A 56,466-nucleotide genomic window follows, 5' to 3' on the forward strand; every position below is an offset into this window, starting at 1 on the left:
GGCGCCCTTGAGCAGTGACCAGTCGGGATGGTCGATCTTTACCAGCATCGGTACCACGACCATCACGAAGATGCCGGGCACGAGGTTGATGAAGAACAGCCAGTGCCACGAGTAGTTGTCGGTGATCCAGCCACCGACCGTGGGGCCCAGCGTCGGCGCGAGCGAGGCCAGGCCGCCGATGATGGCGGCGGCGGCCACGCGCTGGCGTCCGGCGAAGAACGCGAACGCGGTGGTGAACACCATCGGGATCATCGACCCGCCCAGAAAGCCCTGCGCGGCGCGGAAGGCGATCATGCTGTCGATGTTCCAGGCAATGCCGCAGAGCAGGCTGGTCAGCGTGAAGCCGGCGGCCGACGCGGCGAACAGCCAGCGCGTGGACATCACCCTGGCCAGCCATCCAGACAGCGGAATGACGATGATTTCGGCAATCAGGTAGGCCGTCTGCACCCATACGGTTTCGTCGGTACCCGCGGACAGGCCGCCGCCGATATCGCGCAGCGAGGCGGAAACGATCTGGATGTCGAGCAGGGCGATGAACATCCCCACGCACATCGTGCCAAATGCCAGCACCTTCGTCGCGATAGGCAGGTCCGCCGGAGACGGCAGCGCCGGTTGTGCGGGCTTGCCGGGCGTGGTCGCGTTGGGCGTGGCCGGGCTTGCGGAGACTGCGGTGCTCATGACTTGCTCTGTGCCTTGTCCACGGCGGGCGTAGCGTCGCTACGATCCGCTTGGGTGTCGATCTCCGCCACGACGGACAGGCCCGGGCGCAACACGCCGAGCTTTGCGTCGGCATCGTCGAGCACGATGCGCACTGGCACACGCTGGACGATCTTGGTGAAGTTGCCCGTGGCGTTTTCGGGCGGCAGCACGCTGAACTGCGCGCCGGTGGCCGGCGCCACGCTCTGCACGCGCCCGTGAAATACCTTGCCGGGCATGATGTCCGCCACGATGCTGGCGCGCATGCCGGGCTTCACATGCGCCAGCTGCCCTTCCTTGAAATTCGCATCGACCCACAGGCCACGCGCCGGCACGATCGACAGCAACTGGCCGCCGCTTGGCGCATAGGCGCCCACACGAGCGCGGCGATTGCCCACCGTGCCGTCAACCGGCGCGCGGAGTTCGGTGTATCCGACGTTCAATCGTGCGATGTCCCGCTCCGCGACGGCCTGGGCCAGCGATGCTTCGGCCTGTTGCTTCTGCGTGGCGATCACGTCGAGCTGCCGGCGCGAGGCTTCGACGCTGGCCTTCGCCTTCTGGCCGTTCGCCAGCGACTGCTTGAAGTCGGCATCGGCCTTCTGTGAGCTTTGGATCGATACCGCCGATTTGGCAACCAGGTTCGCGTAGCGTACCTGGTCGTCGCGCGCACGCACGGTTTCCGCATCGGTGGCGGCGACGCTGGCGCGGGCCTCGGCGATCACCGCTTCCTGCAGCCTGGCGCGGGCATCGAGATTGCCGATCAGTGCCTGCTGCGAGGCCACGGCGCCTTCGGCCTTGGCCAGTGCGGCGCGGTAGTCGCGGTCGTCGATACGGGCCAGCAGGTCGCCCGCATGCACGGCCTGGTTATCGGTCACGAGCACTTCGGTCAGGTATCCGGGGACCTTCGCGGCAATCAGCGTGACATCGCCGCCGACATAGGCGTCGTCGGTCTCCTGCACAAACCGGGCATCGGTCCACCAGTGGTAGCCATACCCCACGGCCACCAGGGCAATCAATGCACCGCCGGTGCGGATTAGCAGGGCCTTCCTGCCTGGTCTTGCTTTGGTCGGGACGGCCTCTGCAGACGCGCGATCGGCGGTTGTGGTGCTGCTAGTCATGGAATGGCTCCGTATTTAGACAACGCCTGTGGCAGGCGTGAAAGGGGTCGATTCGGTGGGTTGCGCCTGGGCTTCCGCCCGGGCCTGGGCCGAGCGCTCCAGGCGTGCGCGCAACGCGGGGCTGGCCGCGGGGCCGGGCGCGATGCAGTGATCGGTTTCGGTGATGCGCTGGCCGGTATCGGCATCGACCAGCGCGATGCGCACGGGGCGGCCCGAGTGGCGCTCCACCAGTTGCACGGTGCCTTTCTGGTCGGAGAAGTGGCGGTCGCCCCAGTCCATCAGCGTCAGCAGGACTGGGCGGAAATCGCGGCCGCGCTCGGTAAGCACGTAGTCGTCGCGCGGCGGATGTGCGCTGTAAGGCCGGCGCGCCAGCAGTCCTTCGTCGACCAGGCTGGTCAGGCGCCGCGTCAGCATGTTGGGCGCGATGCCAAGCCGCTTCTGAAAATCGTCGAACCGGGTGGCGCCGTAGAACGCTTCACGCAGGATCAGTACCGACCACGTGTCGCCAACCCGCTCTATCGCGCGTGCCGTCGGGCACGACGCATCCTTGTGTGACTTCCTTTGCATCGCAGTTGCCTCTCTCAAAAAGAGGTTGCTATCAACATGAAAGTTAGTCTAGGCTATTAACTATCATCGTGCAAGTAAGTTTTGCATGAAGGCAACCGAAAGGAATGGAAATGACGAAGCAGGCACAACAGGGATTGGGAAAGCGGACGGTGACGCTGGCGGCATCCATCGCGGCGATGTTTGGTCTGGCTGCCTGCGCAGTCGGGCCGGACTATCGCGCGCCGGATGTGGCGATGCCGCAGGCGTACCAGCACGCGGCGGAACTGGCGCCGGTCAACGATGCGCGGGCGCCGGTGTCGCTGGATGCCTGGTGGAATGGCTTTGACGATCCGCTGCTGACCAGCATCGTCCAGCGCGTGCTGGACCAGAACCTGGACATGGCCGCATCCGTGGCGCGCGTCGAGCAGGCGCGTGCGGCAGCCAGCTTCGCGGGTGCTGAACTGTTGCCGCAAGGCAGCGCGTACGGCGACGTCAGCAAGCAGCGCCAGTCACTGGAAAGCCCGCTGGGCAAGATCGGTAGCACGCTGCCCGGCTACAAGCGCGGGCAGACGCTCTATTCGGTGGGGGCGGCCGCGACATGGGAGATCGACATTGCCGGTGGATTGCGGCGCGGTGCCGAGGCCGCGGATGCGGAGTTGCAGGCCGCCGAGGCCAGCCACCTTGGTGTGCGGATACTGGTTGCCGCCGAAGCCGCCGACGCCTACTTCCGCGTGCGCGCCGCCCAGAGCCGGATCGCCATTGCCCAGCAGCAGGTCACGACCAACCAGCGCCTGCTCGATCTGGTTCGGCTGCGCCTGGCGGACGGCATCGGCGCGGAGCGGGAGCAGGCACAGGCCGAAGCCCAGCTCGCGCAAACTCGGGTCACGATTCCCCCGCTGCGCATCGAGCTGGAAACGCAGCTCAATCGCCTGGATGTGCTGATGGGCGCGCAACCGGGCACCTACGCCGCGGAACTGCGCGACCCCCGCGGTGCACTGACCGTGCCGCAGGTGGCGCTGGCCCAGGGGCCCGCCAATCTGCTGCAGCGGCGCCCGGATGTCATCGCGGCCGAGCGTCGACTCGCCGCGTCGAACGCGCGCATCGGCGTGGCCACTGCCGAGTATTACCCGAAGGTTTCGCTGTCCGCGCTACTCGGATTCGAAAGCCTGTCGGCAAGCAAGCTCTTTACCGCTCAGGCATTCCAGCCCGCCGCTGCTGGCGGCCTGCGCTGGCGCCTGTTCGATTTCGGGCGTGTCGATGCCGAGGTTGCGGGGGCCAAGGGCGCGCATGCCGAGGCGCTGGCGAACTATCGCAAGGCGATGCTGCAAGCCACCGCCGACGTCGAGGATGCGCTGGTCACGCTGACCCAGCTCGACGAACAGAGCCACGAACTCGACAAGGAGGTTGGCGCGCACGAACGCGCACGCAATGCTTCCGAAGAAGCGTACAAGGGCGGCGCGGTCAGCCTCTTCGAAGTCCTGGACGAAGACCGGCAACTGCTGGCCGCACGCGATCAGCAGGCCAAGGTGCGTGCCGATAACGCGCGCGCGGCGGTGTCGGCATTCCGGGCGCTGGGCGGCGGATGGTCGTGAAGCGGCGCCGTCGTCGTTGACGGACGTCAGGTAGCTTCCGCCGGCGAGGATTCGTGCGGAGGCACCGAAGTCTCAAGCGAATTCCACAGATCCTGCAGCGTGGGGTTGCTGTTCGCAATGGCCCGGTACGATCGGATTTCGAGCTTGGCGCACCAGTCGTCATCGCCGGCCTGTACGAGCCGGCCAGCGTCGATGTCATCCTTGACGGCGCTGTATGGCAGCCAGGCGATGCCATAGCCTTCCACCGCCATCTTCATGATGAGCATGGCCATGTCGGCCTCGTAACAGCCTCGCAGGTGATGCTGCTGGACAGCGTTGTTGAGGATGACCTCGACAATTCTGCTCATGAAGGTGGTGGCCGTGTAGGCCAGGTAGGGGAGTGGGGCCGACTGCGTGCCCGGCAGCGCAAACAGTGGATTGCCTTTTGCGTCGGGCGCGGACACCGGAACGAAATCTTCCTGGCCGAGCGTCAGGCTGACGAACTTGTCCCTGTCGAGCACGATTGGCGCCAGCGGATGATGGTAGCCAATCATCAGGTCGCACCTGCCTTCCGCAAGCGCGACCACGGCATCGTGCACGTTCGCGGCCACCACGCGCGTATTGACGTTGCCCGCCTGCTGCTGAAACTGCTTCAGCCATTTTGGAAGGAACGTGAACGAGAGCGTGTGCCCGGCGGTGATCTGAATGGATCGGCCTGGCATCTTTGCATCCTGTCGCAGCTCCGAGCGCAGCACCGCCAGCACGCCCACGGTCTCCCGGCTTTGCTCGCAGAAGCGCTTGCCCGCGATCGTCAGCTCGACCGGATAGGTGCCCCGGTCAACCAGTTCGACGCCGATCCAGTCCTCAAGCGCCTTGATCCGGCGCGACAGTGCCGACTGCGTGACAAAGCGAAGCTCCGAGGCCCGTGAAAAGCTCCGCGTCTGCTCGATGGCGAGAAGGTCCTCAATCCATTTCAACTGCATCGTTCGATCCTTTGGCTCTCTGACGGCGCGCAAAGCGCCTCGGCGTGGACGCAAAGATATCGCATAGTTCGGTGCAACTGAGCGTCTGATGGGTCATTTATCGATAACTATGCCAAGACGGAATAGTTGTGGTTGACTTACTCATCAACTCCACTTGCCGGTGCTCCTAGAATCCGTTGCCAACAGGAACGCACTGACGAGGAAACGTGATGGGGACGCAGAAAACGACGAACGGAACGCGGCAGGAGCACGACCTGCTGGGCTATCGGGATGTGCCGGAAGCGGCGTATTACGGCATCCACACGCTGCGCGCGCTGGAGAATTTTCCGATTTCCGGAGACCCGATCTCCAAGTACCCGGAACTGATCACCGCCTTGGTGGACATCAAGCAGGCCGCGGCCTTGGCCAATTGCGAGCTTGGCCTGCTCGACCAGACGCGTTGCGATGCCATCGTCGACGCCTGCCGTGCCATTCGCAACGGCGAACTGGCCGAGCATTTCGCCGTCGACCTGATTCAGGGCGGCGCCGGCACGTCCACCAACATGAATGCCAACGAGGTGGTGTGCAACAAGGCGCTGGAGCTGCTTGGGCGACGCCGTGGCGACTATGAATTCCTGCATCCGAACGAGCACGTGAACATGAGTCAATCGACCAATGACGTCTACCCGACGGCATTGAAGGTTGCCACGTACCGTAGTGCCACGAGGCTGCTGGAGAAGATGTCGACGCTGGAGTCATCCTTCGAGAAGAAGTCCGCGGAGTTTCGGGAGATGCTGAAGGTGGGGCGCACCCAGTTGCAGGACGCGGTGCCCATGACGCTCGGGCAGGAGTTTGCCACCTATGCGGTCATGCTCAATGAAGACCGCCAGCGTCTTACCGAGACGCTGCCGCTGATCTGCGAGATCAACCTGGGCGCCACGGCGATTGGCACCGGCATCAACGCGCATCCTGACTACGCCGTCCTGGTGCGTCAGCACCTTTGCGATGTCAGTGGACTGCCGCTGCATACCGCTCCGTATCTGGTCGAGGCAACCCAGGATTGCGGCGCGTTCGTTCAGTTCTCGGGTGTTCTCAAGCGTATCGGGGTAAAGCTGTCCAAGGTCTGCAACGATCTTCGGCTGCTTTCCAGCGGGCCGCGATCGGGCCTGGGCGAGATCAATCTCCCCGCGGTCCAGGCTGGCTCCAGCATCATGCCGGGCAAGGTCAATCCGGTGATCCCGGAAGTGCTGAACCAGGTGGCGTTCGAAGTGATCGGGAACGATGTGACCATCGCTCTGGCGGCCGAAGCGGGGCAACTGCAGCTCAACGCATTCGAACCCATCATCGCCTACTCGCTGTTCCGCAGTATCGGACACCTGACGCAGGCATGCGCCACGCTGGATGAGCGCTGCGTCCGAGGCATCACGGCAAACGCCGATCACATGCGCGACATGCTCGACAGATCGATTGTCCTGGTGACCGCGCTCAATCCATACATCGGATACGAAAACTCGACGGCGGTGGCCAGGGAAGCGCTGGAGACCGGGCGCAAGGTCGCGGACATCGTGCTCGAACGCGGCCTGCTGTCCGCCGAAATGCTGAGCGAGATCCTGCGGCCGGAGGTATTGACGGCGCCTCGTGCGCGCGTCGCGTTGCGTTGAAGAACACGGGGCGAAAAGCCCACGGAAATTGCTAACGATAAGGCTGGAGGAGACGATGAATACAAAAAGACTGACGACGCAGATCGTGGTGGCGATGCTGGCTGGTATTGCAGTGGGCTGGCTGTGCAACCACCTGGCCAAGGACGCACAGGCCGCAAAGGAGATTGCGGGGTACTTCGGTATCGTGACGGACATCTTCCTGCGCATGATCAAGATGATCATTGCGCCGCTGGTGTTCGCCACGCTTGTAGGCGGATTGGCGAGCATGGCGGGCGGTGGCGCGGTGGGACGCATCGGGCTGCGAGCCATGATCTGGTTTGTGTCGGCGTCCGCCATCTCGCTGGCATTGGGCATGCTGCTGGTCAACCTCTTCCAGCCGGGCCTGCATATGAACCTCGCGGTTCCGGAGGTTGCATCGGCCACGGGCCTGAAGACGGGCGACTTCAGTCTCAAGGGCTTTTTTACCCATGTCTTCCCGAAGAGCATCTTCGAAGCCATGTCGAATAACGAGATTCTGCAGATCCTGGTTTTCTCGTTGTTCTTTGGCGCAGCGCTGGCTTTCGTAAAGGGCGACGGCAAGTCGACCATCGTCGATGCGATTGAAGAACTGACGAAGGTCATGTTTCGCATCACCGACTATGTGATGCGGTTCGCGCCGATCGGCGTATTCGCCGCAATGGCCGCGTCCATCACCGTGGAAGGTATCGGCGTTCTCGTGAACTATGGCAAGTTGATCGGGCAGTTCTACCTTGGCCTCGCGCTGCTGTGGGTAATCCTGTTCGGCGTTGGTTATCTTTTCCTGGGCCGCCGCACCGCGCAGCTTGCAAAGCTGATTCGTGAGCCGATTCTTCTGGCGTTCTCCACGGCGAGCAGCGAATCGGCGTATCCCAAGACGATTTCCGCCCTGGAACGATTCGGCGTGCCCAAGCGCGTGTCGAGCTTTGTATTGCCGCTGGGCTACTCGTTCAATCTCGATGGCTCCATGATGTATCAGGCGTTCGCGGTCATGTTCATTGCGCAGGCCTACAACATCGAGCTGAGCTTCACGCAGCAACTCACGATCCTGCTGGTGCTGATGGTGACGAGCAAGGGGATGGCGGGCGTGGCGCGGGCGTCGCTGGTTGTCGTCGCCGCAACGCTGCCGATGTTCCATCTTCCGGAAGCGGGGCTGCTGCTGATCATCGGTATCGATCAGTTCTTCGACATGGGCCGCACCGCGACGAACGTCGTCGGAAACAGTGTGGCGACGGCCGTAGTGGCTAAGCTGGAAGGGGACGACCTTCCTGCGCCGGTGGAATCCTCATCGGGCTACGAAGCGCCGGTGACGACACAGACCACGGCTGGCTAGCAGGCATTGGTGGCGGCACGGCGCCCCTAACTCACTGACTATCATGCGCGAACTGACCTTCGGAATCATTGGTGGCCTCGGGGCTTTGGCAGGGGCGGACGTCTTTCTCAAACTGGTAAAAAGCCGTGCCGTCATGGCGGACCAGGGCAGCTACCATTTTCTGTTCGAGCAGCATCCGTTCCGGGATGCTTCCCACCCGCTGACGGGCAGCGCGAACATGACGTCTCGCAAGCTGTACGTCTTCAAGACTTGCCAGGGGTTTGAGAGCCGTAAGGTCGATGCGGTGCTGATGCCGTGCTTTGCCTCGCATACGTTTCTCGGCGAACTCCAGGCGGAGCTGTCCGTGCCAATCGTCGACATGATGGAGGCATTGCGGCGGGCGGTGCGCGACATGCTGCCGGAGGGGGGATGCATCGGCGTGCTGACCTCGGATTTCGTACGCAACGCGCGCCTTTTCGATGCGTATTTTGGCGACGACTTCAGAGTCCTGTATCCGGCTGATGACGGGCAATCCCTCTTGATGGACGCCGTCTATGGCCCGGCGGGCATCAAGGCCGGGAATACGGACGGTCTCTGCGTGGAGCAGCTTCATCAGGTGTGCCTGGAGCTTTCAGCGAGCGGCGCCGACGTTGTCGTGCCGGGGTTTACCGAGCTTTCGCTTGTCGCCGCAGCATTGCAGCGGCGCGATATTCCGATTCTGGACGTCAATCAGATCTACGCGGACTTTGCCGCCACGCTGGCGGACGGCCGGAGGGCCGCGGCGTTCAAGCTGGGGATCGTTGGCGGCGTTGGTCCAGCGGCGACAGTCGATTTCATGGGCAAGGTCGTGAAAAACACGCCGGCTTCGCGGGACCAGGAACACATCAAGATGGTGGTCGAGCAGAATCCGCAGATCCCGGACCGGACCGCAAACCTGCTTCGTGATGGCGCCGATCCGACGGTCGCCCTGTACGCGACATGCCGGCGACTGGAACTGGATGGCGCCGATGCCATCGCCATCCCGTGCAACACCGCGCACGCCTACGTCGAACGCATTCAGCCTCATCTTGGTGTGCCCATCGTCAACATGCTGACCGAAACGGTGCGTCACATCGTCGAGCGCTATGGGCGGGGCACGAAGGTCGGCTTGCTGGCTACGTCAGGGACTGTTGAAAGTCATGTCTACCACGAGGTTGCGTCCGATCAGCTTGAGCTTGTCGTCCCGGATGCCGCGTTTCAGCAGATGGTGATGGACGCCATCTATGGCCCCCAGGGCGTCAAGGCTGGTTACACCGAAGGTCAGTGCCAGGAGCTACTAAGGGCCGCAATCAGGCATCTGTCCACGCAGGGTGCGGCCGTGCAGATTCTCGGATGCACCGAGTTGCCCCTGATCTTTGCCCAGACCGACCACTTCGAAGTCGATGCGGACAGTCACGTAAGTCTTATCGACCCAACGGACGTCCTGGCCAAGCGGTGCGTTCGCCTGGCGCAATCCTGATCAACGAACTCTGAGGCGACGTCGCAGCGCGGCGCGCCTCGTTGTAGCAAACGGGGATCGACGACGGGTCCTTCGGCGTTCTGCGCCCATTTTCAAGGCGGCGGAGAAAGCCAGTCCTGTCCGGGACCCCTGGATCGGTAACCACAGAGCGGCGCCAATGCCGTCGAAACAGACTCACCGGAGGAAACAAAATGAATCGCAAGCTGAATCACATACTTCTTGCCACCAGCATGGCGGCCGTATTTTTGTCCGCGGGGCTGGCACATGCCCAGCCAGTCGCGGCGCCATCGAAGCTGCCGGCCGAAGCCGCTGTCGAAGCCCGCAAGGCCAATATCGTCATCATCGGCACGGGGGGAACCATCGCGGGCGCCGGTGAGGCCGCCACCAACACGGCCGCTTACCAGTCGGCCGTGGTGCCGGTGGACAAGATCATCGCTTCGGTTCCGCAAATCTCGAAGATCGCCAACGTCAAGGGCGAGCAGATTTTTCAGATCGGTTCGGAAAGCTTCAACAACGAACGCCTGGTGAAACTGGCCAAGCGCGTGTCCGAAGTGCTGAAGATGCCCGATGTGGACGGCGTGGTGATTACCCACGGCACCGACACGATCGAGGAAACCGCCTACTTTCTGAATCTGACGATCAAGAGCGACAAGCCGGTGGTCGCGGTCGGGTCCATGCGGCCGGGCACGGCGCTGGGCGCCGACGGTGCGCTCAACCTGTACGACGCGGTGCTGGTCGCGTCGAACCCGGCATCGAAAGGGAAGGGCACGCTGGTCGTGCTCAATGATGAAATCCATACCGGCCGCGACGTGACCAAAACCAATACGTTCAAGACGGAGACGTTCCGGTCGCCGTTTGGTCCGCTGGGCTATGTCGTGGAAGGCCGCACGCTGTTCTATCGCCTGCCGGCCCGTCCCCACACGCTGCAGACGGAGTTCGACATCGACAAGATCGACAAGCTTCCGGAAGTGGCGGTGATCTATGCGTACGGAAACGTGAATCCGGCCAGCGTCGATGCGGCGGTGAAGAACGGCGCCAAGGCCATCGTCTACGCGGGCACCGGCAATGGCAGTGTCGGCGACTACATGGTGGATTCGCTCAAGGCCGCGCGCGCGAAAGGGGTGCAGGTCATTCGGGCCTCGCGCACCGGCAGCGGTGTTGTCGTGCGTAACGGCGAACAGCCCGACGACAAGTACGACTGGATCGTGACGGACGACCAGAACCCTCAGAAGGCGAGGATCCTGACCGCTTTGGCTCTGACCAGGACGCAGGACCCCAAGGCACTGCAACAGATCCTCTGGAAGTACTGATCTGCGCACGATGCGGCATGGGTCTTGGGCTTACTGTCGGTAAAAGTGCTCAAAATGCCTCGTTTTTGGTCCGCCGTGGCATTTGGGCCACGGTTTGGGTTGATTGCCCGGCACTTATCGAGGCCGTTCGATAGGTACTATTACCTAATGCTGCAATGCGACAAAGCGTCTGCTACAATTCGGGAAAACCCCATAAGGGTAATCCCTGAAAGGAAGGACGCCATGAACACCCAATCCGACATCAAGCTGACCGATCAACTGGAACGTGAACTGATCGACCGCGAACTGGGCACGCAAAGCCTGGGCTTCGCCAACGACGTAAAGCGCGCAATCGCCACCGTCCAGAACATTTTCACCCGCCTGCAGGCGGAAGCGCGCAAGGCCAAGGTGGTCTACGCGAACGGCTGATCGGCATACGCTGATAGAAGTACCGACGGCGCGCCTCGCGCCGTCAGCATTGAAAACCGGCCCGCCGTACACCTGAACAAGGTGTGCGGCGGGCCGGTTTTTGTTTGCGCGGAAGGTCAGGGCCCGATGTCGATGCTGTCGACGCGATCAGGATAGAACGCGACATATCCCGCAATTCCCGCAACGGCGGCGTGGGGATGCTCGTAGGTCCAGACGGCGTTGTCGCCACGTGGCCCCGCGGCCGGGATGCTGAAGTAGGTGGCGTCGCCCTTGTATGGACAATGACTGGTATGCGATGTCGGCGTCAGTAGCGCCATGTCAACGTCATCGCGCGGAATGTACTGCACGGCGGGATAGGACGCCTCCTGCAGGTTCAGCGCTCGCCGGGTATCGGCCACCACGCGGCCGCCGGCCTTGACGACAACGCGTGCGCGCTGGGGTGTGACGGTGATGGGATGGTCCGGGCCGGGGATCCTGACGGGCCTGTCTGCCATGACGACTCCTTGGGCTGCAACGGCCAAAAAAGATGAGGCGCGGCAAGGATGCCGCGCCCGCACGGGCCAGCGCACGCCTGAGAGCCGTGCGAACCCGCGCCAATCATGAAAAAACCGCCACGGAGGTGACGTAAGGCTGTTAGGGAGAGAAAGCCTGCAGCCTCAGGCAACACAATAGCGCCTCACGTCATTGCGAAAAAGCGCAACAGCGGAACACACTTTTCTTGCACGCAAAATAATGGCCCCGCCGAAGCGGGGCCGATCGTGTGCAGCAATGCCCGATAGTGCCGGATCAAGTGCCCGATTGTTCCTCGATCCAGAGCGATAACCGCACCTTGTATGCCTGCTGGATGTGGCGGCGCGTAATCTGCTCGGCCTGCTCGGGATTGCGGGCTTCAAGGGCTTCGACCAGCGCCATGTGCTCCTCGTAGGAGCCACGCGCCCGGCCCGGCACGGCCAGCGTGGAGCGGCCCAGCAGCGCCATCGATTCGTGAAGCGAGCGCAGCGTCTTGAGCAGATAGCGGTTGTGCGCGCAGCGGTGCAGCGTCTCGTGGAACAGGCGGTTGTTCATCGCCAGCTTGTCCGGGTCCTCGGCAAACGACAGGTCGCGCTCGACGATGTCGCGCAGCAGCGAGATTTCCACGTCCGTCGCATGGCGTGCCGCGAGCGCGGCGGCCGTGGACTCCAGTACCTCGCGCATGACATACAGCTCGCTGACCATGCTGGCGTCCAGCCGCGTCACCATCATGCCGCGGTTAGGCTCGTTGACTACCAGCCCTTCGGATTCCAGCCGCGACAGCGCTTCGCGCACGGGCGTGCGCGACAACCCAAGTGACTCGGCCAGTTCCACTTCACGCAGACGGGTGCCCGGTGGCAGCTGGCCTGCCTGGATGGCGGCACGCAATTGTTGATAAGCCCGCTCGGAACGCGGCAACGAAGCACTCTGGTCGCCATCGGCGCCAGCCAGGTCCGTAGGAAGCATGAAGACGTGAAAATGGGTGACTGCAAGTAGCCTGTTTTTCGAAATCACTGTGCTCGGCCGCCGCGCCCAAACCGGCCCGCCGGCAACTCTGTCAGTACGGCCATGTGGATCAGGCTAGGAACACAAAGCTGCTGAGAGAGGCACGATTTTACATCGTGCACTAGGCGTGACGTCGTTTTCATCATTTCGCCTGCGGCGCCCACGACGGCGGACGCACTCGCCACCCACTAGGGTTAAACCGCATACGACCGCAGCGCCCTTGATTTTCTGGCGATTTTTTCGCCAAAGCGGGGTTCGCGCCACTTTATCGTCATAGCCCGGACCTTGCCATTCGAAGCAAACCGTCCATAATGCAAACGTTTGCAAAAGGAGAAACGGCATGGAGACATCAACTACCGGGCCGACGCGCAAGCCCATCAGCGCGCTGGCCTTGATCGACGATGAAGGGTCGGTGACCGATGTTGTCACGCAGGCGATGGCGCAGACCGAAGACGCGCGCCTGCGCACGGTCATGGCTGCGCTGGTGACCCACCTGCACAACTTCCTGCGGGAGGTTCGGCCTACCGACGAGGAGTTCGAGCTGGGCCTGGAGTTCATCGCGGCGCTTGGGCATGCCACGCATGCCACCAACAATGAAGTGGTGCTCGCCGCTGACGTGCTCGGGCTGTCCACGCTGGTCACCACGATGAACAACAGTACGAAGGATGGCCGTACGCCGGGCGCGTTGCTCGGACCGTTCTATCGTGCCAACGCGCCGCGCTATCAGTGCGGCGACTGCGTGGTGCAGGGCGACACGCCCGGTTTGCCGCTGTTCGTCAGCGGCATGGTGCGTGCGACCGACGGCGCGCCGATCGCCGGTGCGCTGGTCGAGGTCTGGCAGGCATCGCCGGTTGGCCTTTACGACAACCAGGACCCGAAGCAACCCGACCGCAATCTGCGCGGCGCCTTCCATACCGATGCCGACGGCGGCTATCACTTCCGCACGGTGCGGCCCGCCGGATATCCGGTGCCGACGAATGGCCCGATCGGCAAGCTGCTGGCTGCGCAGAACCGGCATCCGTATCGCCCGGCCCATATCCATTTCATTGTGGCGGCACCCGGCTATCGCACGCTCGTGACGCAGGTCTTTGCGGACGACTCGGACATCCTGGAGACCGATGTCACGTTCGGCGTGCACCGGCAGCTCGTGGGTGCATTCCAGCGCGTCGAGAACGGCCGCAGTCCGTGGGGCGACATTCCCGCCCCGTTCTATGCGCTGGAGTTCGACTTCACGCTCGAACCGGGAGAGCAAACGTTCCCGAAGCCGCCAATAGACTGATTTCCCGTTGTTCTTCTCACCTCATCAAACCATGAGCATTTCTTCTCTCTCCGGCAAGGTTGCAGTGATTATCGGCGGCACGGGAGGCATCGGCCTGGCTGCCGCCCGTGCGTTGGCCGACCAAGGCGCCAGCGTGGTACTGACCGGCCGCGATATGGACCGGGCGTCCGGCGCGGTGGCCACACGGCCGGCCGGCAATCACCTGGCCGCGTATGCGGAAGTTGGCGACAGCGCCTCGCTTCGGCAACTCGCCGACGATGTGCAGCATCACTACGGACGCGTGGACATTCTCGTCAATGCCTCGGGCTTTACGCGGGCAATCCCGCACGCCGATCTCGATGCGCTCGACGATGCGCTGATCGATGAAATGTTCGCCATCAACTGGCGCGGACAGTTCGCGGCGATCCGCGCATTTGCGCCGCTGCTGCGCGCGAATGGCGACGGGCTCATCGTCAACGTCGGATCCATTGCAGGGCGCACGGGGCAGGGCAGCAATGTTGCCTACTGCGCCGTGAAAGCCGGCCTCGATGTCATGGCGATGTCCCTGGGCCGCGCGTTGGCGCCCGCCATCCGCGTGCTCAACGTGTCGCCCGGCGTCGTCGACACCGGCTTCGTGCCAGGGCGCGACAGCAAGTTCAACGAGCGCGCGGCAAGCACCACGCCGCTGCGCCGCATCGGGCAGCCCGAGGATATGGCCGAGGCCATTGTCGCCTGTGCCACGTCGCTGCGGTTTGCCACCGGCACGACCATCGTTGTCGATGGCGGCCGCCAGCTTGGCTGATGTTCTGCTCTCAATCTTTCCACTGACTCATGCATTCACGTAAAACGATCATCACCTGCGCGGTGACCGGCAATATCGTCACGCCCGAGCAACATCCGGGGCTTCCCATCACGCCCGAACAGATCGCAACGGCCGCGCTGGAAGCAGCCGAGGCGGGTGCCGCCGTGGCACATATTCACGTGCGGGACCCGGAGACCGGGCGCCCGTCGATGTCGCTCGACTACTACGCGGACGTAGTCGACCGCATTCGGGCGCGCAACCGCAGCCTGATCATCAACCTGACAACGGGGCCCGGCGGGCGCTTCGTTCCTGACGAAAACGATCCGCGCGTGGCCGCGCCCGGCACCACGCTGCTGCATCCGCTCAAGCGCATCGAGCACATCGTGGCGCTGCGCCCCGACGTCTGCTCGCTCGACCTGAATACGATGAACTCGGGTGCGGACGTCGTCATCAACACGCCAGGCAATGTACGCAAGATGGCGGCCGAGATTCGCAAGGCGGGCGTCATGCCCGAACTGGAAATCTTCGACTCGGGCGACCTGAACATGGCGCTCGATTTCATTCGGGAGGGCGTGCTCGACGGTCCGGGCCTGTGGACCTTCGTGTTGGGCGTGAAATACGGTTTCGCCCCCACACCCGAGACGATCTTCTACGCACGGAACATGCTGCCGCAAGGCGCGAACTGGTCCGCGTTCGGCATCGGTCGCGCCGAGTTTCCGATCGTTGCGCAGGCGTGGCTGGCGGGCGGGCATGTGCGGGTAGGGCTGGAGGACAACATCTACCTGGAAAAAGGAGTGCTTGCGCCCAGCAATGCCGCGCTGGTGGCCAAGGCGCGCGACATCGTCAGATCGCTTGGCGGCGACATTGCATCGGCATCCGAAGCACGCACGACGCTGGGTTTGCGCAACGCCTGATCCCACTCATTTTCATTTCCACGCAGACATCATCACCATGAATACCATTCAGGTTCATCAGAAGGCTTCCGATATCGACTCGCTCGAACTCGAACTGGCGGGACTGCCGCGTCCCGAAGCGGGGCAAGACCAGTGCGTGATCGAAGTAGCGAGCGCGGGCGTCAACCCGAGCGACGTCAAGGCAACGCTTGGCATGATGCCGCACGCCATTTGGCCGCGCACGCCAGGCCGTGATTACGCGGGCGTTGTCATCGACGGTCCCAGCCAGTGGATCGGACGACAGGTCTGGGGCAGTGGCGGCGAGCTGGGCATCCGTCGTGACGGTACGCACGGCAAGTACCTGCGCATTGGCGTCGAGGCCGTGCGTGAAAAACCGGCCACGCTGTCCCTGCTGGAAGCCGGTGCGGTAGGCGTGCCATTCATTACCGCGTATGAAGGGCTGCGTCGCGCGGGCATGCCGACGGCGGACAGCGTCGTTCTTGTGTGCGGCGGCAACGGAAAGGTTGGCCAGGCTACGATTCAGATCGCCACTGCACTTGGCGCGCGCGTGTTTGCGGTGGAGCGCGGCGATGAACCGTATCGCGGCCATGCCAGCGGCGCCGTGCGCATGATCGATGCCAGCCGGGAAAACATTTCCGCCGTGGTCCGTGATGAAACCGGCGGTCACGGTGCCGACATCGTCTACAACACCGTGGGCAGCCCATATTTCGAGCGGGCAAACATGGCCATGTCCATCGGCGCCACGCAGATCTTTATCTCGACAATCGAAAAACTGGTGCCGTTCGACATCTTTGCGTTTTATCGCGGCCAACATACGTATGTGGGTGTCGATACGCTCGCGCTGGACAGCGTGGCATGCGCGAAGATTCTCGATGCCCTGGCGCCGATGTTCGCCTCCGGCGCGCTGAAGCCATTCCCCGTGCTACCTGAGTACACGTATGCGCTGGCAGATGCCGGGGACGCCTATCGCACCGTACTGCTCGGGGCGCTGGAACGTGTGGTGCTGAAGCCATGAATACCACCCGATTTGCCCAGGCGCCGGCGTACTTCCCCGCCAATCACGAAGGCATGCACTGCTTGCGGCTGCAAGGACACGAGGCCGGAGCGTCCGAGGCGCTGTGGATGGGCGTGTCGATCATCCTGCCGGGCGGGCATACGTCGCTCGATGCCTCGCCGGTCGAAAAGCACTACGTCGTACTGGAAGGGGAGGTCAGCGTGCGTACCCCCACCGAGGAAGCCGTGCTCCAGCGGTTCGATTCCGTGCGGCTGGCGCCAGGAGAAGCTCGCCAGGTAAGGAATCTTTCGAATCTTCCGGCCATGCTCCTGCTAGCCATGCCTTACCTGCCAGCCGCCGCGCCGTGATTTTTTCCCCGGATTTGCAAACGTTTGCAGTTCCGGGATCACCTGCATCCATAACTACATAGAGGAGACCCCCAGATGCAAAGAAAAAGGACGCTCAGACGACGCCACGTTATCCCGATTGCGCTGATGTCGGCGGGTATCGCGACGGACGCCATCGCGGAAAACGGTGTGACGATCTACGGCCGGCTCAACACTGCAATCGAGTATTCGCGCGCCAGCACCGCCACGGACGGCACGAAACTCGGCGGCACGGCACGGGTGACCAACAACCGTTCCGTGTTCGGCTTTCGTGGAGAAGAAGACCTGGGCGGCTCGCTCAAGGCCGTCTGGCAGATCGAAAGCAATGTTTCGCTCGATACCGGCCAGGGCCAGATCGCGGGCCGCAACTCGCGCATCGGCCTGCAGGGCGAGTACGGACTGCTGTTCATGGGCCACTGGCAAACGCCCTACACCGAATCGACGGCCGGCTTCGATCCGTACTACCCGACCACCGCCGGTTATATGGCGTTGATCGGCAACGGGTCGACATCCAGCTCCGACAACGTGCAGGACACCAGCTCTTTCGACCGGCGCCAGAAGAACATCATCCAGTACCGCTCCCCGCAACTGGCAGGCGCCAGCATTTGGCTGGGCTGGGGGCTGCCCGAGGAAAAAACGACTGTGCCGCGCAATCCCGCGCTGTACTCGGCGGCGGTGGTTTATGAGCGCGGTCCGCTCAACGCAACCGTGGCGTACGAAATCCATCAGCACTACCAGGCGGCGGGCCGCAACGACGATGCGCTGAAGGTGGGGTTGGCGTACCAGTTGTTTCCAGGAACGAGGATTGCCGCGCTCTACGAGCACCTGCACTACCGCACCGATACGGGAGACCTGCAGCGCAATGGTTACTACGCATCGCTGGTGCAGAAGCTGGGGCCGGGCAGCGTGCGCGTGGGCTTTGCGTTTGCGCCTAACGGCACCGGGTCATCCACCGACACGATCGGCTTCTTCCGCAGCGGCACGGAGACAGGCGCGACGCAGTTCACGGTCGGCTACGACTATCCGCTGTCGAAGCGCACGGCGCTGTATGCCTACTACAGCCGCATCAACAACAAGAAGAACGCGATTTACGACTTCGCCATCAATGAACTCGGCGTTAGCGCCGGTGCCGATCCGCAGACGTTTGCGCTCGGCATGCGGCACTTCTTCTGACGCCTGGACCTGACATCGCATTGCGAGGAGACAATCATGACCCGAATGATTTTTCGCCCCCTTGTCGCGCTCACTTTCGTTGCGGCCGCGGCCCTGGCAACGCAGGCCGCGGCGCAGCCGCAATATCCGGCCAAGCCGATCCGCCTGGTCGTGCCGTTCTCGGCCGGCAGCGCCACTGACATCCTGGCGCGCATCGTCGGCACCAAGATGGGTGAATCCGGCCACTGGCAGGTGGTGGTCGACAACCGCCCCGGCGCGGGCGGCACGCTTGGCGCCACCACGGTGGCAAAGTCGGCGCCGGACGGCTACACGCTGATTCTGGTGTCGGTGGGCCACGCCATCAACGCCACGCTGTATCCCAAACTCGGCTATGACACGCTCAAGGACTTCGCACCGGTATCGCTGGTGGCCTCCGTGCCAAACGTGCTGGTGGTCAATGCCGCCAGCCCCTATAAATCGGTCCGTGACGTCGTTGCCGCAGCCAAGGCAAAGCCCGGCTCCATGAACTTCAATTCCGCTGGCTCGGGCAGTTCCACGCATCTGAGCGGCGAGATGTTCAAGATGCAGGCGGGTATCGACATCATGCACATTCCGTACAAGGGCACAGGCGAGGCACTGACCGATGTGATGGCCGGACGTGGAGACATGATGTTTGCCCCAACCGTGTCGGCGATGCCGTTCGTCAAGCAGGGCAAGCTGCGTGCGCTGGCCGTGACCACGCCCAAGCGCGCCGGTGCGCTGCCCGACATCCCGACCATTGCGGAATCGGGCCTGCCTGGCTATGCGTTCGATTCGTGGTTTGGTGTGCTGGCGCCAGCGGGTACGCCCAAGGAGGTCGTCAACGCGCTCAACGCCGAGATCGGCAAGGCGCTGGCATCGCCCGACGTGCGCGAACGCCTGGCCGCGCAGGGTGCCGAGCCGCGCACCAGCACACCGCAGGAATTCGCCAGCTATATCCAGGCGGAAATCGGCAAACTGGCACCCGTGGTCAAGCAATCGGGTGTGCGGGCCGGCGAGTAACCGGCAAGCAGGCGGCTGACGCTAGAATGGCGCATTACCAACTGCCAACCTGGCGTCCGCCGCCCATGCCCGAACGCAAGCGTGTGACCATCAAAGACCTGGCCGCCGAGGTCGATGTCCACTATTCCACGGTGTCGCGCGTCATGAACCCCGCCACCCGCCATCTCGTGGCGGAAGAAGTGGCCACGCGGATCCTGAAACTGGCGGAGCTGCGCGGCTTCCGGCCCAACCGGATTGCGGCGGGGTTGCGCACCCAGCGCTCGGGACTGATTGGCGTGATCCTGCCCGACATCGCGAACCCGGTATTTCCGCCAATCCTGGCTGGAATCGAGGCGGTGCTTGCCAAACAGGGTTACGTGCCGATCGTCGTCAACGCAGGGGGAGATCGCACGCGACAGCGCTTCGTGATCGACCAGATGCTGGCCAGGCAGGTGGAAGGGCTGATCCTGGCCACTGCCGAGCGTGACGATCCATTGCTCGACTATTGCCTGAAAGTTGGCATCCCGGTGGTGATGGTGAATCGTGGCGAGCACACCGGGCGAGCGTCGTGCGTGGTCAGTGACAGTCTGCTGGCAATGCAGCTCACCGTCGATCACCTGGTGTCGCTGGGACACCGCTGCATTGGCCACATCGCTGGACCGGCCAGCACGTCCACCGGTTATCTGCGCAAGGAGGGATTCCTCCAGGCGGTAAAGCAACATCGGCTAAAGCGCAACGAATTCATGGTCGTGGAGGCCGATGGCTACGGGCGCGACGCCGGCCGCAAGGCGTGCGCCGAATTGTTTGAGGCGCTGCCATGCCTGACCGCCATCGCGGCAGGCAACGACCTTGTAGCGATGGGCTGCTACGACTATCTGCGTGAGCAGGGCGTTCGTTGTCCCGAAGACGTCTCCGTGGTCGGCCACAACGACATGCCTTTCGTCGATGCACTGACGCCGCCGCTGACCACAGTCCGCATTCCCGTCCACGACATGGGCGAACAGGCAGCGGAGCTGCTGCTGCGCCAGATCGACAAACCTCACACCGCCACGGTCGTGGTCGAGTTGCGCCCGGAGCTGATCGTGCGCGGGTCCACGGCAGCGCCCAGACCCGCAGCCTAGGCGCGCGGGTTCAGCGAGCGACGCGCGGCGGCCTGCCTTCCAATGCGTCTTCCAGCAAATCGCGGATACCGTCGTACGCCAGCGGACGAGGATTGGGATACTGGTCGCGCAGCGCGAGTGTGCAGATGATCTCGATGTCGTCGTGCGACATGCCCAGTTCCCGCAGGGACCTGGGCGCTCCGAGCGAACTGGCCAGTTCAAACACCGCACGTGGGCCATCGCCGTGGGTCGCGCCCAGCGATTCGGCGATGGCCGTCATGGCCTGCGCCGTGGCCGGAGCGTTATAGGCCAACGCATGCGGCAGGACGATCGTATGAACTTCCGCGTGTGGCAGGTTCAGCGTGCCGCCCAGGGTGTGGCACAGCTTGTGATGCAGCCCCACGGTCACGCTGCCCAGCACGGCACCGCACAGCCAGGTTCCATACAGCGCATCGGTGCGGGCATCGCGCAGCGCGTCGGCAGGGGACGCGGGATTGGCGATCACCGGTAGCGCTCGCCCGAGCGCGGCAATGCCATCGCGCGACATCCATTGCGTGACCGGATTGCGGTCCGAGGCGTACAGCCCTTCGGCGGCATGGGCGATGGCATTCATGCCGCTCGTCACGCTGATGGCGGGCGGTAGCGCCAGCGAAAGCTCGGGGTCATAGATGACGGTCTTTGGCAGCACGCGCGGGTCACGGCCGGTGCGTTTGCGGCCAGCTTCGGTCAGGCCATAGATCGGCGTCATCTCGGAGCCCGCGTAGGTGGTGGGGATGGCGATCACCGGCAGGCTCGATTCCAATGCAATGGCCTTGCCCAGGCCGATGGTCGATCCTCCGCCAATGGCGACGGAGCAGTCGGCGCCGCACTCGGCGGCAATCTCGCGTGCCCGTCGCGCCTGCTCGACGGGCACGTGCATGACCGCGCCATCGAAAATGCCCGCGCAGCGCGCGCCAAGCAGCGCTGCCACGCGTTCGGCAAGATGGCGTTGGCCGGGCGTGCAAAGCACCAGAGCGCGGCGGGCGCCCAGCGCGTCGACTTCATCGGCAAGCCGTGCAAGGCTGCCAGGGCCGAACACGACGCGTTGAGGATACGTCTGATAGACGAACGGTTGCATGGCGGAAGTTGTCATGACGGCGGGGAGGGCGTCTTGCTGAGAGCGGATCATTGTCGGGCCATTTTGCATTGGCTGCAAAGACCGGATGGCAGTGATGGCCGCATCGATTGGTGCGTGGTCGTCAAATCGGAAACTGCGTCGTCGACAACACCTGCTTGAGAACCATGAACGAGCGGATTTGCCGCACACCGGGCAGATAGAGCAACTGCTCCGCGTGCAGACGATTGAAGCTGTCACTGTCCTTTGTGCGCACGAGCATGAAGTAGTCGAATTCGCCGGTGACGACGTGGCATTCCATGCAGCCGGACACCTTTTGCGCGGCGGTCTCGAACTGCGCAAACGATTCCGGCGTGGAGCGGTCAAGCACCACGCCGATCATCACCAGCATCCCGGCATCGAGCGCCTTCGGATCCAGCAACGCCACGATGCCGCGAATCAGGCCCATTTCCTTCAGCCGCTCCACGCGCCGCAGGCACGCTGGCGGACTGAGGTTGACCTTGGCGGCCAATGCGACGTTGGAGATCGATGCGTCGCGCTGCAGGGCGCGCAGGATCGCCTTGTCGGCGCGATCCAGTGCGTCGATATGCGGCGCGGCGGACGAGGCGTCCGGCGAGGCAGGCTGGCTGGATTTGCTGCGAAATTTTGTTTCTTTAATAGGCACGGCAGCGGAATATTTAAAGGAAAGGATGCGTAGTCGTCTATTAATAGTGTTTAGAAAGATTGGATTTTGCAAGCACGTTTCGTGGCTTTTTTTCTAGCATTGAGTCCACCGGGGATCACCCCCTCAACCTGGAGTTGCCACCATGAATCTGAAGCGCTTTGCTCGCCATCCGCTGACGTTTGGCCCTACACCGATCCAGCCACTGAAGCGGCTGTCCGATCACCTCGGCGGCAAGGTGGAGTTGTATGCCAAGCGGGAGGACTGCAATAGCGGCCTGGCCTTTGGGGGCAACAAGACCCGCAAGCTCGAATATCTGATTCCCGACGCGCTGGCGCAGGGTTGCGACACGCTGGTGTCCATCGGTGGCATCCAGTCCAACCAGACACGTCAGGTGGCTGCCGTTGCCGCGCATCTGGGGCTGAAATGCGTGCTGGTGCAGGAAAACTGGGTCAACTATTCCGACGCCGTGTATGACCGCGTCGGCAACATCCAGATGTCGCGCATGATGGGCGCGGATGTGCGGCTGGTAGCCGACGGCTTCGACATCGGCATCCGCCGCAGCTGGGAAGAGGCGATGGAAAGCGTGCGGCAGGCGGGTGGCAAGCCGTATCCGATTCCCGCCGGCTGCTCCGAGCATCCGCTAGGCGGCCTCGGCTTCGTCGGCTTTGCGGAGGAAGTACGCGCGCAGGAAGCCGAACTCGGGTTCAAGTTCGACTACATCGTCGTGTGCTCCGTGACGGGCAGCACGCAGGCCGGCATGGTGGTGGGCTTTGCCGCTGACGGCCGCGCTGACAGCGTGATTGGCATCGACGCTTCGGCCAAGCCCGAGCAGACCCGCGCGCAAATCCTGCGCATCGCAAAGCATACGGCGGGGCTGGTGGAACTGAACCGCGACATCGTTGATGCGGATGTCGTGCTCGACACGCGCTATGCCGGTCCTGAATACGGCCTGCCGTCGGAGGGCACGCTGGAAGCGATCCGCACCTGCGCAAGGTACGAAGGGGTGATGACCGATCCGGTCTACGAAGGCAAATCGATGCACGGGATGATCGATATGGTCCGGCGAGGCGAGTTCCCGGCCGGATCGCGCGTGCTCTACGCCCATCTGGGCGGCGCGCCGGCATTGAGCGCCTACAGCTTCCTGTTCCGCAACGGCTGAGGCTGGCGCGCCCGCATCGCGCGCCGCGATGGTGCGCGATGCCCCGCTTCGGGGACTGCGGCGGCCCGTTCGGCCCCATTCGGCCGCCGCTGACGCCTCTTTTTGGCGACAAATCTTGCATACAAGCATGGCATACCACTTGCTCAAGTGGTTGCCGTGAACGCAACGAACGATAACTCTCCCGCCGACATTGCCAACCGCATTACCGAGGCAATGCTTGGCCAGAAGCTGCTCCCAGGCTCCCGCCTGGGGGAGCAGGAACTTGCCACGCTGTTTGGCGTGAGCCGGACGCTGGTGCGTGAAGCGCTGTCGCGGCTGGCGGCCCGTGGCATGGTGACAGTCAGCGCGCGGCGGGGCTGGTTCCTGGTGGAACCGGGCGCCGAAGATATCCGGTCGGCATTCGATGCGCGCCGCATCATCGAAACCGGGCTGCTGCGCGAGATCAGTCCGGAGCGGCCGCCGAGCACGCAGGCCATCCATTCACTCAAAGTCCATATCGCACGCGAAAAGGCTGCGCTCGGTGGCGAAGACGCCAGCGTGCGCAGCTTTCTGCTTGGCGATTTTCACGTTTGCCTGTGCGCGTCGCTGGGCTATGGCCTGCTGGTCGACACGCTGCGCGACCTGACCGCGCGCACGACGCTGGTGGCCAGCCGCAACCAGTCTGCCGACGATGCCGGCCGCTCGTGCCGTCAGCACGAAGACATCGTCAACGCATTGGTCGAAGGCGACGGTGCGCTGGCCGCACGCCTGATGACCGAGCACCTGTCCGAGGTGCATACGAGCCTGGACGCCGTGGGTCCCGCCGATCCGCTTGCCCACTTGCGCCAGGCGCTGGCACCGGTCGCTCCGGCCAGCCGGCCAGATCCTGCTTTTCCCGCCGCGGATGATTCCGCGGACAACGCTTCGTCCCCTTCGTCTCCTTCATCTCCCTTTCGAAACTGAGGAAATCACGCGATGTTTCATGTCAAAGCAATCACGAAGTTCTCTCGTCGCGGCCTGATGATCGCCGCACTGGCCGGATGCTGCGTCGCCGCCTTGCCGATGCAGGCGCATGCCGACACGCTGGCGGACGTCACCAAGGCAGGCGTGCTGCGCGTGGCAGTGCCGCAGGATTTCCCGCCGTTCGGCTCGGTCGGTGCCGACATGGCACCGCAGGGTCTTGATATCGATGTGGCCGCGCTGATGGCCAAGAAAATGGGTGTGAAGCTGCAACTGGTGCCCGTGACCAGTACCAACCGCGTGCCGTACCTGCAGACGCGCAAGGTGGATCTGGTGATCTCCAGCATGGGCAAGAATCCCGAGCGCGAGAAAGTGCTCGACTTCTCCGAAGCCTATGCACCGTTCTTCAATGGCGTGTTCGGGCCGGCGGATCTTGCGGTCAAGAGTGCGGCCGATCTGGCGGGCAAGACCGTCGGCGTCACGCGCGGCGCCGTGGAAGACCTGGAACTGAGCAAGATCGCCCCGTCCAGCGCGATCATCAAGCGCTATGAAGACAACAACGCCACGATTTCGGCGTTCCTGTCGGGCCAGGCACAACTGATCGCCACCGGCAACGTCGTGGCATCGACGCTGATCGCCAAGCATCCGCCCAAGGCACCCGAGACCAAGTTCCTGATCAAGAATTCGCCGTGCTTCATCGGCATGAACAAGGGCGAGCGCGCGCTGCAGGACAAGGTCAACGCCATTCTGGCGGAAGCCAAGAAGGATGGGTCGCTGAACACGCTGTCGATCAAGTGGCTGCTGCGCCCGCTGCCGGCACAGCTCTGATACGCGCACGCCTGATACAAGCATGGCTTACGCGTTCGATTTCGTGTCGGTGCTGGACTATACCGACGTGCTGCTCAAGGGCATCGCCGTCACGGCGCAACTCACGCTCACGGGAGGCGTGCTCGGCGTGGCCGTCGCCGTGGCCGGTGCCTGGGCCAAGACCCAGGGACCAGCGTGGTTGCGCGCCGTCGTCAGCACCTATGTGGAGCTGATCCGGAACACGCCGTTCCTGATCCAGCTGTTCTTCATCTTCTTCGGCCTGCCCAGCCTTGGCGTGCATCTGCCCGAAATGGTGGCGGCATCGCTGGCGATGGTCATCAACCTGGGTGCGTACGGGACCGAAATCGTTCGCGCGGGCCTGGCCGCCACGCCGCGCGGCCAGTTCGAGGCGGGGGCGAGCCTGGCCATGTCACCGTTTCAGGTGTTCAGGCATGTGGTGTTGCGGCCGGCGCTGCAGAAGATCTGGCCGGCGCTGTCCAGCCAGGTGGTGATCGTCATGCTGGGTTCGGCGGTCTGTTCGCAGATCGCCGCGCAAGACCTGACGTATGCGGCCAACTTTATCCAGGGGCGTAACTTCCGCGCCTTCGAGGTATATCTGGTCAGCACGGCGATCTACCTGCTGCTGGCGATCGCACTGCGGCAGTTGCTGCGCGGCATCGGCAGGCAGCTTTTTGCGCGGAGGGCGGGATGATCGAGTTTTCGTCGTGGGACATCGTTCGCAACCTGCTGCTGGCGGCGCGTTGGACGGTACTGCTTTCCCTGGTGGCATTTGCGGGTGGCGGCATCGTCGGCCTGTTGGTGTTGCTGATGCGCACCGGCAAGCGGCCGTGGGCGAGGCGACTGGCGCAGGCCTATATCGAGCTGTTCCAGGGTACGCCGCTGCTGATGCAGCTATTTCTCGCATTCTTCGGCCTTGCGCTGTTCGGCATCGAGGTGCCGGCATGGCTGGCCGCGGGGCTGGCGCTGACGTTCTGGACGTCCGCCTTCCTGGCCGAAATCTGGCGCGGTTGCGTGGAAGCGATTCCGCGTGGCCAGTGGGAGGCATCGGGCAGCCTGGCCATGAACTATGTGCAGCAGATGCGCTACGTGGTACTGCCGCAGGCCCTGCGGATTGCCGTGGCGCCGACGGTCGGCTTTGGCGTCCAGGTCATCAAGGGTACCGCGCTGGCGTCGATCATCGGTTTCACCGAGCTGTCCAAGGCGGGCACGATGATCGTGAACGCCACGTTCCAACCGTTCACCGTATATGCCGCCGTGGCGCTGATGTACTTCGCGCTGTGCTGGCCGCTTTCGCAATACAGCAAGATGCTGGAGAGGAAATTTCATGCCGCTCATCGCCATTGATCAGGTTCGCAAGTCCTTTGGCAGCAACGAGGTCCTGAAGGGCGTATCGCTTTCCGTGGAACCGGGCGAGGTCATCGCCATCATCGGCAAGAGCGGTTCGGGCAAGAGCACGTTGCTACGGTGCATCAATGGGCTGGAGAGCATCGATTCAGGCGCCATCACCGTGGCGGGCGCCCATCTGGCCGACAGCGAGCTGCAATTGCGTGCGCTGCGGCTGAAGGTGGGCATGATCTTCCAGCAGTTCAATCTCTTTCCGCACCTGAGCGCGGGGCGCAACGTGATGTTGTCGCCGATGATCGTCAAGGGCGTGCCGGAGGCCAAGGCCCGTGAACTGGCCGAGCTGAATTTGGCGAGGGTCGGGCTTTCCGCCAAGTTCGACGCGTATCCGGATCAGCTGTCGGGTGGTCAACAGCAGCGGGTTGCCATTGCGCGCGCGCTGGCGATGCAACCGACCGCATTGCTATGCGACGAAATCACGTCGGCGCTTGACCCCGAACTCGTCAACGAGGTGCTGCAGGTCGTGCGCGGACTGGCCGCCGACGGCATGACCTTGCTGATGGTGACGCACGAAATGCGCTTTGCACGCGAGGTGTGCGACCGCGTGGTCTTCATGCATCAGGGCAAGGTCCACGAAATCGGCGCACCGGACGAAGTGTTCAGCCGGCCGCAGACGCCCGAGCTGCAGCAATTCCTGGGAATGGTCGAAGCCTGATCGCGTCGCGGCCGATCAGGCCGCGCTCTTGCCCCGCGCCTTCTCGCGCCGCCGCCGCGCCACCATGTTCAGCCCTTCCACGGCCGTCGAGAACGCCATCGCCGTATAGATATAGCCCTTGGGCACGTGATGCCCGAGACCGTCGGCAATCAGCGTCATGCCGATCATGATCAGGAAGGCCAGCGCCAGCATGACGATGGTGGGGTTGCGGTTGATGAAGTTGGCCAGCGGCGTGGCGGCCACCAGCATCACGGTCACGGCGGCGATCACGGCCACGAACATGATTGGCACGTGATCGGTCATGCCGACCGCGGTGATGATGCTGTCGATCGAGAACACGAGGTCCAGCACCAGGATCTGCCCGATGGCGGCGGCAAAACCCGGTACCGCGCGGGCCTTGGCCGCTTCGTCCTCATGCTCCGGCTCCGGCGCCACGTGCTGGTGGATCTCCCGCGTGGCTTTCCAGACCAGGAAGGCGCCACCGGCGATCAGAATGATGTCCCGCCAGGAAATTCCCTTGCCCAGGATCGTGAAAACCGGTTCGGTCAGGGCGACGATGACTGCAATGGTCGCCAGCAGGGCCAGCCGCAGGATCAGCGCCAGGCCGATACCGATACGCCGCGCCTTTTCCCGGGTTTCTTCGGGCAGCTTGTTGGTCAGGATGGAAATGAAGATCAGGTTGTCGATGCCGAGCACGATCTCCATAGCGACCAGCGTGGCCAGGGCGGCCCAGGCGGAAGGATCGCGTACCAGTGCGAGCAGTGTTTCCATGCGGACTCCAGATCTCCGGGGACGGTGAGCGACAGGCCGGGAGGCGGCCCGCAAGGGGACAACAGCCCACATGGTAGCGCACACCTTGGCGCCCGCGAAGGCGGTACAGCGTGCACTGCAGGCCAGATCATGCAGATCGAGGTTGTCGAACAGCGATTGTGAAATATAGTATGTGATATACCAAAGCATCCCAACGCATCACTATCACCACAATCGAGGAGACAACCCATGAAAATCTGTATCTACGGGGCGGGGGCCATTGGTGGCTACATGGGCGCCCAGCTGGCGCTGGCGGGTGCCGACGTCAGCTTTATCGCGCGCGGGCCGCACCTGGCGGCCATGCAGGCTAACGGGGTACGGCTGCTGATCGAGGGGCAGGAACGTGTGGCCAAGGTCCGCTGCACCAGCGATCCGCGGGAACTGGGTCCGCAGGATTACGTGTTCATCACGCTCAAGGCACACCAGGTGCCGGGGGTAGTGGACCTGATGCAGCCGCTGCTGGGGCCGGAAACCGCCGTGGTGACAGGCGTGAACGGCATTCCTTACTGGTATTTCCACAAGCACGGCGGCGAATTTGCCGGCAGGACGCTGGAAAGCGTGGACCCTGGCGGCAAGCAATGGCAGGGCCTGGGCCCGGAGCGCGCCATTGGCTGCGTGCTGTATCCGGCGGCCGAGATCGTCGCGCCGGGCGTGATCAAGCACGTCTATGGCAAAAAATTTCCGATTGGTGAGCCGGATGGCAGCCGTTCGGAGCGCATCACGCGGTTGTCCGAGGCGATGATCCAGGCGGATCTGGATGCGCCGGTGCGCGACAACATCCGGGACGAAATCTGGCTCAAGCTGTGGGGCAACCTCTGTTTCAACCCGATCAGCGCACTGACGCATGGCACGCTGGACGTCATCACGTCAGACCCCGCCACGCGGGCGCTGTCCAAACAGATGATGCTCGAGGCGAAGGACATCGCCGAAAGCTTCGGCGTGCATTTCCGCGTCGATGTCGAGCGCCGGATCGATGGCGCCGGCGCGGTGGGTGCGCACAAGACGTCGATGCTGCAGGACCTTGAGGCGGGCAGGGCGATGGAGATCGATCCGCTGCTGACCGTGGTCCAGGAAATGGGCAGGATGATCGGCCAGCCTACGCCGATGATCGATGCGGTGCTGGGGCTGATCAAGCAGCGCGATCGCATGGCCCAGGCGGTGCCGGCAGGCAATGCCGAACCGGTGAAGGTCGCCCGGGCCGCCTGACGCGCGAAGGGCAATGACCTTCGGCAGTGCCGTCATTGTGATATACCATATACGAAAGGCCGGACTCGTCCCTTCGAGATCGTCGCCGTAGTCCAATGTCCTAGATTGATGAGCAGAGCGCATGGCGCCATGCCACACTGGACTTCATGACGTTCACGAAGGGACGGCCGCCACCGGACGCCAGACCGGCTTCCGGGGCACCGGCCACTGACGAGTGCATTCATGTCTGCCCAAAGCCAACCCGAAGTCCAGCCGCAAGGGCTGTCCCTGTCGCTGCAACCTATCAACGCCGGTGCCAGCCTGCGCGACCAGGCCTACGCGATGCTGCGCCAGGCCATCGCCGACGCCGACATCTACCAGTCACGGGAAGAGGTGCGACTCGACGAGCGCGTGCTGTCCGAAGCGCTGGGTGTGAGCCGCACGCCGATCCGCGAGGCCATGACGCTGCTGGAGCAGGAAGGATTCCTGCGTACGGTGCCGCGCCGGGGTATCTACATCACGCGCAAGACCAAGCGTGAAATCGTCGAGATGATCCAGGTCTGGGCCGCGCTGGAAAGCATGGCCGCGCGTCTGGCCACACAGAATGCCACCGACGAGGAAATCGGCAAGCTGCGCCATATGTTCGACAGCTTCCGCGACACCACGCCGGCCGAGCATATCGAGGAATATTCCGACGCCAATATCGTGTTTCACCAGGCGATCGTGCAGCTGTCGAAGTCGCAGATCATCATGGACCAGATTAAGAACATCTTTGTCCATGTGCGCGCGATTCGAAAGATGACGATTTCGCAGAGCGATCGCGCGGCGCGTTCCATTGTCGACCACCTGCGGATTATCGAAGCGCTGGAAAAGCGCGACACGGAACTGGCCGAACGACTGGTCCGCCAGCATTCGCTGGACCTGGCCGAGTACGTGGAAAAGAACTGCGACTTCCTGGACTGACGGCTAGCTCCGGCCATACGCTCCCCGTCGCCCAGTCCATGACGGGCGTGGGGGAGGGCAAGGCGATTCGCGTCGCGGTGCAATGCTGGATGCGCGCCGTCTTGCCTTTTCGGTCAGCACTGCACCAGTGCGGCGCTGTCTCAGAACGACTGCTAATTCAACGGGCCGAACGGTAGAGCGCTAATGGCGCTTGCGGCCACTCATCTCTTCATGTGATCCGCTGTCCGCGACTTGCACAGTTCTAGTCGCAGTGGTTCCAGCTCAGGTCGAGTCGTAATGGCTTCGGCGTAGCGCGCCGCGCTGAATGCCGTTCTCCCAAACCTCCAATTCCCTCCCGAAGTCCGAGCAATCGAACGGTTCCTGATCTCCCTGCGAGCCATCACTCCCGATACGCCAACCACACGGGAAAGTGATGCCTTTGGTCCAAAAAGACTGCGCAATTTCATAGCCGCGTAACCGCGCGGAGCACTCCTGGTCGGGCCTTCTACGCATTTGCTGCGACGCAATGTCGAAACTCCTTGGTTCCGGGGTTAAACCCTCTTGCATCTTCGTGATATACCACATACTGTATGTCAACAGAGCGATATTCATATCAGGAGACGCAGCATGGCCAAGACCTACGACCAAAGTCAGACCGGCAGCTCGGAGCAACGCAAAGCCCTGGACGGCATTCGCATCCTTGACATGACACACGTGCAGGCCGGCCCCTCGGCTACGCAGTTGATGGCCTGGATGGGTGCCGACGTGATCAAGGTCGAAATGCCGGGACGCGGTGACATCACACGCAGCCAGCTGCGTGACGTGCCGAACGCTGACAGCCTGTACTTCACCATGCTGAACAGCAACAAGCGCAGCCTGACGCTCAATATGAAGACGCCGGAAGGCAAGGCGCTGCTGGAAGACCTGATCCAGCAGAGCGATGTACTGATCGAGAACTTCGGGCCGGGCGTGCTGGCCCGCGCCGGATTCGATTGGGACCATATCCAGGACCTGAATCCGCGCATGATCTACGCGTCGATCAAGGGCTTCGGTCCCGGCCCGTACCAGGACTGCAAGGCTTATGAAAACGTGGCCCAGTGCATGGGCGGTTCCGCATCGACGACCGGTGAAGCCGCCGGCATGCCGCTGGTGACGGGCGCGCAGATTGGCGATTCGGGCACGGGCGTGCACTGCGTGGTCGGCATCCTGGCCGCGCTGCTGCAGCGCGAGCATTCGGGCCGCGGCCAGCGCGTGGAAGTGGCGATGCAGGACGCCGTGCTGAACCTGTGCCGCGTGAAGCTGCGCGATCAGCAGCGCCTGGATGCCGGCCCGCTGCGCGAGTACCCCAACGACCAGTTCGACGACCACGTGCCGCGCGCCGGCAATGCATCGGGCGGCGGCCAGCCTGGCGCCGCGCTGCGCTGCGCGCCGGGAGGTCCGAACGACTACGTCTACGTCATCATCCAGCCGCAGGGCTGGGAGCCGCTGATGCGCTTGTGCCGCCGCGAAGACCTCATCACCGATCCGGACTTCGCCACCCCTGAAATGCGTCTGAAAAAGCTCGCCGCCTGCTTCGGCATCATCGAGCAATGGACGCTGGGCCGCACCAAGTTCGAAGTGATGAATGCGCTCAACGAGGTCGATGTGCCGTGTGGCCCGATCCTGTCGATGAAGGACCTGATCGAGGACAAGTCGATGTACGAGCGCGGCTATCTGGTGGAGCTGGACCACCCGGCGCGCGGCAAATACGTGCAGCTCGGCTCGCCGATCACGCTGTCCGCCTCGCCAGTGGAGGTCGAGCGCTCGCCGTTGCTGGGGGAACACACCGACGAGATCCTCGAATGGCTGGGACGCTCGCCGGCACAGATTGCAGCGCTGCGTGTAGCAGGCGCGATCTGACCCGAGGCGCCGGCCACGACCGGCGCCTGTCTTCATGGCCCTGACACGGGGCCTCCAACTTTTGCTGAACGCGCAGGTGCGGCACGCTCGCACCTGCCGGAGGAGCTCTGTCGTGCAAACCTGGATTCGCTTCCGCCGTCCTGGCGGCGACACCGCTTATGGCCGCCTTGATAATGGCGATGCCGACCGAGTCATCGAATTCGATGGCCCTGGCTATAACGATCCCCGTCCCACGGGCAACACCTACAGCTACGCCTCGCTGGATCTGCTTGCCCCGTGCGAGCCGGGCAAGATCGTGGCGCTGTGGAACAACTTTCACGCCCTGGCGGCGCGGCTGGAGAAGGCGGTGCCTGTGCACCCGCTGTTCTTGCTGAAGCCGGCCAGTTCGCTGGCGGGCCCCGGCGACGCCATCCTGCGTCCGAGCGGGTACACCGGCAAGATCGCCTATGAAGGCGAACTCGGTATCGTCATTGGCCGTACATGCCGGAATGTGCCGCTGAGCGAGGCCGCCTCGCACATCTTCGGCTACACCATCGTCAATGACGTCACGGCGGGCGAGCTGCTCAACGCCGATCCAAACTTTCCGCAGTGGACGCGCGCCAAGGGTTCCGACACCTTCGGCTGCATCGGTCCGGCCATCGTCTCGGGCTTCGACTGGCGCAGCGCCAGCGTGGTGACGCGCCTGGACGGCGTCGAGCGCCAGAACTACCCGCTGTCTGACATCGTTTTTTCGCCCGAGGAGCAGGTCAGCCGCCTCTCGCAGGACATGACGTTGATGCCGGGCGACGTGATCGCCGTCGGCACCTCGATAGGGGTCGGGTCGATGAAGGAGGGTTCGGTGGTGGAGGTGTCGATCAACGGGATCGGCTCGCTGGTCAACCACATGCGCGGCTGACGCGCGGTACGTCAAATTACCGCTAAATGTCTGGTATGTAATATATCTATTGCCAGACTCGACAAGCGTGTTATCCGGGAAAACCCTTTAATTTAGTTCATTAAACGCGTAATTCCGAGAAATTGCTGCGCTGCATCGACGAAAGTTTATCGAATTTCTTGCTTGGCTTTGATATATCACATACCGTATTCACAAAAGATCGCTGCCCACGGCGAATCGTCAAGGAGGAGAGACATCGTGAAGTTCGAAGTAGCCAGGCGGCACGCGAGCAACCGCTGAAGACACCTTGAAGCAGAAGTTTTCCAATCCCCGTCAATTTGTATAGAAGGAAGCGACCATCATGGCAGAAGTCGGAAACGAGGTGCAGCGTCACGCCGCCGAAGAACAACAGGCGCAAACCGATGGTTTTCATCTGGTCATCGACGCGCTCAAGCTCAACGGCATCGAGAACATCTACGGCCTGCCCGGTATTCCGGTCACGGATCTGGCCCGCCTGGCGCAAGCCAACGGCATGCGCGTCATCAGCTTCCGCCATGAGCAGAATGCGGGCAACGCGGCAGCGATTGCCGGCTTTCTCACGCAGAAGCCGGGCGTTTGCCTGACCGTATCCGCGCCTGGCTTCCTGAACGGCCTGACGGCGCTGGCAAATGCCACCACCAACTGCTTTCCGATGATTCTGATCAGCGGCTCCAGCGAGCGCGAGATCGTCGATCTGCAGCAGGGTGACTACGAAGAGATGGACCAGCTGGCCATCGCCCGTCCGCACGCCAAGGCTGCCTTCCGCGTGCTGCACGCCGAAGACATCGGTGTCGGTATCGCGCGTGCCATCCGCGCCGCCGTGTCGGGGCGTCCGGGCGGTGTGTACCTGGACCTGCCGGCCAAGCTGCTGGGCCAGTCGCTGGAAGCCGAGAAGGGCCGCAAGTCGTTGATCAAGGTAGTGGACCCGGCCCCGCGCCAACTCCCCGCACCGGATTCGATCGATCGCGCCGTTGCGTTGCTGAAGAGCGCCAAGCGCCCGCTGATCCTGCTGGGCAAGGGTGCCGCGTACGCACGCGCCGATGCGGATATCCGCGCGCTGGTCGAAAAGACCGGCATTCCGTACCTGCCGATGTCGATGGCCAAGGGTCTGCTGCCCGATACGCACCCGCAATCGGCGTCGGCCGCGCGTTCGTACGTATTGGCGGAAGCCGATGTGGTGATGCTGGTCGGCGCGCGTCTGAACTGGCTGCTGTCGCACGGCAAGGGCAAGACGTGGGGCAAACCGAAGCAGTTCATCCAGATCGACATCTCGCCGACCGAGATGGACAGCAACGTGGCCATCGCCGCGCCGGTAGTGGGTGACATCGGTTCGTGTGTGTCGGCATTGCTCGGCAAGATCGGCAACGACTTTACGAAGCCGGGCGCCGATTGGCTGGGCGCGGTGGAAGAGCGCAAGGAAAAGAACCTGGCGAAGATGGCCGAGACCTTGTCCAAGGATGTGTCGCCGATGAACTTCCACAGCGCGCTGCGTGCGCTGAAGGACGTCGTCAAAGCCAATCCGGATATCTCGTTTGTCAACGAAGGCGCCAACACGCTGGACTACGCCCGTGCCGTGATCGACATGTACGAGCCGCGCAAGCGCCTGGACGTAGGCACCTGGGGCGTGATGGGTGTGGGCATGGGTTACGCGGTCGCCGCGGCGGTCGAAACCAACAAGCCGGTGCTGGCGCTGTGCGGTGACAGTGCGTTCGGTTTCTCCGGCATGGAGGTCGAAACGATCTGCCGCTACAACCTGCCGATCTGCGTTGTCATCTTCAACAACAACGGCGTCTACAAGGGTATTGATGTGAATCCGACCGGCGGCACGGACCCGGCGGTCACGATGTTCGTCCCAGGGGCGCGCTACGACAAGATGATGGAAGCGTTCGGCGGCGTTGGCCACAACGTCACCACACCGGCGGAACTCGAGGCCGCGGTGAGCGAAGCGTTGCGGTCGGGCAGGCCCACGCTGGTCAACGCCGTCATCGATCCGGCAGCCGGCACCGAAAGCGGTCGGCTGACCAATCTGAATCCGCAAAGCTCGGCCAAGAAGTAATCCACCCGAATTTCACCCCTCTATTCCATCAGGAGAGCGACAGTGAACCTCCCACTCAACGGCATCAAGATCATCGACTTTACGCACGTACAGGCCGGCCCCGCCTGCACGCAGCTCCTCGCATGGTTCGGCGCCGACGTCATCAAGGTGGAGCGCCCCGGCTCCGGCGACGTCACCCGCACGCAGCTGCGTGACCAGCCCGATGCCGACGCGCTGTACTTCACGATGCTGAACAGCAACAAGCGCTCGCTGACGCTGGACACCAAGAAGCCGGAAGGCAAGAAGATCCTGGAACAGCTGATCCGCGAATCGGATGTGCTGGTCGAGAACTTCGGCCCGGGCGCGTTGGATCGCATGGGTTTCTCGTGGGCCCGCATCAATGAACTGAACCCGATGATGATCGTGGCATCGGTCAAGGGCTTCAGCGACGGCCACCACTACGAAGACCTGAAGGTCTACGAAAACGTGGCGCAGTGCGCCGGCGGTGCCGCGTCGACCACCGGTTTCTGGGATGGTCCCCCGACCGTGTCGGCCGCCGCCCTGGGCGATTCGAACACCGGCATGCACCTGGCCATCGGCATCCTGACCGCGATCATCGGCCGCCAGCAGACCGGCAAGGGCCAGAAGGTGGCCGTGTCGATGCAGGACGCCGTGCTGAACCTGTGCCGCGTGAAGCTGCGCGACCAGCAGCGCCTGGACGCCCTGGGCTATCTGGAAGAGTATCCCCAGTACCCGCACGGCGAGTTCTCCGATGTGGTGCCGCGCGGTGGCAATGCCGGCGGTGGCGGCCAGCCGGGCTGGGTGCTGAAGTGCAAGGGCTGGGAGACCGATCCGAACGCGTATATCTACTTCACCATCCAGGGCCACGCCTGGGAGCCGATCTGCAAGGCGCTGGGCAAGGAAGAATGGATCACCGATCCGAACTACAACACGCCCAAGGCCCGTCAGCCGCACATCTTCGATATCTTCAATACCATCGAAGCCTGGCTGTCCGACAAGACCAAGTACGAAGCGGTGGATATCCTGCGCAAGTTCGATATTCCCTGCTCGCCGGTACTGTCGATGAAGGAAATCGCGGCCGATGAATCGCTGCGCAAGAGCGGCTCGATCGTGGAAGTCCCGCACAAGGTACGCGGCACCTACCTGACCGTGGGCAGCCCGATCAAGTTCTCGGACATGAAGCCCGAAATCACCGGTTCGCCGCTGCTGGGCGAGCACAGTGAGCAAGTGCTGGCCGGCCTCGGCTACGACGCCGCGGAGATCGCGCGTCTGCGTGAGTCGCAGGTGATTTGAGCAGGACGCCAGCACTCCCAGTGTCCCCAAGGTGACAGTGGGCCAAACCTGGAGCGCCGCGGAATGCGTGGAGTGAGCCGTACCACGCGCCCCGGCGCTTCATCATTTGGACGCCAACCCGAGGGACCGGCATGGCCGACAGAGCCAAGACGACAGCCCGGACTTCGGGCGGAAAGTTGAGTCAACCCATTCCCCAGGAAAGACCATGCAGGCTGCGATCGACTATGAACAGCTGGTGTCGGCCATCGGCGACGCCGTCATCATCTCCGGCGCCGATGGCGCTATCACGTTGTGGAACCCGGCCGCGGAGTACATGTTCGGCTACACCCAGGAAGAGGCCCTGGGCAAGTCGCTGGATCTGATTATTCCGGAGCGACTGCGTGCGCGGCACTGGGAGGGCTACGACAAGACCATGACAACGGGCAAGACCCGCTACGGTCATGACTTGCTCAAGGTGCCGGCGGTCAACAAGAACGGCGATGCGATGTCGATCGCTTTCACCGTGGCGCTGATGCACGGTAGCGGCGGTGAAATCACCGGCATCGTGGCGGTGATCCGCGACGAGACCGTGCGCTTTCAGGAAGAACGGGCGCTGCGCAAGCGCATCGTGGAGCTGGAAGCCAAGGCGGGCGCTACCGTCAACGCCGGCTGACGCTCCGATCCGGCAAGCGCTGCGCGCCATCGCATTGCCACCCGTTCCTGGCCCATGCCTTACTGCGGTGGGTCCAGGAAGGCTCTCGCGCCAGCGCTTTGGTTTCGTGCGCGCGGCGCGCGCCGATGCCTACTTCATTGCCGCTGACATGGTCGCACCAAGCTCCGCTGGCGAAGCGGCCACATGGATACCGGCTTCGCGCATGGCGTCGATCTTTGCTTCCGCCGTGCCCGTATCGCCCAGGATGATCGCGCCGGCATGACCCATGCGGCGTCCCGGCGGCGCCGTGGTACCCGCGATAAAGCCCACCACGGGTTTGCGCGTGCGCGTATCGCGCAGAAACTGGGCTGCTTCTTCCTCCGCCGATCCGCCGATCTCGCCGATCATGATGATGCCTTCGGTCTTGTCGTCGGCCAGGAACATCTCCAGACAGTCGATGAAGCTGGTGCCGTTCACCGGATCGCCACCAATGCCGATGCAGGTCGATTGCCCCAGTCCGGCCGCCGTGGTCTGCGCCACGGCCTCATAAGTCAACGTACCCGAGCGCGATACCACGCCGATCTTGCCTGGTGTATGGATGTGGTCCGGCATGATGCCGATCTTGCATTGCCCCGGCGTGATTACGCCAGGGCAATTCGGGCCAACCAGGCGGCTGCCGGAGCCTGACAGCGCACGCTTGACGCGCACCATGTCCATTACGGGAATGCCTTCGGTGATGCAGACAATCAGCGCAATGCCGGCATCAACCGCTTCCAGGATGGCGTCTGCGGCAAACGGCGGCGGCACGTAGATGACCGATGCATCGGCACCGGTTGCATCGGCCGCGGCAGCCACGGTATCGAACACCGGCAGGCCCAGGTGCGATGCACCGCCCTTGCCGGGCGTGACGCCGCCCACCATCTTCGTGCCATAGGCCAGTGCCTGTTCCGAATGGAACGTGCCCTGTGCGCCGGTAAAGCCCTGGCAGATCACGCGTGTGTTCCGGTCGATCAGGACAGCCATGTCACTTGCCTCCTTTTTTACGCGTGGCGCGCACGGCGGCCACCACTTTTTCGGCTGCATCGGCAAGATCGTTGGCGGATGCGATCGGCATGCCTGAATCGCGCAGGATCTGCCTGCCCAGGTCGACGTTCGTACCTTCCAGTCGCACTACCAGCGGCAAGGTCAGGTCGACTTCGCGCGCGGCTGCCACCACGCCTTCGGCGATCATGTCGCAGCGTACGATGCCGCCGAAGATATTCACCAGGATGCCTTCGACCTTGGGGTCGGCCAGGATCAGCCTGAAGGCGGCCGCGACACGCTCGCTGGTGGCGCCGCCTCCCACGTCGAGGAAGTTGGCCGGCTCGCCGCCATAAAGCTTGATGATGTCCGTGGTGGCCATCGCCAGGCCCGCACCATTCACCAGGCAGCCGATGTTGCCGTCCAGGCGCACATAGTTCATGGCGTGCCGCGCGGCCTCGGTCTCTGCGGGATCTTCCTCGCTCTCGTCGCGCATGGCTTCGATTTCAGGGTGGCGGAAGAGGGCGTTGTCGTCGAAATTGAACTTGGCGTCGAGCGCCATCACGTCGCCGCTGCCGGTGACCACCAGCGGATTGATCTCGACAATCGATGCGTCGAGTTCGGTGAATGCCCGATAGGCCGAGAGGATGAAGCGCGTGGCCGCGCCCATCTGCTTGCCCGATAACCCCATGCCATATGCCAGCCGCCGGGCATGAAACGGCTGGATGCCGCTGGCCGGATCGATCGCCACCTTCAGGATCTTCTCGGGCGCACGTGCCGCGATCTCCTCGATCTCCATGCCGCCTTCGGTGGACGCCATGATCGTGATGCGCGACGTGCTGCGGTCGATCACGATGCCCAGGTAGAGCTCGCGCGCGATGTCGCAGCCTTTCTCGATATATAGGCGCCGCACCGCCCGGCCAGCCGGCCCGGTCTGCCTGGTGACCAGGGTCTTGCCCAGCATCTGCGCGGCGCTGGCGTGGACATCCTCGATCGACTTCACCACGCGCACGCCGCCGTTGCCCGAGTCGTCGCCAGCGAATCGGCCCGCGCCACGACCACCCGCATGGATCTGCGACTTCACCACCCAGACCGGGCCGCCCAGCTTGCGGGCGGCGTGGGCAGCCTCGTCCGGAGTGAAGGCCACGCAGCCGTGCGGTACGGGCATGTCATAGCGCCTCAGCAATTCCTTGGCCTGATATTCGTGAATGTTCACGTGTCTCCTCGCGTGCAATGCACCGGGTGGCGCAGGTCGTGGCCTGCCTGTTTAATTTTCGAATCGTAAAATACGGTATGTAATATATCAATAGGATAAGCGGAAAGGCACGAATATCACCTCGCACGGAAGGAGGGGGTACCGCGCTGATAAGCCCATCGCATCAATAGAGCAGAATTGATGGCAAAGCCGTCTATATAGCGGGCTAATTCCGGTATCACCTTGGGATTTGTTGCTGTGCGGAATGGAAAGTCGAAGCTGCGGCTGAATTATTTCTTGTCGTGTTGTGATATATCACATACCGTGTTCTGGAGGATCGATGCCTCACCATGCAAGGCCGGTCGCACTCGACATTGCCTTCACGAGAATACTCAAGGAGACAACGGCATGAACAACAAGGCTCTGGAAGGGGTCCGCATTCTGGACATGACCCACGTGCAGGCCGGCCCGTCGGCCACTCAGCTGATGGCCTGGCTGGGTGCGGATGTGATCAAGGTGGAGTTGCCCGGGCGTGGCGACATCACGCGCAGCCAACTGCGCGATGTGCCGAACGCGGACAGCCTCTATTTCACGATGCTGAACTCGAACAAGCGCAGCCTGACCCTCAATATGAAAACGCCCGAGGGCAAGGCCGTGCTGGAAGATCTGGTGCGGCAGTGCGACGTGCTGGTCGAGAACTTCGGCCCCGGCGTGCTGGACCGCGCCGGCTTTGACTGGGACCGCCTGCAGACGCTGAACCCACGCCTGATCTATGCATCGATCAAGGGCTTTGGCCCCGGCCCGTACGTTGACTGCAAGGCGTATGAGAACGTGGCCCAGTGCATGGGCGGATCGGCCAGCACCACGGGCACCGACGATGGCGTGCCGACCGTGACCGGCGCGCAGATCGGCGACTCGGGTACCGGCGTGCACTGCGTGGTCGGCATCCTCGCCGCGCTGCTCCATCGTGCCAAGACCGATCGTGGCCAGCGCGTGGAAGTTGCCATGCAGGATTCGGTGCTGAACCTGTGCCGAGTCAAGCTGCGCGACCAGCAGCGATTGGCGGCGGGGCCGCTCAAGGAATATCCGAACGAGGAATTCGGCGACTACGTGCCGCGTGCCGGCAACGCGTCGGGCGGCGGTCAGCCGGGTGCCGCGCTGCGTTGCTCGCCGGGCGGCGCGAATGACTACGTGTACGTGATCATCCAGCCGCAGGGCTGGGAGCCACTGATGCGCCTGTGCGGCCGGGAGGACCTGATCACGCATCCGAACTTCGCCACGCCGGAAGCGCGCCTGAAGATCCTGGGCGAGTGCTTCGGCGTCGTCGAGAAGTGGACCAAGACGAAGACCAAGTTCGAAGTGATGGCCGCCCTGAACGAGGTGGATGTGCCGTGCGGCCCGATTCTGTCGATGAAGGACCTGATCGAGGATGGCTCGCTGTACGAGCGCGGCTACCTGGTCGAACTCGACCATCCGCAGCGCGGCAAATACGTGCAGCTGGGTTGCCCGATCACGCTGTCCGAATCGCCCGTGGAAGTTGAGCGCTCGCCGCTGCTCGGTGAGCACACCGACGAAGTGCTCGCGTGGCTGGGCCGCACGCCGGCACAGATTGCCGCGCTGAAGGCGGCCGGAGCGGTCTAGCGCCTGCCCCGCATTTCCTGAATTCCGTAGCAGTCCGCATGCCGCCTGCGTCGCACAGACGCGGGGCGGCTGCCCCTTTGCACGCCTCAGATTGGCGAAATCTAGCCTGAACAGTTGGAGACATGACATGGCACACGACAAGGATGCGGTACGAAAGATCCTGGCGACCGTCAGGGAAGAAGGGCGCGATGCACTGACCGCCCCCGAGGGCAAACTGGTTTGCGACGCCTATGGCATCGCGGTGCCCGGAGAGGGTGTGGCCAAGTCGCCCACCGGCGCCGTCGAGCTGGCCACCAGCATGGGATTTCCGGTGGTGCTCAAGATCGTCTCGCCCGATATCCTGCACAAGACCGAAGCCGGCGGCGTGCTGGTCGGCCTGAAGTCTGCGGCCGACGTGGAGCAGGGCTACGTGACGATCATCGAAAACGCCAGGAAGTACAAGGCCGACGCCAATATCGTCGGCGTGCAGGTGCAGCAGATGATTGCGGGCGGCCAGGAAGTGATCATCGGCGCCGTGACCGATCCGTCGTTCGGCAAGCTCGTGGCATTTGGCCTGGGCGGCGTGTTGGTCGAGGTGCTCAAGGACGTGACCTTCCGCATGGCGCCGGCCAGCTATGACGATGCCGTGTCGATGCTCGACGGCATTGCCGCCGCCGAGGTGCTCAAGGGCGTGCGCGGTGCCGCGCCGGCCAACCGCGAGGCGCTGGCGACCATGATCCAGCGCGTGTCGGAACTGGTCGACGACTTCCCCGAAATCTCCGAACTGGATCTGAACCCGGTGTTCGCCAGTGCGAATGGGGCGATTGCCGCCGACGTACGTATCGTGGTTGATCACTCGCCGCAACCGGAGAAGTATCGTCCGAGCCAGGAAGAGATCGTCCGCCAGATGAACCGGATCATGGAGCCCGATACGGTGGCGGTGATCGGTGCATCGGCCGAGGACGGAAAGATCGGCAACTCGGTGATGAAGAACCTGATCAACGGCGGCTACCAGGGCAAGATCTGCCCGATCCATCCCAAGGCAGAGGAAATCATGGGCATGCCGGCGTACAAGAGCGTGCTCGATGTGCCGGGCAACGTCGACGTGGCCGTGTTCGCCATCCCCGCCAAGTTCGTTGCGCAGGCGCTGGAAGAGGTCGGCAAGAAGGGCATTCCGGGTGCCGTGCTGATTCCGTCGGGGTTTGCCGAAACCGGCAACGTCGAAGGTCAGGAAGAGATCGTGGCCATCGCGCGCAAGCACAACATCCGCCTGATGGGCCCCAACATCTACGGGTTCTATTACACGCCGAAGAACCTTTGCGCCACGTTCTGCACGCCGTACGACGTGAAGGGCAAGGCGGCGCTGTCTTCGCAGTCGGGCGGCATTGGCATGGCCATCATCGGCTTCTCGCGTTCGGCCAAGATGGGTGTGTCGGCCATCGTGGGCCTGGGCAACAAATCGGATATCGATGAAGACGATCTGCTGACGTTCTTCGAGCAGGACGACAACACCGAGATCATCGCCCAACACTGCGAAGATCTGAAGGATGGCCGTTCGTTCGCCGAAGTCGCGCGCCGCGTTTCAAGGAAGAAGCCGGTGGTGGTGCTCAAGGCGGGCCGCACCAGCCTGGGCGCGCGTGCCGCCAGCTCCCACACGGGCGCGCTGGCCGGCAACGACAAGATCTACGAGGACGTGTTCAAGCAGGCTGGCGTGATTCGCGCCCGTTCGCTGCGCGACCTGCTCGAATTCGCGCGCGGCATTCCCAAGCTGCCGACGCCGACGGGTGAGAACGTGGTGATTATCACCGGCGCTGGCGGTTCGGGCGTGCTGCTGTCGGATGCGTGCGTGGACAATGGCCTGTCCCTGATGACGATGCCGGAAGACCTGGACGCTGCGTTCCGCAAGTTCATTCCGCCGTTCGGGGCCGCGGGCAACCCGGTGGACATCACCGGTGGCGAGCCGCCGTCGACCTACAAGAACACGATCAAGCTGGGCCTGGAAGATCCGCGCATCCACGCGATCATTCTTGGGTACTGGCACACGATCATCACGCCGCCGATGACATTCGCCAAGCTGGTGATCGAGGTCAAGGAGGAAATGAAGGCGCGGGGCATCGAGAAACCGATCGTGGCGTCGCTGGCGGGTGATGTGCAGGTGGAGGAAGCGGCCGAATACCTGTACGAGCACGGCGTGCCCGCCTATGCCTACTCGACCGAAATTCCGGTGGCGGTGCTGGGGGCGAAGTACAAGTGGGCGCGTGGGGCTGGCAAGATCTGACGCTGGCAGACCAAAACGGCGATGGCCCCGCGTGGAGCGGGGCCATCGATGCTGCAATTCGCTGCCGCAGACATTGCCGCGGCCCGGAAACCGGCGTCAGTTGGCGCCTGCGCCAGTCATCGCACGCAGGTATTCGTTCTTCTTGTCGAAGATCAGCTGGCTAAGGAACGGCGCTTCGTACGCGTTGAGCAGGTGGGCGTGGTACTGCTCGATATAGCGCGTGACGCGCGTCTTCTCGCATTCGATGCCGCACAGCCATTCGAACATCGGCGTGTCCCAGCGGAAGCGCAGGCCGAGTTCGGTGAACGCGGCATTGTAGGCGGCCAGCTGGACCTCACGATCAAGGTGGCGCATCTCGCTGACGGCCGTCGACATTGCAACGGTGGCGGGCGCGTCGGATTGGAGGTGGTTCATGATCGTCTCCTGTGGTTGCACACGTCGACAGCGTGTGATGTGTGCAGCTTAGGTTCGACGAACGATTTACGATAATTAAAGTTTTATCGCAAAACCATAAGTTATTGCTTATGTATGAGATGACTTCGAGCGATGGGGGCGAATCAGGCCTTCCACACCGGTGATCTGCTGGATCAGCGTGTGGCCTTCTTCCATCAGGAACTGCTTGAATGCGAGCGCCACAGGAGGCAGCCGCTTGTTCTTCCGATGGACCACGTACCAGTTCAGCATCACCGGAAAGCCTTCGATATCGAGTACGGCGAGCTTGCCCGTCTGCAGTTCAAGCCCGACCGTATGCGCGGACAGGAAGGCGATGCCCATGTTGGCGATGACGGCCTGCTTGATCGTTTCCGTACTCTTGATCTCCATCGCGATGCGCAGGTTCGAGAGACGGCCTGCAAAGCCTTCCTGCATCGAGTTCCAGGTATCGGAACCTTTTTCGCGCGACACGAACGCTTCCTCGGCCAGGCCCGCCAGCGGAATATGGCGCTGGCCCACGAGCGGATGATTCGGCGCGGCGACGATGACGTACGGGTGGGGCGCGAAGGGTTCGGCGATGGTGTCCATCCCTTCGGGCGGGCGTACCATCACGGCCAGGTCGGTCAGGTTGCCTGCAAGCTGATGCAGCAGTTCCTCGCGGTTGTGCACTGCAAGATTGAGGGTGACCGAATTATGCCGGTTCATGAATTCAGCAAGCAGGCGTGGAAAGAAATAGTCACCTGCACTGATGACCGCCACGTTCAGACGCCCCCCGGAAATACCCTTAAGCTGCGCCATTGCGTCTTCCGCTTCACGGAATTGCTGAATGATGCTGCGACTGTAATGGAGCATTTCCGTACCGGCCGGCGTCAGGTAGATGCGCTTGCCGAGTTGCTCGAAAAGGGGCAGCCCCACATGCTGCTCCAGCTGCCGAACCTGTGTGGAAACAGCGGGTTGCGTGAGATGCAGCTCCTCCGCCGCGCGTGAAAAGCTGAGGTGGCGGGCCACCGTTTCGAACACTTTCAACTGGCGCAGCGTGGCGTTCTTCATTGCACGATATCCTGCAATCTATAAATGATTGTTAATGATCATAATAAAAAACTTTATGTTGTGGTGATCTAAGTTTGAAGTAGCATCAATCCACGAATACACGTGCCGCAATGTCAGGCGCGCTCATTCAGTAGTGAAAGTCGGGCGTCCCCCCAGGCCAGCCCACAACTCGCGCCGTAGAGCGCGAAAGACACTAATGCAAGGAGACACGACATGGCGCACATCGATGCGAAGGGCCCCGCCGTGGGCAATTCCAATGGCGGACTGCTCCGCAACCGCTGGTTCCAGCTATTCATCGGTGTACTTTGTATGGGCCTCGTGGCGAACCTCCAGTATGGCTGGACGCTGTTCGTTACGCCCATGAACGCAAAGCATCATTGGGGCGACTCTGCAATCCAGGTCGCCTTTTCCATTTTTATCGTCACTGAAACCTGGCTCGTGCCGCTGGAAGGCTGGTTCGTCGACAAGTTTGGCCCACGCCCCGTGGTGGCCGTTGGTGCGATCTGTGCCGGATTGGCATGGGTCATGAATTCCTATGCCACGTCGTTGCCGATGCTCTATGCGGCGGCGGTGATCGCCGGCATTGGTGCGGGCGGCGTCTATGGCACGTGCGTGGGTAATGCGCTGAAGTGGTTCCCGGACAAGCGCGGCCTGGCCGCCGGCCTGACGGCCGCTGGTTTCGGCGCGGGATCGGCACTGACCGTGATTCCAATTGCCAACATGATCCAGAAGTCGGGCTATGAGCATGCGTTCTTCACCTTCGGCATCTTGCAGGGCGTGTTGATCTTTGCGATGGCCTTGCTGCTCGTGAAACCGCAGCCGCCCAAGAACGTGACGGCCAACAAGGCCATCCTGACCAATCCGGTGGAATTCACGCCGGGCCAGATGGTGCGCACGCCGGTGTTCTGGGTGATCTATATCTCGTTCGTGGCGGTGGCTGCGGGCGGCATCATGGCCACCGCGCAGCTCGGCCCCATCGCCAAGGATTTCGGCTTCGCCTCGATGCCGATGACGATGCTTGGCGTGACCCTGCCGCTGCTGACGATGACGCTGTCGATCGACAACCTTTGCAACGGCTTGACGCGTCCGCTGTGCGGCTTTATCTCGGATCGTATCGGCCGTGAGAACACGATGTTCGTGATCTTCATCGGCGAAGGACTGTCGCTGATCGGGCTGCTGGAGCTTGGCCACGATCCGTACTGGTTCATGCTCTTCGCGGCGCTGACGTTCCTGTTCTGGGGCGAGATCTTCTCGATCTTCCCGGCGCTGTGTGCCGATACCTTCGGCAGCAAATTCGCGGCCGCCAACGCAGGCACGCTGTACACCGCAAAGGGCACGGCCGCGCTGCTGGTGCCGCTGGCTTCGGTGCTTTCCCATACGGGCGGCTGGAACCTGGTGTTCGCGGTGGCGGCGGTGATGACCGTGGCCGCGGGGCTGTCAGCCAAGTTCGTATTGCAGCCGATGCGCCGGCGGTTCATCACGGGCCATGCGGAGGCCAGGCCGGTCAGCGACAGCGGTACCTATATGGCAGGTTTCTCAACTGGCAAAGGTGAATAGCCCGCGCCGATAACAACAGCAGTCTCAGCAAGGAAGGAGCGGCACCATGAATGTTTCGCTTCCTCAGTTGAAGGCCTTTGCCGCGGTGGCGCGCCAGAAGAGTTTTACGCGCGCCGCGGCGGAGCTGGGTCTTACGCAATCGGCGATCAGCCGTAGCGTGCGCGAGCTGGAAGAAGAAATCGATCAACGGCTGTTCGACCGCACCACGCGCCAGGTGGAACTGACCGATGCCGGTGAAATGCTGTCGCAGCGTATCTGCCATCTGATCGAAGAAGTCGAGCAGACGCTGCGCGACAGCCACGGCACCAGCAAGCCCAGCCAGGGCACGGTGCAGATCGCAACGGACCCGGTGCTGTCGTCGATGTCGGTGCCGATGTGGCTGGCCGGCTGCCGCAAGGCATGGCCAGGCATCGGCATCACCTTGCGCGATCGCTCGCACGACTGCGTCTTGCAGAGCGTGCGCAGCGGCGAGGTGGATTTCGGTATTGCAAGCAACCCCGCGCCGTGCGACGACCTCTACTGCGAACCGCTCTGTGTGGACCCGCTGCAAGCGGTGCTGCCTGCAGATCATCCACTGGCAGCGCGTGAATCACTGGGCTGGGGCGAACTTGCCGATGCATCGGTTCTGGCGCTCGATCAGAATTCGGGCGTTCAGCCCGCGGTGGAGCGCGCGTTGTCCACGTATCACGTCAGGCCCGGCTCGCTGCAATTGCTCGGGCATTTCGCAGCCATCTTCGGCATGGTGGCGATGGGGCTGGGCATTGGCGTGGTGCCGTCACGTGCGCAGGCCAGCGGCATGGCTCCCGCTGCTGTCCTGCGACCGTTGCGGCCCCAGGTCACGTCCAACGTGATGCTGGTCCGGCGCAAGGCGCGGTCGCTGAAGCCCAACGCCGCGGCTGTGTGGGACAACCTTCGCGCCCAGGAATACGACCAGGGCTTGCTGAAGAAGGTGGGGTAGGGCGATGAATTGGATTCACGTGCCGCGCTGCGACACCTTTTTTTTGGGCCGCATCCTGCACGTAGAGCACCTGAATCCCACCTGACATCGGTCTATTCACCGCATTCTGAGACTAACAACGCACCCCACGGGGTGCGTTGTTGTTTTTAGAGCGATTCGTCTTTAGATATATCACATACCAAATATTTACAGACCTCGCAGTGCAGCATATAATGAATCCACCTTGATCCTTACGACTTAGGAGTTTTCATGAACGCCACGCTGCTTACCATTCTTGCCCTCGGTGTCCTTTCGCTGGGTGTTACCGTTACCTACGTCCTGGCCACCATCCTGCCGATGGGCCTGTTGACCACCGCTCAGGAGCACGGTCGCTTTGCTGGCCTCGGTTCTTCCGACGAATCCACCGGCATTGGTAGCTCGGCATCGGATATGGTTCTCCAACCGCGCTTCATGCACGCCTGATTTTGTAGTTGGTTAGTCAGTAGTCCTGGGACGTTGTAGCGGCCGGCAACTCCCGAAGTAGTGCAGTACTCCGCAGTTCTCAGCGGCCGTCTTCTCAGCAAGTTCAGCAGTTCAGCAGTCCTATCATGCCCCTGCGCCCGAGGATCTCAGGTCCCGACGCAGACCGGCATATCCCTTTCGGACCCATCCCCCATTTATTCGAAGCGCTACTGAATAGTCCGTGATTCAGTTAATGCGCTGCTGATTCGAGCGTCATATAAGGCTCGGTATTTTCCCTAGGCCGGGTTATCAGTGACATGCGCCGCAGCATTTTTTATTGATGCCGAATCAATGCCTAAGCCATTGATTGGAAAAGGGATCGATTCACTTCATTACAAGTTTTTAATGCACCGGGAGCACCAGTCCGGAGGTGTATGGCATCACATGCTTTCAAATGTCTTCCTGATAGGTCAGGCATGCGTCCAAATCGCCTTGACTTGGTTGATATACCACATACTGTATAGCACTAGAGCGGCTAAGCCGTTCGATATGACAACAACAAAGCACAGCGGTACACACCATCGGCATCCAATGCAGGTGCCTATTCCATAACGACGGGGCACACCCGCCTAGAAGGAGACACCATGGAAAGTCAGCAAAGCGCAAACGCGCCAGCATCCTGGTATGCATCGCCGTGGATGCAGCTGGTATTTGGCGTGATCTGTATGGCGATGATCGCCAACATGCAGTATGGCTGGACGCTGTTCGTCAATCCGATTGACGAGAAATACCATTGGGGTCGCACCGCGATCCAGGTGGCATTCACGATCTTTGTGGTGACCGAAACCTGGCTGGTGCCGATTGAAGGTTATCTGGTGGACAAGTACGGCCCGCGCCCGGTTGTGGTGGGTGGCGGCCTGCTGTGCGCGTTGGCCTGGGCGTTGAACTCGGTAGCGTCCACGTTGCCGATGCTCTACGTGGCTGCGGCGATCGGCGGTGTTGGCGCTGGCGCCGTCTACGGTACGTGCGTCGGCAATGCCCTGAAGTGGTTCCCGAATCGCCGGGGTCTCGCCGCGGGGCTGACGGCCGCCGGGTTTGGCGCCGGATCGGCGGCGACCGTGGTGCCAATCGCCAACATGATCAAGACCAGCGGTTACGAGTCCACCTTCCTGTCCTTCGGGCTGGGGCAGGGCCTTATCGTGATGGTCCTGGGTTTGCTGCTGCTGCCGCCGTCGAGCAAGATCCTGTCGGAGGTGAAGTCCACGCTCAAGGCAGCGACCACCTACAACGCATCGCCGCGCCAGGTGGTGTCGTCGCCGATCTTCTGGGTCATGTACGCGATGTTCGTGATGATGGCGGCGGGTGGCCTGATGGCTACGGCGCAGCTGGGTCCGATCGCCAAGGATTTTGGCCTGCACGACTCGCCGGTGTCGATCATGGGTCTGACGCTGCCCGCGCTGACCTTCGCGCTGACCATCGACCGCGTGCTGAACGGGCTGACTCGGCCATTCTTCGGCTGGGTGTCTGACAATATCGGCCGCGAAAACACGATGTTCGTGGCATTTGCGGTGGAGGCGGTCGGTATCCTGATGCTGGCGAAGTACGGGCACAATCCCGTGGCTTTCGTGATCCTGACCGGTATCGTGTTCTTTGCCTGGGGTGAAATCTACAGCCTGTTCCCGGCAACTTGCGGCGATACCTTCGGGCCAAAGTTTGCGGCGACCAATGCTGGCATGCTCTATACGGCCAAGGGTACGGCTGCTTTGCTGGTGCCGTTTTCGAGCGTGATCACGGCAGCCACCGGTGACTGGCATGCGGTGTTCATGCTGGCCTCGGGCATGGCGGCAATCTCCGCGCTGATGGCGATTTTCGTCCTCAAGCCGATGCGCGAGGCCCATGCAAAGAAGTTTGTCCAGGACAGCACGACCTCCCCGATGGGCTATCGCCCGGTGCCGGATGACCTGACCTAAGACGATTTCAACCCACAAAAAAATGCCCGCTCCGTGCGGGCATTTTCTTTTGATGCAAAGACTGGTGATCGGGCGATATTCAGCAATTAACCGCCAGCAATGTCGCTCGTCATCGTACGCTTCCGCCAGTCGACGGAAGCGGGACAAGCCGGCAGGGCAGGTGGCTCAATCCGGGCCGATTGTGGCTATCCGATCCGCCAGCATTTCACTGCGACGCTGGCACCTTGCGCGGCATCGATGACATGGGCGGCAGTGCCGGCGCGGCAGCCAGTCCACACACAAATCGTGTGACATGCGCGATCACGTCGGCGTCACGCAGAATCCTGCGGTGGCCCAGACCCTCGGTGGTGACCAGGCGTGCATCGGGCCATGCCCCCGCTATGGCCGCGCCATCCTCCCAACGAACTTCCTTGTCGTCGCGGTCATGAACGACCAGCACGGGTGGCACTGGTCGCGTGCGGCCGATATCCGGCACATTGAAGGTCGACCAGTTCGCGCCCAGCCATTGCTCGCTGCGCCGGCGCATGCGGTCCAGCACAGGGGGTGCGATACCAAGTTGCCATGCCAGCGCGGAGCACGCGTCGTACATATCGGCAGGTGCCCCAATCATGGCGACGCCACGCGCGGGCAGTCCTTCGCGAATGGCCTGGGCAGCCGCCGCGCCGCCTAGCGAGTGGGCGACGATCGCTTGCACTGGCCCGACATGCCAGGCCACGGCCAGCAGTGACCGTGCCATCTCCATGATCGATGTCTGTTGTTGCCCGCGAGCACCGGCATCGGAGGCGCCGTGCGAGAGCGCGTCGAATGCCACCACGCGCATGCCCGCCGCCAGCAGCCCGGTGGCCACCGCGTGCCATTGACCGGCATTGCCACCCCAGCCATGCGCGAGCAGCACTACAGGTCCCTTGCTACCCCAGCGATAGACGCGCACGCGCCGGCTGGCACCCTGGCCGGTTACGAGCGCCCATTCGGTGCGGGCCGAGTCGAGCAGCCGACGGCCTTCCGGACTGGTTTTTCCGCGCGGCGGGCTGAACCATAGACGCTCCAGCGCACTGGCAGTCGCCGTCGGAAACAGCAGACTGCCGGTCTGCCAGCGGAATCGGCGCCAGGCCATGATGCCGGCTTCCAGCGTTTTGCCGATTGACCCGCGCGGATGGGTGAGGGTGCCACCATCCTTGGAGACGGCGGCGGGTTGGGATGTGGATGACAGCACTTGCGGCACGACGAACACCTCCAGCTGATCATTTACCGATCTGGGCGGCGACGAGACTCTGCAAGGTCTCATCTTTTTTCTGTTTACGACCGACCAGTCGTGCTATTTTTTGGGCAAGAAAACACGGCAAGAATGCCGTCTGAACCACCACGACGCTGCCCGGCGTGCCGTGGTTACTGCGTGTTCGCAAGCGCCTTGCTGCCGGTCTAATATGTGCCGGCGGCCTGCTTGGCGCGATTCTCTCTCACGTCATTGACCAGTCTGGCGAACGCGTGCCGGGCCATGACTTCCGCATCGGCGCGCGCCATCAATCGTGACGATGACTGGAACGACATGCCAATGCCAACCATCTCGAACGCAAACTGGCGCGGGTCGGTATCCGTGCGCAGGTCACCTTCGTCAACGGCATCGGTGATCACGCGTACGATGGTGCTGTGCCAATCCTTGAATGCCTGCACCAGCTTGTCGCGTATCACGCCTGGCCGATTGCGATATTCCTGCGATAACGCCATGAACACACAGCCGCCTTCAATCACCGCGCCCGCGATCCACGTCAGATAGCCGTCGAACAGTTTCTCAAGCCGGGCAACGCCCCGGTTCTCGCGCATGGCGGGCTGCACGACGATCTCCGCGAAGCGCTCCATCGCGCGCTCCAGTACCGCCTCCTGCAATGCCTCTTTCGACTTGAAGTGAGCGTACAGGCCGCTCTTCGACATGTTGGTGTCCGCCGCCAGCGTGGCAAGCGACAACTGCTCGAAGCCGACCTGGGTAGCCGACTGCAAAGCCTGTTCGATGATCGCGGTGCGCGTGAGCTGTCCCTTTTGCATGCGTTTGAGAATAGCACGACCGGTCGGTTTGTCAACTTGCCTTGTGCCACACATGGACGATACTGATGTGACGTCAACGCAAAGCGCGCATTGTCGTTATGTGGGGGCGGGAGGAGGATGCTGTGCTTTATCAGTCTTTTGGACGAGGGTCCGGAAGGCAAGATCAAGCCATCATAAGAAATCTGTAAAAGTGTTCCACAACAGACCTTACGGAACGCTTTACGTGCTCTATACTCGAATGCACGTCCGCGCACTTTTTTTTCACTGGTGACTGGAGACCGACATGAACAGTACAGCCGTGCCAAGAGGCGCTAGCGAACCGTTCCGGCAACTGCGGGCGTTGCGTCGAGCGCGCAAGCTCAAGCAGGAGGACGTCGCCCGTAAGGCCGGGATTTCCCGCGAGGCTTATCTGCGTGCCGAATCGGGTCAGGCCGACCCGCGTATGTCCACTTTCCTGGCGGCTTGCGAGGCGCTGGGTCTTGAAGTGGTACTCGCGCCGCAACATCTTGCCGCCGACGTGAACGCTTTCATCGCCAGCCGTAACGGCGGGGTGACGGCCGCATCGATGGCTGGCCAGCCTGCCCCGGCAGCGCCGGCTGCATCGACCCCTTCGTCTGGTGGATTCGGTTCGGGTCCCGCGTCGGGGGAGGGCCACAAGCCCGTCTGATTCTTCAGGATTCGTGACAGGACAGGACCACATCCTGTCCTGTCGCGCTATCCGCTTCAGCGCCTTCAGGTCCCGAGCCTGAGCGTTGGTCTATTGCCGGCCGCCATTTCCGATGGCGCCGCGTTTCCGCTGCCTCCTCGCAGTGCGTGCTTCAGCGCGCGCTGTGCCCGTTGTTTCCCTTTTCATCGTACGTTGCCATCGATCGATCCACATGGGATCGCCCGGCACGCCGCCGCTCGCCTATCGTAATTGTGGTTTGACATCGCTCGCCGTCGTGATTACGATTTGGTTAATCAATTTTACTATACGTAATTTGATGGATATGGCGGATACGCCATGCCGATGAGAACACGCTGGCCGTTCCGTGCCGGCGGAGGTGTGAGAGGAAGACTCCATGACGCAAACACAACTGCATGCGGCAGACACGCAGGTGGCGGCCGAGTACATGTCCGGTTTTGCCAATGAATTTGCCACCGAGGCGCTGCCCGGCGCGCTGCCGGTTGGCCGTAATTCGCCCCAGCGCGCGCCCTATGGTCTGTATGCCGAGCAGCTTTCCGGCACGGCCTTTACGGCGCCGCGCGCCCATAATCGTCGCGCCTGGCTGTACCGGATTCGGCCTGCGGCCATGCACAAGCCTTTTACGCGCATCGAGAACGAGCGTTGGCTGAGCCGCTTCGACGACGTGCCGCCGTCGCCCAACCAGCTGCGCTGGAGCCCGCCGCCGATGCCCGCGACGCCGACCGATTTCGTCGACGGCATCGTCACGATGGCAGGGAATGGCGGCCCGGAAGCTCAAACTGGCTGCGGCATTCACCTGTACCTGGCCAACCAGTCGATGCAGGACCGCTTCTTCTACAACGCCGACGGTGAAATGCTGATCGTGCCGCAGCAGGGCCGCCTGCTGATTGCGACGGAAATGGGCCGCCTGACCGTGGAGCCGCAGGAAATCGTGGTGATCCCGCGAGGCGTGCGCTTCCGCGTGGAATTGCCCGATGGTGAGGCGCGCGGCTACATCTGCGAAAACTATGGCGCCTTGTTCAAGCTGCCCGATCTGGGTGTGATTGGCTCGAACGGCCTGGCCAACCCGCGCGACTTTCTGACGCCCGTGGCCAACTATGAAGACCGGGAAGGCAAGTTCGAACTGGTGGCGAGATTCCAGGGCAACCTCTGGCGCGCCGAGATCGGCCATTCGCCGCTGGACGTGGTTGCCTGGCACGGCAACTACGCGCCCTATAAGTACGATCTGCGCCACTTCAACACGATTGGCTCGATCAGCTTCGACCACCCGGACCCGTCGATCTTCCTGGTGCTGCAGTCGCCGTCCGACACGCCGGGCGTGGACACCATCGACTTCGTGATCTTCGGCCCGCGCTGGCTGGCGGCGCAGGATACGTTCCGCCCACCCTGGTTCCATCGCAACATCGCCAGCGAGTTCATGGGCCTGGTTGCCGGTGTCTACGATGCCAAGGCCGAAGGCTTTGCACCGGGCGGCGCGAGCCTGCACAACTGCATGAGCGGCCACGGTCCAGATGCCGAGACATTCGAACGGGCCTCGGCGTCGAATACGGACACACCACACCACATCACCGACACGATGGCGTTCATGTTCGAAACGCCGGGCGTGATCCGTCCCACCCGCTACGCCGCTGAATCGGCGCTGCTGCAGCACGATTACTACACGTGCTGGCAGGGCCTGAAGAAGCATTTCAACCCGAACGTGCGCTGAAAATCGGAGTGCCAGAACAATGACAGCCCCCAAGACCAGCTGGGTCACCTCGGCCAACGACGGCCAGACCCACTTTTCGCTCCAGAACCTGCCGTATGGCATCTTTTCCGCCGGAAACGGTGCGCCCCGCGTAGGCGTGGCCATCGGCGACCAGGTGCTGGATCTGTCCGTGCTGGACGATGCCGGCCTGCTGCCGGCCGCGGCCAAGGGCACATTTGCCGCAGGCAGCCTGAACCGCTTCATCGCGCTCGGCAAGCCCGTGTGGACAGACACCCGCGCGAAGCTGACGTCGCTGCTGCAGGCCGATGACCAGACGTTGTCCGGCAACGCTGCCCTGCGTGACCAGGCACTGGTGCCGATGTCATCGGTCACGCTGCATCTGCCGGTGGAAATCCCGGGCTACACCGACTTCTACTCGTCGCGCGAGCACGCCACCAACGTCGGCCGCATGTTCCGCGATCCGGCCAACGCGCTGCTGCCGAACTGGCTTGAGATTCCGATCGGCTACAACGGCCGTGCCAGCTCGGTGGTGGTCAGCGGCACGGCGCTGCATCGGCCCAACGGGCAGATCAAGTTGCCGGACCAGGCACGTCCCGTGTTCAGCGCCTGTCGCAAGCTCGACTACGAGCTGGAGATGGCGTTCATCGTCGGCAAGCCGTCGAACCTGGGCGAACCCATCAGCACGGCCGATGCGCTGTCGCACATGTTTGGCATGGTGATCCTGAACGACTGGAGCGCACGCGACATCCAGCAATGGGAATACGTGCCACTCGGGCCGTTCAACAGCAAGGGCTTCGGTACGTCGATCTCGCCCTGGGTGGTCACGATGGACGCGCTTGAACCGTTCCGCAGCGAGAACCCCGAGCAATCGCCGGAACCGCTGGCGTACCTGCGGCAGCCGGCGCGCAATGCGTACGACATCGCACTGGAGGTGGCGCTGCAGCCGCAGGACGCCGCCAAGGCCTCCACGGTCTGCCGCACCAACTTCAAGGCGATGTACTGGACCATGACGCAGCAGCTTGCGCACCATACGGTGTCGGGCTGCAACGTGCGCGTGGGCGACCTGATGGGGTCGGGCACGATCAGTGGCACGACGCCCGATTCATTCGGCAGCCTGCTGGAAACCACCCGCAACGGTGCCGAGCCGGTCACGCTGGCCGGCGGCGCGACGCGCGGCTTTCTGGAGGATGGCGATACCGTGGTCATGACCGGCTGGTGCCAGGGCGATGGCTACCGCGTGGGCTTTGGTGAAGTGACGGGGAAAGTGCTTCCGGCGCCACGATAATCGGGCCTTGCGCAGCGATCCTGCCTGACGATGCAAAACGACAGGGCAGATGGGCCAGACGGTTCATCTGCCCTGTTACAATTTTGCATTCCAGTTACGTTCTGGCACAGCCCGCCCCGGTGCCCGCATGGGAGAATGCGTCGCCGACCAGATATTCCTTGCTGGCGGCAGACCGGATCACTTTCCTCCCCAAGCGCACGGCATGGCAATTCAATTCGATATTCGCGCATGGGCGGCCTGTGCGCCGGCATTGCAGACCCGCGCCGAATGGCAGGCCTGGAGCCAGGCTCCGTGGCTCCCCGATGGGGCGGATCTGCCGGCGCTTGCGGCGATGGCTCCAATGTTGCGTCGTCGCGTCAACGTGACCGGGCGTGCCGCGCTGCATCCCGCCTATGACATGGTGGCTGGCGATGGCGACACCGACGTCCAGGTTGCCATGCCCGCCGTCTTTGCGTCGCGCCACGGCGACTCTCACCGCGCCCACGACATGCTGCGCGAACTCGCTGCCGGCGAGCCGGTTTCGCCCACGGCATTCGGTCTTTCCGTCCACAACGCCATCGGCGCGATGTTCTCGATCGATCGGCGCGATTCGTCGAACATGCAGGCGATCGCAGGCGGCCGCGACACCGTCGAGAATGCGCTGATCGAAGCCTGCGGCCTGATTGCCGAGGGCGCACCCGAAGTGCTGCTCGTCTGCTACGACACGCCACTCCCCAATCCCTACCTGAGCTTTGCCGACGAGCCGCAGTGCCTGTTCGGCTGGGCGTGGCGCATCGGTAAGCCGGACGGCCACCATCCGGCCTTCAGTCTTGAAATCGTCGAGCCGGATAGCGCGCCGGCTGCTGACGCGCGGCAATTGCTGCCGCACGGTCTCGACGTGCTGCGTTTCGTGCTGACAAACGATGCCGCACTGCTGCATCGGGGCGAGCAGGCCGCATGGAGGTGGCAGCGTCATGGCTGACCGCATCGAACGCGGCTGGCGGGTTTTGGCCACGGCCCTGTGCTTTGCCGTCTTCGGTATCGGTGGGCTGTTGCTGCGCCTTGTGGTGTTTCCCGTGCTGTCGCTGATGCCGTGGCCGCAGGCCACATACCAGCGGGTTTGCCGCGATGTGATTCATCGCGCGCTGCGTCTTTTCCTTGGGCTGATGTCCGGGCTGGGCGTGATCCAGTACGAGGTGCGCAATGCCGAGCGGCTGCGCCGGGATGGGCTTCTGATCGTCGCCAACCATCCGTCGCTGATCGATATCGTGTTTCTGATGGCGCTGACGCGCGGCGCCGATTGCGTGGTCAAGGCCGACCTGGCGCACAACCCGTTCACACGGGGCACCGTGGCCGCGACTGGATGGATTCGCAACGATGCGGGCGGTGCGGCGATGGTGGAAGACTGCATTGCGTCACTGCGGGCGGGCAGCAACCTGATTATCTTTCCCGAGGGCACGCGCACGATTCCGGGCCAGCCGCTATTGCTGCAGCGCGGCGCGGCCAACGTGGCGGTGCGAG

At 62.9% G+C, this 56,466-nt stretch carries 53 protein-coding genes (2 of these 53 running past the window's edge); 38 read left to right on the forward strand and 15 right to left on the reverse strand.

Features of this window, described 5'->3' with window-relative positions; genetic code table 11:
• The 3 genes from AC3FLX_RS08035 to AC3FLX_RS08045 all read right to left on the reverse strand — a co-directional run.
• A protein-coding gene (locus tag AC3FLX_RS08035) for a DHA2 family efflux MFS transporter permease subunit (protein ID WP_488695617.1) crosses the window boundary here: on the reverse strand, nt 1–552 show its 5' portion. 957 nt of this gene lie to the left of the window's left edge; only the first 552 of its 1,509 coding nucleotides appear in the window; the start codon lies at nt 550–552; its stop codon lies beyond the left edge, outside the window.
• A gap of 122 nt (nt 553–674) precedes the next feature.
• Nucleotides 675–1,814 carry an HlyD family secretion protein gene (locus AC3FLX_RS08040; protein ID WP_488695412.1) on the reverse strand — a complete coding sequence of 380 codons (1,140 nt, stop codon included), beginning with the start codon at nt 1,812–1,814 and terminating at the stop codon, nt 675–677.
• Between the two features lie 15 nt (nt 1,815–1,829).
• A complete protein-coding gene (locus AC3FLX_RS08045; RefSeq protein ID WP_488695414.1) occupies nt 1,830–2,381 on the reverse strand; it encodes a winged helix-turn-helix transcriptional regulator in 552 nt (183 codons plus the stop codon).
• A gap of 110 nt (nt 2,382–2,491) precedes the next feature.
• Here AC3FLX_RS08045 and AC3FLX_RS08050 point away from each other — a divergent pair, with 110 nt between their 5' ends.
• Complete coding sequence (locus tag AC3FLX_RS08050) at nt 2,492–3,952, forward strand: efflux transporter outer membrane subunit (protein ID WP_488695416.1); 1,461 nt, start codon at nt 2,492–2,494, stop codon at nt 3,950–3,952.
• A 26-nt stretch (nt 3,953–3,978) separates the two neighbouring features.
• On the opposite strand, the gene AC3FLX_RS08055 is transcribed toward AC3FLX_RS08050, so the two are convergent.
• Nucleotides 3,979–4,914, reverse strand: coding sequence for a LysR substrate-binding domain-containing protein (locus AC3FLX_RS08055; RefSeq protein WP_488695418.1), 936 nt, complete (start codon nt 4,912–4,914; stop codon nt 3,979–3,981).
• A 209-nt stretch (nt 4,915–5,123) separates the two neighbouring features.
• Here AC3FLX_RS08055 and aspA point away from each other — a divergent pair, with 209 nt between their 5' ends.
• The 5 genes from aspA to AC3FLX_RS08080 all read left to right on the forward strand — a co-directional run bounded on the left by aspA (nt 5,124) and on the right by AC3FLX_RS08080 (nt 11,097).
• Entirely contained in the window at nt 5,124–6,554 is a 1,431-nt protein-coding gene (gene aspA, locus AC3FLX_RS08060; protein ID WP_488695420.1) for an aspartate ammonia-lyase, read from the forward strand.
• Between the two features lie 55 nt (nt 6,555–6,609).
• Nucleotides 6,610–7,902, forward strand: coding sequence for a dicarboxylate/amino acid:cation symporter (locus tag AC3FLX_RS08065; RefSeq protein ID WP_488695421.1), 1,293 nt, complete (start codon nt 6,610–6,612; stop codon nt 7,900–7,902).
• Nucleotides 7,903–7,945: 43 nt separating this feature from the next.
• The gene (cuyB, locus tag AC3FLX_RS08070; RefSeq protein ID WP_488695423.1) at nt 7,946–9,379 is read left to right on the forward strand and encodes a cysteate racemase; all 1,434 of its coding nucleotides are present in this window, start codon (nt 7,946–7,948) and stop codon (nt 9,377–9,379) included.
• A gap of 191 nt (nt 9,380–9,570) precedes the next feature.
• Entirely contained in the window at nt 9,571–10,689 is a 1,119-nt protein-coding gene (locus tag AC3FLX_RS08075) for an asparaginase (RefSeq protein WP_488695425.1), read from the forward strand.
• A 222-nt stretch (nt 10,690–10,911) separates the two neighbouring features.
• Nucleotides 10,912–11,097, forward strand: a complete 186-nt coding sequence (locus AC3FLX_RS08080; RefSeq protein WP_488695427.1) for a hypothetical protein — start codon at nt 10,912–10,914, stop codon at nt 11,095–11,097.
• A gap of 116 nt (nt 11,098–11,213) precedes the next feature.
• Here AC3FLX_RS08080 and AC3FLX_RS08085 read toward each other — a convergent pair whose 3' ends face one another.
• Complete coding sequence (locus AC3FLX_RS08085; protein WP_488695428.1) at nt 11,214–11,591, reverse strand: DUF427 domain-containing protein; 378 nt, start codon at nt 11,589–11,591, stop codon at nt 11,214–11,216.
• 292 nt (nt 11,592–11,883) lie between these two features.
• Nucleotides 11,884–12,573 (reverse strand): GntR family transcriptional regulator, encoded by a 690-nt coding sequence (locus AC3FLX_RS08090; protein ID WP_488695430.1) that lies wholly within the window; start codon nt 12,571–12,573, stop codon nt 11,884–11,886.
• A gap of 379 nt (nt 12,574–12,952) precedes the next feature.
• Between AC3FLX_RS08090 and AC3FLX_RS08095 the strand changes: the two genes are divergently transcribed.
• The 8 genes from AC3FLX_RS08095 to AC3FLX_RS08130 all read left to right on the forward strand — a co-directional run bounded on the left by AC3FLX_RS08095 (nt 12,953) and on the right by AC3FLX_RS08130 (nt 20,259).
• Complete coding sequence (locus AC3FLX_RS08095) at nt 12,953–13,891, forward strand: intradiol ring-cleavage dioxygenase (RefSeq protein WP_488695432.1); 939 nt, start codon at nt 12,953–12,955, stop codon at nt 13,889–13,891.
• 31 nt (nt 13,892–13,922) lie between these two features.
• Nucleotides 13,923–14,672, forward strand: coding sequence for an SDR family NAD(P)-dependent oxidoreductase (locus AC3FLX_RS08100; RefSeq protein ID WP_488695434.1), 750 nt, complete (start codon nt 13,923–13,925; stop codon nt 14,670–14,672).
• A gap of 29 nt (nt 14,673–14,701) precedes the next feature.
• A complete protein-coding gene (locus AC3FLX_RS08105) occupies nt 14,702–15,586 on the forward strand; it encodes a beta-keto acid cleavage family enzyme (RefSeq protein ID WP_488695435.1) in 885 nt (294 codons plus the stop codon).
• Nucleotides 15,587–15,623: 37 nt separating this feature from the next.
• Nucleotides 15,624–16,601 carry a quinone oxidoreductase family protein gene (locus tag AC3FLX_RS08110; protein ID WP_488695437.1) on the forward strand — a complete coding sequence of 326 codons (978 nt, stop codon included), beginning with the start codon at nt 15,624–15,626 and terminating at the stop codon, nt 16,599–16,601.
• Entirely contained in the window at nt 16,598–16,948 is a 351-nt protein-coding gene (locus AC3FLX_RS08115; protein WP_488695439.1) for a cupin domain-containing protein, read from the forward strand. The genes AC3FLX_RS08110 and AC3FLX_RS08115 overlap by 4 nt, the downstream gene beginning before the upstream one ends.
• A 126-nt stretch (nt 16,949–17,074) precedes the next feature.
• Nucleotides 17,075–18,139, forward strand: a complete 1,065-nt coding sequence (locus AC3FLX_RS08120) for a porin (protein WP_488695619.1) — start codon at nt 17,075–17,077, stop codon at nt 18,137–18,139.
• Nucleotides 18,140–18,184: 45 nt separating this feature from the next.
• Nucleotides 18,185–19,159 carry a tripartite tricarboxylate transporter substrate binding protein gene (locus tag AC3FLX_RS08125; RefSeq protein WP_488695621.1) on the forward strand — a complete coding sequence of 325 codons (975 nt, stop codon included), beginning with the start codon at nt 18,185–18,187 and terminating at the stop codon, nt 19,157–19,159.
• Between the two features lie 65 nt (nt 19,160–19,224).
• Complete coding sequence (locus AC3FLX_RS08130) at nt 19,225–20,259, forward strand: LacI family DNA-binding transcriptional regulator (RefSeq protein ID WP_488695441.1); 1,035 nt, start codon at nt 19,225–19,227, stop codon at nt 20,257–20,259.
• A gap of 10 nt (nt 20,260–20,269) precedes the next feature.
• On the opposite strand, the gene AC3FLX_RS08135 is transcribed toward AC3FLX_RS08130, so the two are convergent.
• Both AC3FLX_RS08135 and AC3FLX_RS08140 read right to left on the reverse strand, forming a co-directional pair.
• Nucleotides 20,270–21,355 (reverse strand): maleylacetate reductase, encoded by a 1,086-nt coding sequence (locus tag AC3FLX_RS08135; RefSeq protein WP_488695623.1) that lies wholly within the window; start codon nt 21,353–21,355, stop codon nt 20,270–20,272.
• A 121-nt stretch (nt 21,356–21,476) separates the two neighbouring features.
• Entirely contained in the window at nt 21,477–21,938 is a 462-nt protein-coding gene (locus AC3FLX_RS08140; RefSeq protein ID WP_488695625.1) for an Lrp/AsnC family transcriptional regulator, read from the reverse strand.
• Nucleotides 21,939–22,158: 220 nt separating this feature from the next.
• On the opposite strand from AC3FLX_RS08140, the gene AC3FLX_RS08145 reads away from it, so the two are divergent.
• The 6 genes from AC3FLX_RS08145 (at nt 22,159) to AC3FLX_RS08170 (ending at nt 26,998) form a co-directional block, all read left to right on the forward strand.
• Nucleotides 22,159–23,175 carry a 1-aminocyclopropane-1-carboxylate deaminase gene (locus tag AC3FLX_RS08145; RefSeq protein WP_488695442.1) on the forward strand — a complete coding sequence of 339 codons (1,017 nt, stop codon included), beginning with the start codon at nt 22,159–22,161 and terminating at the stop codon, nt 23,173–23,175.
• 156 nt (nt 23,176–23,331) lie between these two features.
• The gene (locus AC3FLX_RS08150; RefSeq protein ID WP_488695444.1) at nt 23,332–24,117 is read left to right on the forward strand and encodes a GntR family transcriptional regulator; all 786 of its coding nucleotides are present in this window, start codon (nt 23,332–23,334) and stop codon (nt 24,115–24,117) included.
• 57 nt (nt 24,118–24,174) lie between these two features.
• Nucleotides 24,175–24,942, forward strand: a complete 768-nt coding sequence (locus tag AC3FLX_RS08155; protein ID WP_488695626.1) for a transporter substrate-binding domain-containing protein — start codon at nt 24,175–24,177, stop codon at nt 24,940–24,942.
• A gap of 22 nt (nt 24,943–24,964) precedes the next feature.
• Nucleotides 24,965–25,633, forward strand: coding sequence for an amino acid ABC transporter permease (locus AC3FLX_RS08160; RefSeq protein ID WP_488695445.1), 669 nt, complete (start codon nt 24,965–24,967; stop codon nt 25,631–25,633).
• Nucleotides 25,630–26,286: an amino acid ABC transporter permease gene (locus tag AC3FLX_RS08165; protein ID WP_488695447.1), complete on the forward strand. Its 657-nt coding sequence runs from the start codon at nt 25,630–25,632 to the stop codon at nt 26,284–26,286. Before AC3FLX_RS08160 ends, AC3FLX_RS08165 begins: the two co-directional genes overlap by 4 nt.
• Nucleotides 26,267–26,998: an amino acid ABC transporter ATP-binding protein gene (locus tag AC3FLX_RS08170; protein WP_488695449.1), complete on the forward strand. Its 732-nt coding sequence runs from the start codon at nt 26,267–26,269 to the stop codon at nt 26,996–26,998. Before AC3FLX_RS08165 ends, AC3FLX_RS08170 begins: the two co-directional genes overlap by 20 nt.
• Before the next feature lie 15 nt (nt 26,999–27,013).
• Here the strand turns inward: AC3FLX_RS08170 and AC3FLX_RS08175 are convergent, their stop codons facing one another.
• Complete coding sequence (locus AC3FLX_RS08175; protein ID WP_488695451.1) at nt 27,014–27,769, reverse strand: TerC family protein; 756 nt, start codon at nt 27,767–27,769, stop codon at nt 27,014–27,016.
• 228 nt (nt 27,770–27,997) lie between these two features.
• Between AC3FLX_RS08175 and AC3FLX_RS08180 the strand changes: the two genes are divergently transcribed.
• The 7 genes from AC3FLX_RS08180 (at nt 27,998) to AC3FLX_RS08210 (ending at nt 36,748) form a co-directional block, all read left to right on the forward strand.
• On the forward strand, nt 27,998–29,014 hold the full coding sequence (locus AC3FLX_RS08180) for a 2-dehydropantoate 2-reductase (RefSeq protein WP_488695453.1): 1,017 nt from the start codon (nt 27,998–28,000) through the stop codon (nt 29,012–29,014).
• A gap of 222 nt (nt 29,015–29,236) precedes the next feature.
• The gene (locus AC3FLX_RS08185; protein ID WP_488695455.1) at nt 29,237–29,956 is read left to right on the forward strand and encodes a GntR family transcriptional regulator; all 720 of its coding nucleotides are present in this window, start codon (nt 29,237–29,239) and stop codon (nt 29,954–29,956) included.
• A gap of 606 nt (nt 29,957–30,562) precedes the next feature.
• The gene (gene frc, locus AC3FLX_RS08190) at nt 30,563–31,834 is read left to right on the forward strand and encodes a formyl-CoA transferase (protein WP_488695456.1); all 1,272 of its coding nucleotides are present in this window, start codon (nt 30,563–30,565) and stop codon (nt 31,832–31,834) included.
• Between the two features lie 112 nt (nt 31,835–31,946).
• The gene (locus AC3FLX_RS08195) at nt 31,947–32,729 is read left to right on the forward strand and encodes a fumarylacetoacetate hydrolase family protein (RefSeq protein ID WP_488695457.1); all 783 of its coding nucleotides are present in this window, start codon (nt 31,947–31,949) and stop codon (nt 32,727–32,729) included.
• Between the two features lie 340 nt (nt 32,730–33,069).
• Nucleotides 33,070–34,803 carry an oxalyl-CoA decarboxylase gene (gene oxc / locus AC3FLX_RS08200; protein WP_488695459.1) on the forward strand — a complete coding sequence of 578 codons (1,734 nt, stop codon included), beginning with the start codon at nt 33,070–33,072 and terminating at the stop codon, nt 34,801–34,803.
• Nucleotides 34,804–34,845: 42 nt separating this feature from the next.
• Complete coding sequence (gene frc, locus AC3FLX_RS08205) at nt 34,846–36,096, forward strand: formyl-CoA transferase (protein WP_488695460.1); 1,251 nt, start codon at nt 34,846–34,848, stop codon at nt 36,094–36,096.
• A gap of 205 nt (nt 36,097–36,301) precedes the next feature.
• Nucleotides 36,302–36,748 (forward strand): PAS domain-containing protein, encoded by a 447-nt coding sequence (locus AC3FLX_RS08210; protein ID WP_488695461.1) that lies wholly within the window; start codon nt 36,302–36,304, stop codon nt 36,746–36,748.
• Nucleotides 36,749–36,877: 129 nt separating this feature from the next.
• Here AC3FLX_RS08210 and sucD read toward each other — a convergent pair whose 3' ends face one another.
• Nucleotides 36,878–37,750, reverse strand: a complete 873-nt coding sequence (gene sucD, locus AC3FLX_RS08215; protein ID WP_488695463.1) for a succinate--CoA ligase subunit alpha — start codon at nt 37,748–37,750, stop codon at nt 36,878–36,880.
• Between the two features lies 1 nt (nt 37,751).
• Nucleotides 37,752–38,963, reverse strand: a complete 1,212-nt coding sequence (gene sucC / locus AC3FLX_RS08220) for an ADP-forming succinate--CoA ligase subunit beta (protein ID WP_488695465.1) — start codon at nt 38,961–38,963, stop codon at nt 37,752–37,754.
• Nucleotides 38,964–39,350: 387 nt separating this feature from the next.
• On the opposite strand from sucC, the gene frc (AC3FLX_RS08225) reads away from it, so the two are divergent.
• Together frc (AC3FLX_RS08225) and AC3FLX_RS08230 are read left to right on the forward strand one after the other, a co-directional pair.
• Nucleotides 39,351–40,583 carry a formyl-CoA transferase gene (gene frc, locus AC3FLX_RS08225; RefSeq protein WP_488695467.1) on the forward strand — a complete coding sequence of 411 codons (1,233 nt, stop codon included), beginning with the start codon at nt 39,351–39,353 and terminating at the stop codon, nt 40,581–40,583.
• A gap of 127 nt (nt 40,584–40,710) precedes the next feature.
• Nucleotides 40,711–42,840, forward strand: a complete 2,130-nt coding sequence (locus AC3FLX_RS08230; RefSeq protein WP_488695469.1) for an acetate--CoA ligase family protein — start codon at nt 40,711–40,713, stop codon at nt 42,838–42,840.
• 96 nt (nt 42,841–42,936) lie between these two features.
• Here AC3FLX_RS08230 and AC3FLX_RS08235 read toward each other — a convergent pair whose 3' ends face one another.
• The gene (locus tag AC3FLX_RS08235) at nt 42,937–43,254 is read right to left on the reverse strand and encodes a LysR family transcriptional regulator (protein ID WP_488695470.1); all 318 of its coding nucleotides are present in this window, start codon (nt 43,252–43,254) and stop codon (nt 42,937–42,939) included.
• A 108-nt stretch (nt 43,255–43,362) separates the two neighbouring features.
• Complete coding sequence (locus tag AC3FLX_RS08240) at nt 43,363–44,322, reverse strand: LysR family transcriptional regulator (protein ID WP_488695472.1); 960 nt, start codon at nt 44,320–44,322, stop codon at nt 43,363–43,365.
• A 213-nt stretch (nt 44,323–44,535) separates the two neighbouring features.
• Here AC3FLX_RS08240 and oxlT (AC3FLX_RS08245) point away from each other — a divergent pair, with 213 nt between their 5' ends.
• The 4 genes from oxlT (AC3FLX_RS08245) to oxlT (AC3FLX_RS08260) all read left to right on the forward strand — a co-directional run bounded on the left by oxlT (AC3FLX_RS08245) (nt 44,536) and on the right by oxlT (AC3FLX_RS08260) (nt 49,248).
• Complete coding sequence (gene oxlT / locus AC3FLX_RS08245) at nt 44,536–45,879, forward strand: oxalate/formate MFS antiporter (protein ID WP_488695474.1); 1,344 nt, start codon at nt 44,536–44,538, stop codon at nt 45,877–45,879.
• Nucleotides 45,880–45,925: 46 nt separating this feature from the next.
• Entirely contained in the window at nt 45,926–46,837 is a 912-nt protein-coding gene (locus AC3FLX_RS08250) for a LysR family transcriptional regulator (protein WP_488695476.1), read from the forward strand.
• 249 nt (nt 46,838–47,086) lie between these two features.
• On the forward strand, nt 47,087–47,299 hold the full coding sequence (locus AC3FLX_RS08255; RefSeq protein WP_488695478.1) for a hypothetical protein: 213 nt from the start codon (nt 47,087–47,089) through the stop codon (nt 47,297–47,299).
• Nucleotides 47,300–47,922: 623 nt separating this feature from the next.
• The gene (oxlT, locus tag AC3FLX_RS08260) at nt 47,923–49,248 is read left to right on the forward strand and encodes an oxalate/formate MFS antiporter (RefSeq protein WP_488695479.1); all 1,326 of its coding nucleotides are present in this window, start codon (nt 47,923–47,925) and stop codon (nt 49,246–49,248) included.
• A gap of 205 nt (nt 49,249–49,453) precedes the next feature.
• Here oxlT (AC3FLX_RS08260) and AC3FLX_RS08265 read toward each other — a convergent pair whose 3' ends face one another.
• Nucleotides 49,454–50,362, reverse strand: a complete 909-nt coding sequence (locus AC3FLX_RS08265) for an alpha/beta fold hydrolase (protein WP_488695627.1) — start codon at nt 50,360–50,362, stop codon at nt 49,454–49,456.
• Nucleotides 50,363–50,667: 305 nt separating this feature from the next.
• Nucleotides 50,668–51,288, reverse strand: a complete 621-nt coding sequence (locus AC3FLX_RS08270) for a TetR family transcriptional regulator C-terminal domain-containing protein (protein WP_488695480.1) — start codon at nt 51,286–51,288, stop codon at nt 50,668–50,670.
• Between the two features lie 283 nt (nt 51,289–51,571).
• On the opposite strand from AC3FLX_RS08270, the gene AC3FLX_RS08275 reads away from it, so the two are divergent.
• The 5 genes from AC3FLX_RS08275 to AC3FLX_RS08295 form a co-directional block, all read left to right on the forward strand.
• Nucleotides 51,572–51,955, forward strand: a complete 384-nt coding sequence (locus AC3FLX_RS08275; RefSeq protein ID WP_488695482.1) for a helix-turn-helix domain-containing protein — start codon at nt 51,572–51,574, stop codon at nt 51,953–51,955.
• A 394-nt stretch (nt 51,956–52,349) separates the two neighbouring features.
• On the forward strand, nt 52,350–53,681 hold the full coding sequence (gene hmgA, locus AC3FLX_RS08280; RefSeq protein ID WP_488695483.1) for a homogentisate 1,2-dioxygenase: 1,332 nt from the start codon (nt 52,350–52,352) through the stop codon (nt 53,679–53,681).
• A 19-nt stretch (nt 53,682–53,700) separates the two neighbouring features.
• Nucleotides 53,701–54,966, forward strand: a complete 1,266-nt coding sequence (gene fahA / locus AC3FLX_RS08285) for a fumarylacetoacetase (protein ID WP_488695485.1) — start codon at nt 53,701–53,703, stop codon at nt 54,964–54,966.
• A 202-nt stretch (nt 54,967–55,168) separates the two neighbouring features.
• The gene (locus AC3FLX_RS08290) at nt 55,169–55,927 is read left to right on the forward strand and encodes a beta-ketoacyl synthase chain length factor (protein WP_488695487.1); all 759 of its coding nucleotides are present in this window, start codon (nt 55,169–55,171) and stop codon (nt 55,925–55,927) included.
• Nucleotides 55,920–56,466, forward strand: the 5' portion of a protein-coding gene (locus AC3FLX_RS08295) for a lysophospholipid acyltransferase family protein (protein WP_488695489.1). The gene runs 233 nt beyond the window's last position; 547 of the gene's 780 nt are visible here — the first part of the coding sequence; the start codon lies at nt 55,920–55,922; the stop codon falls past the right edge of the window. Before AC3FLX_RS08290 ends, AC3FLX_RS08295 begins: the two co-directional genes overlap by 8 nt.

This window comes from Cupriavidus sp. 291-E7 (genome assembly GCF_057798835.1).

Excerpts from the sequence above, each read along its gene's own strand:
- AC3FLX_RS08255 (WP_488695478.1), top strand. The coding sequence starts at position 47,087 with ATGAACGCCACGCTGCTTACCATTCTTGCCCTCGGTGTCCTTTCGCTG.
- AC3FLX_RS08050 (WP_488695416.1), top strand. The coding sequence starts at position 2,492 with ATGACGAAGCAGGCACAACAGGGATTGGGAAAGCGGACGGTGACGCTG.
- AC3FLX_RS08185 (WP_488695455.1), top strand. The coding sequence starts at position 29,237 with ATGTCTGCCCAAAGCCAACCCGAAGTCCAGCCGCAAGGGCTGTCCCTG.
- AC3FLX_RS08275 (WP_488695482.1), top strand. The coding sequence starts at position 51,572 with ATGAACAGTACAGCCGTGCCAAGAGGCGCTAGCGAACCGTTCCGGCAA.
- AC3FLX_RS08105 (WP_488695435.1), top strand. The coding sequence starts at position 14,702 with ATGCATTCACGTAAAACGATCATCACCTGCGCGGTGACCGGCAATATC.
- AC3FLX_RS08265 (WP_488695627.1), bottom strand. The coding sequence starts at position 50,362 with ATGGCCTGGCGCCGATTCCGCTGGCAGACCGGCAGTCTGCTGTTTCCG.
- AC3FLX_RS08160 (WP_488695445.1), top strand. The coding sequence starts at position 24,965 with ATGGCTTACGCGTTCGATTTCGTGTCGGTGCTGGACTATACCGACGTG.
- AC3FLX_RS08170 (WP_488695449.1), top strand. The coding sequence starts at position 26,267 with ATGCCGCTCATCGCCATTGATCAGGTTCGCAAGTCCTTTGGCAGCAAC.
- AC3FLX_RS08155 (WP_488695626.1), top strand. The coding sequence starts at position 24,175 with ATGATCGCCGCACTGGCCGGATGCTGCGTCGCCGCCTTGCCGATGCAG.
- AC3FLX_RS08080 (WP_488695427.1), top strand. The coding sequence starts at position 10,912 with ATGAACACCCAATCCGACATCAAGCTGACCGATCAACTGGAACGTGAA.
- frc (WP_488695456.1), top strand. The coding sequence starts at position 30,563 with ATGGCCAAGACCTACGACCAAAGTCAGACCGGCAGCTCGGAGCAACGC.
- AC3FLX_RS08090 (WP_488695430.1), bottom strand. The coding sequence starts at position 12,573 with ATGCTTCCTACGGACCTGGCTGGCGCCGATGGCGACCAGAGTGCTTCG.
- AC3FLX_RS08175 (WP_488695451.1), bottom strand. The coding sequence starts at position 27,769 with ATGGAAACACTGCTCGCACTGGTACGCGATCCTTCCGCCTGGGCCGCC.
- AC3FLX_RS08120 (WP_488695619.1), top strand. The coding sequence starts at position 17,075 with ATGTCGGCGGGTATCGCGACGGACGCCATCGCGGAAAACGGTGTGACG.
- AC3FLX_RS08055 (WP_488695418.1), bottom strand. The coding sequence starts at position 4,914 with ATGCAGTTGAAATGGATTGAGGACCTTCTCGCCATCGAGCAGACGCGG.
- AC3FLX_RS08130 (WP_488695441.1), top strand. The coding sequence starts at position 19,225 with ATGCCCGAACGCAAGCGTGTGACCATCAAAGACCTGGCCGCCGAGGTC.
- AC3FLX_RS08235 (WP_488695470.1), bottom strand. The coding sequence starts at position 43,254 with ATGAACCACCTCCAATCCGACGCGCCCGCCACCGTTGCAATGTCGACG.
- AC3FLX_RS08100 (WP_488695434.1), top strand. The coding sequence starts at position 13,923 with ATGAGCATTTCTTCTCTCTCCGGCAAGGTTGCAGTGATTATCGGCGGC.
- AC3FLX_RS08180 (WP_488695453.1), top strand. The coding sequence starts at position 27,998 with ATGAAAATCTGTATCTACGGGGCGGGGGCCATTGGTGGCTACATGGGC.
- AC3FLX_RS08250 (WP_488695476.1), top strand. The coding sequence starts at position 45,926 with ATGAATGTTTCGCTTCCTCAGTTGAAGGCCTTTGCCGCGGTGGCGCGC.
- AC3FLX_RS08210 (WP_488695461.1), top strand. The coding sequence starts at position 36,302 with ATGCAGGCTGCGATCGACTATGAACAGCTGGTGTCGGCCATCGGCGAC.
- AC3FLX_RS08085 (WP_488695428.1), bottom strand. The coding sequence starts at position 11,591 with ATGGCAGACAGGCCCGTCAGGATCCCCGGCCCGGACCATCCCATCACC.
- AC3FLX_RS08095 (WP_488695432.1), top strand. The coding sequence starts at position 12,953 with ATGGAGACATCAACTACCGGGCCGACGCGCAAGCCCATCAGCGCGCTG.
- aspA (WP_488695420.1), top strand. The coding sequence starts at position 5,124 with ATGGGGACGCAGAAAACGACGAACGGAACGCGGCAGGAGCACGACCTG.
- AC3FLX_RS08240 (WP_488695472.1), bottom strand. The coding sequence starts at position 44,322 with ATGAAGAACGCCACGCTGCGCCAGTTGAAAGTGTTCGAAACGGTGGCC.
- AC3FLX_RS08110 (WP_488695437.1), top strand. The coding sequence starts at position 15,624 with ATGAATACCATTCAGGTTCATCAGAAGGCTTCCGATATCGACTCGCTC.
- AC3FLX_RS08065 (WP_488695421.1), top strand. The coding sequence starts at position 6,610 with ATGAATACAAAAAGACTGACGACGCAGATCGTGGTGGCGATGCTGGCT.
- AC3FLX_RS08135 (WP_488695623.1), bottom strand. The coding sequence starts at position 21,355 with ATGCAACCGTTCGTCTATCAGACGTATCCTCAACGCGTCGTGTTCGGC.
- sucD (WP_488695463.1), bottom strand. The coding sequence starts at position 37,750 with ATGGCTGTCCTGATCGACCGGAACACACGCGTGATCTGCCAGGGCTTT.
- AC3FLX_RS08075 (WP_488695425.1), top strand. The coding sequence starts at position 9,571 with ATGAATCGCAAGCTGAATCACATACTTCTTGCCACCAGCATGGCGGCC.
- AC3FLX_RS08040 (WP_488695412.1), bottom strand. The coding sequence starts at position 1,814 with ATGACTAGCAGCACCACAACCGCCGATCGCGCGTCTGCAGAGGCCGTC.
- cuyB (WP_488695423.1), top strand. The coding sequence starts at position 7,946 with ATGCGCGAACTGACCTTCGGAATCATTGGTGGCCTCGGGGCTTTGGCA.
- AC3FLX_RS08045 (WP_488695414.1), bottom strand. The coding sequence starts at position 2,381 with ATGCAAAGGAAGTCACACAAGGATGCGTCGTGCCCGACGGCACGCGCG.
- AC3FLX_RS08115 (WP_488695439.1), top strand. The coding sequence starts at position 16,598 with ATGAATACCACCCGATTTGCCCAGGCGCCGGCGTACTTCCCCGCCAAT.
- oxlT (WP_488695479.1), top strand. The coding sequence starts at position 47,923 with ATGGAAAGTCAGCAAAGCGCAAACGCGCCAGCATCCTGGTATGCATCG.
- oxlT (WP_488695474.1), top strand. The coding sequence starts at position 44,536 with ATGGCGCACATCGATGCGAAGGGCCCCGCCGTGGGCAATTCCAATGGC.
- AC3FLX_RS08165 (WP_488695447.1), top strand. The coding sequence starts at position 25,630 with ATGATCGAGTTTTCGTCGTGGGACATCGTTCGCAACCTGCTGCTGGCG.
- fahA (WP_488695485.1), top strand. The coding sequence starts at position 53,701 with ATGACAGCCCCCAAGACCAGCTGGGTCACCTCGGCCAACGACGGCCAG.
- AC3FLX_RS08270 (WP_488695480.1), bottom strand. The coding sequence starts at position 51,288 with ATGCAAAAGGGACAGCTCACGCGCACCGCGATCATCGAACAGGCTTTG.
- frc (WP_488695467.1), top strand. The coding sequence starts at position 39,351 with ATGAACAACAAGGCTCTGGAAGGGGTCCGCATTCTGGACATGACCCAC.
- hmgA (WP_488695483.1), top strand. The coding sequence starts at position 52,350 with ATGACGCAAACACAACTGCATGCGGCAGACACGCAGGTGGCGGCCGAG.
- oxc (WP_488695459.1), top strand. The coding sequence starts at position 33,070 with ATGGCAGAAGTCGGAAACGAGGTGCAGCGTCACGCCGCCGAAGAACAA.
- AC3FLX_RS08125 (WP_488695621.1), top strand. The coding sequence starts at position 18,185 with ATGATTTTTCGCCCCCTTGTCGCGCTCACTTTCGTTGCGGCCGCGGCC.
- AC3FLX_RS08290 (WP_488695487.1), top strand. The coding sequence starts at position 55,169 with ATGGCAATTCAATTCGATATTCGCGCATGGGCGGCCTGTGCGCCGGCA.
- AC3FLX_RS08230 (WP_488695469.1), top strand. The coding sequence starts at position 40,711 with ATGGCACACGACAAGGATGCGGTACGAAAGATCCTGGCGACCGTCAGG.
- AC3FLX_RS08145 (WP_488695442.1), top strand. The coding sequence starts at position 22,159 with ATGAATCTGAAGCGCTTTGCTCGCCATCCGCTGACGTTTGGCCCTACA.